The sequence below is a fragment of the Corynebacterium sp. HMSC064E08 genome (assembly GCF_001811805.1).
GTDB lineage: Bacteria > Actinomycetota > Actinomycetes > Mycobacteriales > Mycobacteriaceae > Corynebacterium > Corynebacterium jeikeium_D.
The window spans coordinates 156,333-214,003 of the sequence record NZ_KV806702.1 but is presented as its reverse complement, the minus strand read 5'-3'; the positions used below and the strand labels follow the sequence as shown (position 1 = coordinate 214,003).

At 59.2% G+C, this 57,671-nt stretch carries 50 protein-coding genes and 2 tRNA genes (1 of these 52 only partly in view); 11 read left to right on the top strand and 41 right to left on the bottom strand.

The features are described 5' to 3' along the window. Positions 1–1,066, bottom strand: the 5' portion of a protein-coding gene (locus tag HMPREF2820_RS09510) for an HNH endonuclease signature motif containing protein (RefSeq protein ID WP_070603819.1). 344 nt of this gene lie to the left of the window's left edge; 1,066 of the gene's 1,410 nt are visible here — the first part of the coding sequence; it begins with the start codon at positions 1,064–1,066; the stop codon falls past the left edge of the window. Positions 1,067–1,408: 342 nt separating this feature from the next. Between HMPREF2820_RS09510 and HMPREF2820_RS09505 the strand changes: the two genes are divergently transcribed. Further along, complete coding sequence (locus tag HMPREF2820_RS09505) at positions 1,409–2,392, top strand: DUF1648 domain-containing protein (RefSeq protein ID WP_048735516.1); 984 nt, start codon at positions 1,409–1,411, stop codon at positions 2,390–2,392. A 38-nt stretch (positions 2,393–2,430) separates the two neighbouring features. Here HMPREF2820_RS09505 and HMPREF2820_RS09500 read toward each other — a convergent pair whose 3' ends face one another. Continuing rightward, on the bottom strand, positions 2,431–4,746 hold the full coding sequence (locus HMPREF2820_RS09500) for a Tex family protein (RefSeq protein ID WP_070546684.1): 2,316 nt from the start codon (positions 4,744–4,746) through the stop codon (positions 2,431–2,433). A gap of 82 nt (positions 4,747–4,828) precedes the next feature. On the opposite strand from HMPREF2820_RS09500, the gene HMPREF2820_RS09495 reads away from it, so the two are divergent. Further along, on the top strand, positions 4,829–5,323 hold the full coding sequence (locus HMPREF2820_RS09495; RefSeq protein ID WP_016422552.1) for a DUF1877 family protein: 495 nt from the start codon (positions 4,829–4,831) through the stop codon (positions 5,321–5,323). Here HMPREF2820_RS09495 and HMPREF2820_RS09490 read toward each other — a convergent pair. The 4 genes from HMPREF2820_RS09490 to rpsP all read right to left on the bottom strand — a co-directional run bounded on the left by HMPREF2820_RS09490 (position 5,283) and on the right by rpsP (position 7,935). Then, on the bottom strand, positions 5,283–5,930 hold the full coding sequence (locus tag HMPREF2820_RS09490) for a phosphatase PAP2 family protein (protein WP_070546686.1): 648 nt from the start codon (positions 5,928–5,930) through the stop codon (positions 5,283–5,285). The two genes, HMPREF2820_RS09495 and HMPREF2820_RS09490, sit on opposite strands and share 41 nt — an antisense overlap. Beyond that, entirely contained in the window at positions 5,930–6,817 is an 888-nt protein-coding gene (gene trmD, locus HMPREF2820_RS09485) for a tRNA (guanosine(37)-N1)-methyltransferase TrmD (protein ID WP_069358773.1), read from the bottom strand. Before trmD ends, HMPREF2820_RS09490 begins: the two co-directional genes overlap by 1 nt. Then, positions 6,814–7,308 (bottom strand): ribosome maturation factor RimM, encoded by a 495-nt coding sequence (rimM, locus tag HMPREF2820_RS09480; protein WP_070652970.1) that lies wholly within the window; start codon positions 7,306–7,308, stop codon positions 6,814–6,816. Before rimM ends, trmD begins: the two co-directional genes overlap by 4 nt. 144 nt (positions 7,309–7,452) lie before the next feature. Then, a complete protein-coding gene (gene rpsP, locus HMPREF2820_RS09475) occupies positions 7,453–7,935 on the bottom strand; it encodes a 30S ribosomal protein S16 (protein WP_038628648.1) in 483 nt (160 codons plus the stop codon). A 298-nt stretch (positions 7,936–8,233) separates the two neighbouring features. Here rpsP and HMPREF2820_RS09470 point away from each other — a divergent pair, with 298 nt between their 5' ends. Continuing rightward, the gene (locus HMPREF2820_RS09470) at positions 8,234–10,384 is read left to right on the top strand and encodes an acyltransferase family protein (protein WP_069358774.1); all 2,151 of its coding nucleotides are present in this window, start codon (positions 8,234–8,236) and stop codon (positions 10,382–10,384) included. 16 nt (positions 10,385–10,400) lie between these two features. Here HMPREF2820_RS09470 and ffh read toward each other — a convergent pair whose 3' ends face one another. Continuing rightward, positions 10,401–12,014, bottom strand: coding sequence for a signal recognition particle protein (gene ffh / locus HMPREF2820_RS09465; protein WP_048735500.1), 1,614 nt, complete (start codon positions 12,012–12,014; stop codon positions 10,401–10,403). Positions 12,015–12,620: 606 nt separating this feature from the next. Between ffh and HMPREF2820_RS09460 the strand changes: the two genes are divergently transcribed. Both HMPREF2820_RS09460 and HMPREF2820_RS09455 read left to right on the top strand, forming a co-directional pair. Continuing rightward, entirely contained in the window at positions 12,621–13,511 is an 891-nt protein-coding gene (locus HMPREF2820_RS09460; RefSeq protein ID WP_070603816.1) for a hypothetical protein, read from the top strand. Positions 13,512–13,993: 482 nt separating this feature from the next. Beyond that, positions 13,994–14,743, top strand: coding sequence for a hypothetical protein (locus HMPREF2820_RS09455; protein ID WP_048735495.1), 750 nt, complete (start codon positions 13,994–13,996; stop codon positions 14,741–14,743). Between the two features lie 167 nt (positions 14,744–14,910). Here HMPREF2820_RS09455 and ftsY read toward each other — a convergent pair whose 3' ends face one another. The 16 genes from ftsY to HMPREF2820_RS09375 form a co-directional block, all read right to left on the bottom strand. Further along, positions 14,911–16,470: a signal recognition particle-docking protein FtsY gene (ftsY, locus tag HMPREF2820_RS09450; protein WP_070603814.1), complete on the bottom strand. Its 1,560-nt coding sequence runs from the start codon at positions 16,468–16,470 to the stop codon at positions 14,911–14,913. Positions 16,471–16,517: 47 nt separating this feature from the next. Then, positions 16,518–20,012 (bottom strand): chromosome segregation protein SMC, encoded by a 3,495-nt coding sequence (gene smc / locus HMPREF2820_RS09445; RefSeq protein WP_070603812.1) that lies wholly within the window; start codon positions 20,010–20,012, stop codon positions 16,518–16,520. Between the two features lie 88 nt (positions 20,013–20,100). Further along, positions 20,101–21,417, bottom strand: coding sequence for an ammonium transporter (locus HMPREF2820_RS09440; RefSeq protein ID WP_070603809.1), 1,317 nt, complete (start codon positions 21,415–21,417; stop codon positions 20,101–20,103). 256 nt (positions 21,418–21,673) lie between these two features. Next, entirely contained in the window at positions 21,674–21,955 is a 282-nt protein-coding gene (locus HMPREF2820_RS09435) for an acylphosphatase (RefSeq protein ID WP_069358780.1), read from the bottom strand. Next, complete coding sequence (locus HMPREF2820_RS09430) at positions 21,945–23,405, bottom strand: alanine/glycine:cation symporter family protein (RefSeq protein ID WP_070603807.1); 1,461 nt, start codon at positions 23,403–23,405, stop codon at positions 21,945–21,947. Before HMPREF2820_RS09430 ends, HMPREF2820_RS09435 begins: the two co-directional genes overlap by 11 nt. 18 nt (positions 23,406–23,423) lie before the next feature. After that, on the bottom strand, positions 23,424–24,287 hold the full coding sequence (gene mutM, locus HMPREF2820_RS09425) for a bifunctional DNA-formamidopyrimidine glycosylase/DNA-(apurinic or apyrimidinic site) lyase (protein ID WP_070603805.1): 864 nt from the start codon (positions 24,285–24,287) through the stop codon (positions 23,424–23,426). Next, complete coding sequence (gene rnc, locus HMPREF2820_RS09420) at positions 24,287–25,015, bottom strand: ribonuclease III (protein WP_038628630.1); 729 nt, start codon at positions 25,013–25,015, stop codon at positions 24,287–24,289. The genes mutM and rnc overlap by 1 nt, the downstream gene beginning before the upstream one ends. 42 nt (positions 25,016–25,057) lie before the next feature. Next, the gene (locus HMPREF2820_RS09415; protein WP_070603803.1) at positions 25,058–25,618 is read right to left on the bottom strand and encodes a YceD family protein; all 561 of its coding nucleotides are present in this window, start codon (positions 25,616–25,618) and stop codon (positions 25,058–25,060) included. A gap of 29 nt (positions 25,619–25,647) precedes the next feature. Beyond that, the gene (locus HMPREF2820_RS09410; RefSeq protein WP_049171555.1) at positions 25,648–26,409 is read right to left on the bottom strand and encodes an SPFH domain-containing protein; all 762 of its coding nucleotides are present in this window, start codon (positions 26,407–26,409) and stop codon (positions 25,648–25,650) included. A gap of 10 nt (positions 26,410–26,419) precedes the next feature. Then, a complete protein-coding gene (gene coaD / locus HMPREF2820_RS09405; RefSeq protein WP_016422540.1) occupies positions 26,420–26,893 on the bottom strand; it encodes a pantetheine-phosphate adenylyltransferase in 474 nt (157 codons plus the stop codon). A gap of 45 nt (positions 26,894–26,938) precedes the next feature. Continuing rightward, the gene (gene rsmD, locus HMPREF2820_RS09400) at positions 26,939–27,505 is read right to left on the bottom strand and encodes a 16S rRNA (guanine(966)-N(2))-methyltransferase RsmD (RefSeq protein WP_048735471.1); all 567 of its coding nucleotides are present in this window, start codon (positions 27,503–27,505) and stop codon (positions 26,939–26,941) included. Continuing rightward, positions 27,506–27,778, bottom strand: coding sequence for an acyl-CoA carboxylase biotin carboxyl carrier protein subunit (locus HMPREF2820_RS09395; RefSeq protein WP_070439653.1), 273 nt, complete (start codon positions 27,776–27,778; stop codon positions 27,506–27,508). 24 nt (positions 27,779–27,802) lie between these two features. Further along, on the bottom strand, positions 27,803–29,953 hold the full coding sequence (locus HMPREF2820_RS09390) for an ATP-dependent DNA helicase RecG (protein ID WP_070603801.1): 2,151 nt from the start codon (positions 29,951–29,953) through the stop codon (positions 27,803–27,805). A 4-nt stretch (positions 29,954–29,957) separates the two neighbouring features. Next, complete coding sequence (locus HMPREF2820_RS09385; protein WP_070603799.1) at positions 29,958–31,484, bottom strand: DAK2 domain-containing protein; 1,527 nt, start codon at positions 31,482–31,484, stop codon at positions 29,958–29,960. Positions 31,485–31,490: 6 nt separating this feature from the next. Then, the gene (locus tag HMPREF2820_RS09380; protein WP_048735462.1) at positions 31,491–32,156 is read right to left on the bottom strand and encodes a uracil-DNA glycosylase; all 666 of its coding nucleotides are present in this window, start codon (positions 32,154–32,156) and stop codon (positions 31,491–31,493) included. A 37-nt stretch (positions 32,157–32,193) separates the two neighbouring features. Then, the gene (locus HMPREF2820_RS09375; RefSeq protein WP_049171566.1) at positions 32,194–33,150 is read right to left on the bottom strand and encodes a thiamine-phosphate kinase; all 957 of its coding nucleotides are present in this window, start codon (positions 33,148–33,150) and stop codon (positions 32,194–32,196) included. Between the two features lie 111 nt (positions 33,151–33,261). On the opposite strand from HMPREF2820_RS09375, the gene HMPREF2820_RS09370 reads away from it, so the two are divergent. Next, complete coding sequence (locus tag HMPREF2820_RS09370) at positions 33,262–34,242, top strand: DUF3515 domain-containing protein (RefSeq protein WP_069358786.1); 981 nt, start codon at positions 33,262–33,264, stop codon at positions 34,240–34,242. Between the two features lie 10 nt (positions 34,243–34,252). On the opposite strand, the gene HMPREF2820_RS09365 is transcribed toward HMPREF2820_RS09370, so the two are convergent. Then, on the bottom strand, positions 34,253–35,356 hold the full coding sequence (locus HMPREF2820_RS09365; protein ID WP_070603797.1) for a D-alanine--D-alanine ligase family protein: 1,104 nt from the start codon (positions 35,354–35,356) through the stop codon (positions 34,253–34,255). A gap of 35 nt (positions 35,357–35,391) precedes the next feature. Then, positions 35,392–36,390 carry an NAD(P)H-dependent glycerol-3-phosphate dehydrogenase gene (locus HMPREF2820_RS09360; protein ID WP_016422532.1) on the bottom strand — a complete coding sequence of 333 codons (999 nt, stop codon included), beginning with the start codon at positions 36,388–36,390 and terminating at the stop codon, positions 35,392–35,394. 112 nt (positions 36,391–36,502) lie between these two features. Between HMPREF2820_RS09360 and HMPREF2820_RS09355 the strand changes: the two genes are divergently transcribed. Further along, a complete protein-coding gene (locus HMPREF2820_RS09355; RefSeq protein WP_172954645.1) occupies positions 36,503–37,483 on the top strand; it encodes an NUDIX hydrolase in 981 nt (326 codons plus the stop codon). A 3-nt stretch (positions 37,484–37,486) separates the two neighbouring features. Here the strand turns inward: HMPREF2820_RS09355 and HMPREF2820_RS09350 are convergent, their stop codons facing one another. The 4 genes from HMPREF2820_RS09350 to leuC all read right to left on the bottom strand — a co-directional run bounded on the left by HMPREF2820_RS09350 (position 37,487) and on the right by leuC (position 43,478). Continuing rightward, entirely contained in the window at positions 37,487–39,955 is a 2,469-nt protein-coding gene (locus HMPREF2820_RS09350; RefSeq protein ID WP_070603795.1) for a polynucleotide kinase-phosphatase, read from the bottom strand. A gap of 2 nt (positions 39,956–39,957) precedes the next feature. Next, a complete protein-coding gene (locus tag HMPREF2820_RS09345) occupies positions 39,958–41,349 on the bottom strand; it encodes a 3' terminal RNA ribose 2'-O-methyltransferase Hen1 (RefSeq protein WP_070603793.1) in 1,392 nt (463 codons plus the stop codon). A gap of 48 nt (positions 41,350–41,397) precedes the next feature. After that, entirely contained in the window at positions 41,398–41,988 is a 591-nt protein-coding gene (gene leuD, locus HMPREF2820_RS09340; RefSeq protein WP_049189541.1) for a 3-isopropylmalate dehydratase small subunit, read from the bottom strand. 62 nt (positions 41,989–42,050) lie between these two features. After that, positions 42,051–43,478, bottom strand: a complete 1,428-nt coding sequence (gene leuC, locus HMPREF2820_RS09335; RefSeq protein WP_069358793.1) for a 3-isopropylmalate dehydratase large subunit — start codon at positions 43,476–43,478, stop codon at positions 42,051–42,053. A 65-nt stretch (positions 43,479–43,543) separates the two neighbouring features. On the opposite strand from leuC, the gene HMPREF2820_RS09330 reads away from it, so the two are divergent. Next, on the top strand, positions 43,544–44,269 hold the full coding sequence (locus tag HMPREF2820_RS09330; RefSeq protein ID WP_016422526.1) for an IclR family transcriptional regulator: 726 nt from the start codon (positions 43,544–43,546) through the stop codon (positions 44,267–44,269). After that, positions 44,269–45,453 carry an MFS transporter gene (locus HMPREF2820_RS09325; protein WP_070603791.1) on the top strand — a complete coding sequence of 395 codons (1,185 nt, stop codon included), beginning with the start codon at positions 44,269–44,271 and terminating at the stop codon, positions 45,451–45,453. The genes HMPREF2820_RS09330 and HMPREF2820_RS09325 overlap by 1 nt, the downstream gene beginning before the upstream one ends. Here HMPREF2820_RS09325 and HMPREF2820_RS09320 read toward each other — a convergent pair. From HMPREF2820_RS09320 to HMPREF2820_RS09295, 6 genes are all read right to left on the bottom strand, one after another. Beyond that, positions 45,450–47,141, bottom strand: a complete 1,692-nt coding sequence (locus tag HMPREF2820_RS09320) for an ABC transporter permease subunit (protein ID WP_070603789.1) — start codon at positions 47,139–47,141, stop codon at positions 45,450–45,452. The two genes, HMPREF2820_RS09325 and HMPREF2820_RS09320, sit on opposite strands and share 4 nt — an antisense overlap. Further along, positions 47,138–48,604: an ABC transporter substrate-binding protein gene (locus HMPREF2820_RS09315; RefSeq protein WP_070603787.1), complete on the bottom strand. Its 1,467-nt coding sequence runs from the start codon at positions 48,602–48,604 to the stop codon at positions 47,138–47,140. The genes HMPREF2820_RS09320 and HMPREF2820_RS09315 overlap by 4 nt, the downstream gene beginning before the upstream one ends. An 82-nt stretch (positions 48,605–48,686) precedes the next feature. Next, positions 48,687–49,895: an MFS transporter gene (locus tag HMPREF2820_RS09310; RefSeq protein WP_070603785.1), complete on the bottom strand. Its 1,209-nt coding sequence runs from the start codon at positions 49,893–49,895 to the stop codon at positions 48,687–48,689. Beyond that, positions 49,892–50,536: an ABC transporter ATP-binding protein gene (locus HMPREF2820_RS09305; RefSeq protein ID WP_048735418.1), complete on the bottom strand. Its 645-nt coding sequence runs from the start codon at positions 50,534–50,536 to the stop codon at positions 49,892–49,894. Before HMPREF2820_RS09305 ends, HMPREF2820_RS09310 begins: the two co-directional genes overlap by 4 nt. Beyond that, positions 50,533–51,120 (bottom strand): ATP-binding cassette domain-containing protein, encoded by a 588-nt coding sequence (locus HMPREF2820_RS09300; protein WP_070603852.1) that lies wholly within the window; start codon positions 51,118–51,120, stop codon positions 50,533–50,535. Before HMPREF2820_RS09300 ends, HMPREF2820_RS09305 begins: the two co-directional genes overlap by 4 nt. Positions 51,121–51,172: 52 nt before the next feature. Continuing rightward, on the bottom strand, positions 51,173–52,111 hold the full coding sequence (locus HMPREF2820_RS09295) for a TDT family transporter (protein WP_070603850.1): 939 nt from the start codon (positions 52,109–52,111) through the stop codon (positions 51,173–51,175). 69 nt (positions 52,112–52,180) lie between these two features. Between HMPREF2820_RS09295 and HMPREF2820_RS09290 the strand changes: the two genes are divergently transcribed. Next, the gene (locus HMPREF2820_RS09290) at positions 52,181–53,083 is read left to right on the top strand and encodes a LysR family transcriptional regulator (protein WP_070603783.1); all 903 of its coding nucleotides are present in this window, start codon (positions 52,181–52,183) and stop codon (positions 53,081–53,083) included. After that, the gene (locus HMPREF2820_RS09285; RefSeq protein WP_070603781.1) at positions 53,067–53,492 is read left to right on the top strand and encodes a carboxymuconolactone decarboxylase family protein; all 426 of its coding nucleotides are present in this window, start codon (positions 53,067–53,069) and stop codon (positions 53,490–53,492) included. Before HMPREF2820_RS09290 ends, HMPREF2820_RS09285 begins: the two co-directional genes overlap by 17 nt. Here HMPREF2820_RS09285 and HMPREF2820_RS09280 read toward each other — a convergent pair. From HMPREF2820_RS09280 to HMPREF2820_RS09255, 6 genes are all read right to left on the bottom strand, one after another. After that, a complete protein-coding gene (locus tag HMPREF2820_RS09280; protein ID WP_070603779.1) occupies positions 53,486–54,595 on the bottom strand; it encodes an acyltransferase family protein in 1,110 nt (369 codons plus the stop codon). The two genes, HMPREF2820_RS09285 and HMPREF2820_RS09280, sit on opposite strands and share 7 nt — an antisense overlap. Before the next feature lie 70 nt (positions 54,596–54,665). Further along, positions 54,666–55,622, bottom strand: coding sequence for a lactate/malate family dehydrogenase (locus HMPREF2820_RS09275; protein WP_070603777.1), 957 nt, complete (start codon positions 55,620–55,622; stop codon positions 54,666–54,668). A gap of 110 nt (positions 55,623–55,732) precedes the next feature. Further along, a tRNA-Glu gene (locus tag HMPREF2820_RS09270) sits at positions 55,733–55,805 on the bottom strand. An 83-nt stretch (positions 55,806–55,888) separates the two neighbouring features. Further along, on the bottom strand, positions 55,889–56,674 hold the full coding sequence (locus tag HMPREF2820_RS09265; protein ID WP_246822258.1) for a TatD family hydrolase: 786 nt from the start codon (positions 56,672–56,674) through the stop codon (positions 55,889–55,891). Beyond that, positions 56,671–57,450, bottom strand: coding sequence for a tRNA threonylcarbamoyladenosine dehydratase (locus tag HMPREF2820_RS09260; protein WP_070603775.1), 780 nt, complete (start codon positions 57,448–57,450; stop codon positions 56,671–56,673). The genes HMPREF2820_RS09265 and HMPREF2820_RS09260 overlap by 4 nt, the downstream gene beginning before the upstream one ends. A gap of 76 nt (positions 57,451–57,526) precedes the next feature. After that, positions 57,527–57,599, bottom strand: a tRNA-Glu gene (locus tag HMPREF2820_RS09255). Positions 57,600–57,671: the final 72 nt, after the last annotated feature.

Genomic DNA, 57,671 nt, shown 5'->3' with positions numbered 1-57,671 from the left:
GGCGGCAGAGGCAGTGGAGGTTCGGCGTTTCTGTTGCCCCGCCCTCCTCTGGGTGCTCTTTGTCGTACGGCTCAATATGGTCAATGTCGCAGAGCTCCGCGGGTACATCACACCCCGGAAAGCGACACGTTCCGTCCCGACCTTTAACGAAGGCTCTCTGACTTTCGGTTGGGGCGTAGCCCTCCGCGGTTTCGTCGGCAAGCATACGAATATGCGTGACCTTATCAATCCACGCCTGCGTAGCTAACTGCGAGATCCAGCCAACGCCGCCAAGCCAGGCGGTGCGGGGACGCTCCTCTGTGGCAGGACAGTATAGGTTGAGTACGATTTTTGCCTCGGCGGTGCCGCGGATGAGGTGTGTCAAAGCTTCGACTCGAGTGCAGCCAGCTGAGCTGGAGATGGACTCGAGGGTGGTTTTGAATTCGAGAGCGCGGGTCTTTTCCAGCTCCATAAAAACTTCCGCGAAGTTGTCGCTCTCTTCAAAACCGATACTCTCTCCTACTATTTCGCGTTCTCCTGCAGGAAGCAGCGGATCGACATCACCCGGAAGGTTTTTGGGGCGAAGCTGAGGTTCAATTTCTTCGATAACCCGTTGCAGGAATTTATGTAGGCTGCGAACTCCCCGGAGTGCCTCGCCATGCTTTCGGGGAATGACAAAGCGGGCAATTTCTTCTTCAACAGCTGCACGCACCTCTGGATCGTGGAGCGGCGCTGTCGCGCGAGCAATGGTGATCAGATGCGCAAAGGGCAAATGAGCTCGAGCTTTAATAAAGGCACCCAGCCGGGGCATACGCGCTAACTGAATGCCGACCTCTACATACTCGAGCGCCTTACCGCGGGAAATACCCAACTCGGGTGCGATTTCAGCAATGTATGCATCCACATCAATCTCAAGCGACTTCGGCGTGCAACCGCAAGCTATACCCAGTTCCAGGCGATTGCGTTGGATACCCGCCACCGCCAACTGGTTCGTGGATGACTCGTGGAAAAACTGCGGCGCTTCAGGCAGCAGAGCCGCTTGGTAAACATCGGACGGTTGTTTGGCCGGACTATCTTTTTCAGACATTGTTCCCCCAAAGCCCCAACCCCGCTCAGTGTCGATAACCAGTGAATACCACTAGCCCAACGCCAAGAAGAGAAGCTCAAGCACTTTGTTCTTGATGCCTCCATTTTAGCACACCCATTCGATTGCGCAACCCCTTTAATAAAACTTTGTCGCTTGTACATTCGAGTGAATTGTTGAGCGTGTTATCAAATGTCACGAGGTGCATCTTCTGGCGAAACTCCGCGCACACTAAGACGGCACGCTACAACCGCTCGCTACAACGTCACGCTGATACAGCACTCCAATAACGACCGCTGCCGACCGTTGCTACAAAGCCCCCCCCCCAACTGCTAGATTGTCTCCATGCAGCAGATTCCACGCTTTGACCCCTGGATTGTTCGAGGAACAATCATCGCCCCGTGCGTTCTGGCGATTGCACAGCTTCTGTGGGTAATTGCCATTTCCGACCGACTACCGGAGCAGTTAGCAACGCATTGGAGCGGTAGCGGCACTCCCAACGGTTTCATGCCGCCAATTCAAAGCACATTGATTATGGCCATCATCGTCATCGCATGTGCGCAGATCGGTTGGCTCGGTGCAAAGACCAGCACGCCGCTTGTCGTGCGCAAGCCAATTGCAATAACCAACCTCGCCCTCTGCGGCTTCTTAATCGGCATTGAATTCGCGATTATCATCCCGCAGATCGGCACGACGGACCCTACGACCGCCCGAATCGGCTGGATCTATGCAATAGCCGGCGTCATCATCGGCCTAGTAGCGGCCCTGCTCGTGACGCGCCGCCTCAAGGACTACTCCTCGCTTACCGACGCCACGGTCACCGAGCCGACATCGCCACAGTTGCCCCATCGAGAAGGAGCCCCGACTCCCATCGATGTCAGTGTGACCATCTCTAAGGGGGTCAAGGTCACCCTCGCAGTCTGGTGCGTGGTGTCTGTAGCGCTCGCAGTGTTCCTGCCAAGCCTCGGCATTGTTTTTCTGCTGTGCACGCCGCTATTCCTCATCGCATATGAAACCGGCATGACACTAGACACGGACCCGAAGACAGATTCCATTACCGTTTTTAACGGCTGTGGACCGCTGAAGATGAAACACCCCATTGAGCTTCGAACCATCAAATATGCGAAGCCGGCCACTTATAACTGGGCCGACGGTGGCGGTATTGGGCTTCGACTTGGCAATGATGGCCGCATCACCGTGGCGGCACGGTCAGGCGAGGCAGTCAAGATTGAGACCTCGGGGTCCGATTACACCATCGTCGTACCGGATGGAATGGCTGCGGCTGTCGCGGGTGAGATCAACAGCCGCATCGACGCTATGCGCCAATAGGCTATGCGCTAACAGATCAAGCGCTAAAAGATCAAGCGCTAAAAGCCTGCCCTGCGCAGCGCGTCAGCCATGGAACCGCCGCCTCCACCACGGTTGGCTCCACCGCGCTTCTTATTCTGGGAACCACGCTTTCGGCCGCCTCCACGGCCTTCTCCGCGACCGCCGTCACGCTTTGGCTTGGTATCCGAGGCGTCGTCGTCAAGCCTGAGCGATAGACCGATGCGGTTGCGTTCGACGTCAACGTCGAGAACCTTCACCTTGACCACCTCGCCCGAGCGGACGACCTCGTGTGGGTCGGAGACGAAACCGCGGGCCATGTTGGAGACGTGGACGAGGCCGTCCTGGTGGACTCCGACATCGACGAAGGCACCGAAGGCCGCGACGTTGGTGACGGTGCCCTCGAGAATCATGCCGGGCTGAAGATCGGAGACCTTCTCCACGCCTTCCTTGAAGGTGGCGGTGACGAACTCGGGACGCGGATCGCGGCCGGGCTTGTCCAGCTCGGTTAAGATGTCCTGGACGGTGGGCAGGCCGATGCCGGCGGACTCGTCGACGAAGTCTGCAGCACGCACCTTGGACAAGACGCGGGAGTTGCCGATGAGCTCCTGGACACTAACGCCGGTCGACGCGGCGATGGCATCGACGACGCGGTAGGACTCCGGGTGCACGGCGGAGGCATCCAGCGGGTTGTTAGCGCCGTGGATGCGCAGGAAGCCGGCGCACTGCTCGAAGGCCTTCGGGCCAAGACGCGGAACCTTCAGCAGCTCCTTGCGGGAGGTGAAAGCGCCGTTTTCGTCTCGGTAAGCGACGATGTTGTCCGCAACAGTCGAGGACACGCCAGCAACGCGACCGAGCAGCGGCGCGGAGGCGGTGTTGACCTCGACGCCGACAGCGTTGACGGCATCCTCAACCACGGCATCGAGAGAGTGCTCGAGCTTGGTCTGGGAAACGTCGTGCTGGTACTGGCCGACACCGATGGACTTCGGATCGATTTTGACGAGTTCAGCAAGCGGGTCCTGCAGGCGGCGGGCAATCGATACGGCACCGCGGAGAGATACATCCATGTCCGGGAACTCAGCTGCTGCCAGGGACGATGCGGAGTAGACGGAAGCACCGGCCTCAGAAACCACCACAGGGGTCGGCTTCTTGCCACCGGCCTGAGCTATCAGGTCAGCGATTTCGCGGGCCAGGGTTTCGGTCTCGCGGGAAGCGGTGCCGTTGCCGATGGCCATGAGCTCCACGCGGTGCGTGGCGCAGAGAGTGGCCAGTTGCTCCTTGGCGCCGGACCAGTCATTGCGCGGCTGGTGCGGGTAGACGATGGCAGTGTCGAGCACCTTGCCAGTGGAGTCGACAACGGCGCACTTAACACCATTGCGGTATCCCGGGTCCAGGCCGAGAGTGGCGCGCTGGCCAGCCGGTGCGGCCAGCAGCAGGTCACGCAGGTTACGGGCGAAGACATCCACGGCTTCGGCCTCGGCACGCTCCTTCAGTCGAGTGCGGGCATCGAGGGCAGCGGACACCTCCAACTTGGTGCGCCAACCGAAACGAACGGCCTGGTCAATCCACTTGGAGGCACCGCCGTCGGGAAGCTCAAAGGCCTCACGAATCATGTGTTCGTAGGTCTCATCCTCACCCGCATCGATGTTAAGAGTCAGGATGCCCTCGGCCTCACCGCGAAGCACGGCCAGTACACGGTGGCTAGGCATGGTGTCCAGAGGTTCGTTGTGCTCGAAGTAGTCACGGTACTTCGCACCCGCAGTCTCCTTGCCCTCCACCACGGCAGCGGCGGCGGAACCGGAGGACCACACCTGCTCACGGACAGAGCCAACCAAATCAGCATCGGTAGCGAAGCGATCGACCAAAATGGCACGGGCACCGGTCAGAGCGTCCTTCGCATCCTTGCCAGCTGCCTCGCCGTACTTAGTGGCTAGAGTCTCGGGGTCCGCGGCGGGGTCGGCCAGTAGCTCCTCCACCAGCGGTTCGTACCCGGCCTCACGCGCAATATCGGCCTTGGTCTTGCGCTTCTTCTTGTACGGCAGGTAGAGATCCTCCAGCCGTGCCTTGGTATCGCAGGCGAGGATGGCGGCCTTGAGATCGTCGTTAAGCTTTCCCTGCTCTTCGATAGCGGCGAGAATCGTTTGCTTGCGCTCTTCTAGTTCGCGCAGGTAGACGACGCGTTCCTCGATGAAACGCAGCTGTGTGTCATCGAGTCCGCCGGTTACTTCCTTGCGATAGCGGGCGATGAAAGGCACGGTGTTGCCTTCGTCGAGAAGCTTGATAGCGGCGGCGACGGCACTTTCGGCAACGTCCGCACCAGTGGCGGCGAGTTCTCGGGCAATTACTGATGAAATCACCCGGGCAACTTTACTATCGTGGAAGTACCAATTGGCGAACGCCCCACAGAAGGCTCGCAGTAAACACCGGAAAAGGAGCCCCATGAAGCAGAAACTCTGTGCCGAATACCTGCGCATCTCCGACGAGGAGGCAGCGCGGTTAGTTGAGGTCGCAGCACCTGCGGCAACCAGCGACGGCGGCACGGCGGGGCTTGTTAACGACGGCGCGGAGAAGATTATCCTGCAGCACTTCGTCGACGTTCCGGACGAAGACGCCCTGGACATCGACACGGACTGGGAGTCCCTGCTGCGCACGTTGACCGGCAATCCCATCGACGGCCAAGCACTCGGCGACCCGCTGGCGGAGGCCATCCTCGGCGCCGACCGCGTCTGCCGCAAGCCGCTGTCTGCAGTCATCCGCGCCGATCGCGTCGGCGACGTGCACCAGACGCTGGCAAGCATCGATCTTGCCGCCCGCATCACGGACAATGGTTCGCTTATCGACGAAGCCACTGCGACACAGCGGTACCGCGAACTCGTGGCCTTCTACGAGGAGACTAAGGCAGCGCGTAGCGCCGTGCTCGTGGCCATCTCCTAAGAACTAGCAGCGCAACTGCTAAGCCGATAACTCCGGCGATGAGGCCGCCGATAACATCGGTAAGCCAGTGCGCCCCGACCCACACGCGCGACAGTGCCACAGCGCCGATAAGCGCGATGATGGCCAGGTCGAGCAGCTTGCGGGCTGTGCGGCGCAATACGGGGATGGCAAGCTGCATCGCGGCCATACCGCTGGAAGTAACCGCTGCCACATGTGCAGAAGGAAACGCCGCGTCATGTAGGTTGACCAGCGAGAACTCCTCACCCGGTCGGTCGCGGTCCAAAAACCACTTCATGGCATAAGTCACCGCAATCGACGAACCGAATGACGCCGGCAGTAGCAACGCCCACGCACGGAAGCGGAACCACAGGAGTGCCGCAGCAACAAGCGTGACCGGCGCGATGTAAATCGGCCGGATAATCTCGCTCAAAGCCAGCATCAAACTATCGACGCGGCCATCCCGCGCCCCATGCAGGTCACTGACCCAGCCCGCAAACGACTGATCCACGCTCCCCGCCAGCTGCGTCTGAGTGAACCACGCCAGTGCACCTAGGACAGCTAACCAACCAATGACATGCCGGGGTCGCGCAATTCGAACACGTGCCACTAGCAGTTCTCCTCGGTTACTTCCCCAATGACTCCTTGGATTATTTCCCGGTCACGGGCGCTGAGGTCGACGTCGGCAAGCAAATCGGGACGACGTTCGGCCGTGCGGATGAGTGACTGGTCGCGCCGCCAACGGTCCACCAGCGCGTGATTGCCGCTGAGGAGAACGTCCGGCACTGCCAGTCCACGCCACTCGCGCGGCTTGGTGTAGGACGGCCCTTCGAGCAGACCGTCAGAGAAAGAGTCCTCCTCGTGGCTTTTGCGATTGCCCAACACACCCGGGATCAACCGCACGACGGACTCCGCAATCACCAGCACCGCCACTTCCCCGCCGATCAGCACATAGTCCCCAATAGAGACCTCACGCACGCGGTAACGATTAGCGGCATCATCAATAACTCGCTGGTCAATGCCCTCGTAGCGCCCGCACGCGAACACAATGTGCTCCTCGTGTGAGAACTCCTGCGCCATCTGCTGCGTAAACGGCTCGCCCGCCGGGGTCGGGACGATCAGCAGGGGCTTCGCTGAATCTTCTTCGCTTAACGACGGCACTTCCGCTGCAGCATAGGAAGATTCCTCGGCCAAACCCAATTTCTGATCATGGCGGACATTGTCCAAATGTGGCACCGCGGACGTGAGCGACTGCTCCGCTTTCAGCGCCGCTACCTCGTCGAGGGCGGGACCCCAGACATCCGGCTTCATAACCATGCCGGGGCCACCGCCGTAGGGTGAGTCATCCACGGCCTGGTGTACACCTGGCGCCCAGTCGCGCAGGTTGTGTACGCCGACGCTCAAAATGCCCTGCTCAATTGCCTTGCCCAGCAACGCATGACGCAGTGGCTCGAGGTACTCCGGGAAGATTGTGACTACATCGAGACGTAAGCTCACAGCTCCAACAGTCCTTCCGGCGGGGTGATGGTGACAGTAGAATTCTCAAGGTCAACTTCCGGAACGATTTCCTCTACCAGAGGGATGAGTACCTCCCGGGCCCCGTCGTCAAGCGTGACTTCAAGGAGACGATGAGCGGGCGCGCGGACGATAGAAGTGACCTCGCCTATATCGGTGCCGTTATGGACTACGCGCAGGCCTTCAAGTTCAAAGTCATAAAAGTCCTCGTCTTCGAAGACGGGCTCGGCATAAAACTTCATACCCCGATGACGCTCGGCCTCATTGCGGCCCGGAATCTCCTCGAAGCGAATCAGCAAACGCCCCTGGTGCGGGCGTGCCGTTTTCACAGTCAGCTGTTCCTCACGGCCGGCCTGTACACCCAACAGCGTGGCCCCGACTGCGAAACGCCCTTCCGGGTCATCCGTTGTCGCATCGACGACGACTTCCCCGCGCACACCGTGGGGCTTGATCACTCGGCCAATAAGCACCATGTCAGCTACCGACACGCGCACACTCCCTCTCTTATAAAGGCTCTGTAAAACACCCCGCGTAAAGCAAAAAGGCGCCACCCAACACTTCGTCTTGAAGTATAAGGTAGCGCCCGGATTAGCTAAGCGGCGTACTCAGCGTCCTTATTACTCGGCGTCCTCGGAAGCCTCGGACTCAGCAGCCTCAGCCTCGGCAGCCTTTGCGGCCTCCTCAGCTTCCTTAGCAGCCTTAGCTGCTTCCTTGGCCTCGCGGCGCTTAGCGGTGATGGCCTCAGCGGACGGGCCATTGTTGGCCTCTTCCAGAGCCTTGTTGAACAGCTCGAGCTTGGTCGGCTTCGGCTCAGCAACCTTCAGAGTGCCCTCTGCACCCTCGAGGCCCTTGAACTTCTGCCAGTCGCCGGTGACCTTCAGCAGAGCCAGAACCGGCTCGGTCGGCTGTGCACCGACGCCCAGCCAGTACTGAACGCGCTCGGAGTCAATCTTGATGATCGACGGCTCTTCCTTCGGCTGGTAGATGCCCAGGTTCTCAATGACCGCACCGTTGCGACGGGTACGAGCATCAGCAACGACGACGCGGTACTGAGCAGTACGAATCTTACCCAGGCGCTGCAGCTTAATCTTGACTGCCATGAGGAGTTCCTCTTTCTTCTATGTCACTGGACAATACTTATGCATCCGAGCTCACGAGTAATTACTAACGAAGTGCCTCGGACCGGTTTTGCCCTTGGGATATTTACACTGCGCGTGACCACCGGGCGGCCGTGGCCGGATCCGATGAATTCGCAGTCGTGCCTCAGCTGAGGATTCTCATTGAGACAACTCGAGGTATGTTACCAGCAGTTTTTGGAAATTAACAAAACTGCGCACTCGAAACGCTGCATACCCACTAATGCTGAACGTCGTTGACAGTGCGGTAACGTAACATTCTATGAAAACCACCGGCACCCAATATAGGTATGACTTGGACGGACTACGGGGCATTTCGATTGCCCTCGTAGTCCTTTTCCACGTTTACGTCGGCCGCGTTTCCGGTGGTGTGGACGTATTCCTCTTGCTCTCCGGGTTTTTCTTCTTCGGCGCGCAGTACCGCAATGCCATCAACCCCAGGCAGTCCATCAATCCGTGGTGGAGTATCTGGCGCACGCTGCGTCGCCTAATCCCGACACTGGTGCTGGCCCTCTTCGCGACAACCCTGTTTGTCATTTACTTCATTCCATCGCTTCGCACCATCGACATTGCCCAGCAACTCCGCGCCAGCCTGCTCTACTACCAAAATTATGAACTGGCACTCCAGGGCTCGGACTACGCTGCCGCAGAGAGCGAAACTTCCCCACTGCAGCACCTGTGGTCAATGTCGGTGCAGGGCCAGTTTTATCTCGGCTCCATTTTGCTCATCTCCCTACTCGCCTGGATGACGCGCTCACCCCAGATTGTCGGCGCGGTCACCTCACCGGTGGAGGCGAAGCGCACCGACGCTACCGGCGGTAAACTCCGCCGAATCCTCACCCCTTTGCTGGCAGTTATCACTCTCGGCTCGCTTGCCTATGCCTTCTATATGCACTCCGAAAACCAGGGCTGGAACTACTACTCCACTGTCAGCCGCCTCTGGGAGCTCTGCCTCGGCGCACTACTCGGACTGATTCTTGTCCGGGGCTCCATCCCCATGCCCAAGCCTCTTCGAGTGCTGTTAGCCAGCATCGGCCTCGCACTGGTAGTCTCCACCGGTTTCATCTTCGACGGCGCCGCGCAGTTCCCAGGCCCTTGGACCCTATGGCCCCTCGGTGGTGCTGCGCTGATTATTATCGCCGGCCCTGAGGCGGGCTGGATCTCCAAGTTCCTGGCCAGCCGCCCAATGCGCGAAGTAGGCCAGAGCGCCTACGCGCTCTACCTGTGGCACTGGCCTCTTCTCATCCTGGCCATAAACTACCTCAACCGCGATACTCCGGGGCTGAAACTTGGCACCACAGTGATCGTCGTTTCCTTTATTTTGGCCAAACTCACCAACAAGTATGTCGAGCTGCCGCTGGCTCAATCGACTCGCCGACCGACCCGGACTCAGCCCGTCGTTGGCGATGCAATCCACGCAATGAAGCATCGTCGCCCGGCTCGTCGTCTAGCGGCAGTCGGCACTGTTGTCGTCATTGCGTTGGTCGGCATGTCCAGCCTTGTCAACGTGCAACAGGTGCGCGTCGATCGCGCCTCCGCCACCAGCCTAGATCCAGAGGTCTATCCAGGTGCACTCGCGCTTACCGACGGGTACGAGGTCCCCAAGGCAGCCACAAAGCCGAATACCGATTTCATCACGGACCTTTGGCCGGAACCTGCCCTCGATGGCTGCCTTGCGACAGGCGGTGAGGACGTCGGATACTTCCCGCCGAATCGCCGTTGGCGCGATGAGACCCAGCCGTGTGTCTACGGTGATGCAGATGCTAGTGAATCGATTGTCATCGTCGGCGGCTCGCACATGGAACATTGGTTTGCCCCGATTGATGCCTACGGCAAAAACAACGGGTACCGAGTGGTGGTTCTTCTCCGACAAGGCTGTCCAGCGACCTTAGAACCGATCCACGGAGTCGGCGATATCTGCGTGGCCTGGACTTTCGAGGCTCTGCAGAAAATTGACGAGATTCAGCCAGAGATGGTTTTCACCACTGCAACCAGACCCTTGTTCCAGGCGGACCCACCGCAGCCCGGCGACTACACACCGGATGGTTACGTTTCGTTTTTCGCTGCTCTGCAAGAACGCGGAATTGATTTCTTCGCCATCCGCGATAACCCATGGGCGCTACGGGAGGACTTGGACCAATTCTCCCCCAGCGTATGCGAAGAAGCGGAAGAAGACTGCACTATCCACCGCAAAACTGCCCTAAATGCAGAAAATCCCGCTGAGGAGATTCTTGCGAACTTCCCCAACGGGCACAGTCTAGATTTCTCCGACATCTTCTGCGGTCCGACCACCTGCCGTAAAGTTATTGGCAATATCTACGTCTACCGCGACAGCAATCACATCACCGATGAACTAGCGGCCACTTTCAGTCCTGAAATGGACCGCCAGATTCAGAAGGCTCTGCGGGACTAGCTACTTCTAGTCCCCGCTACTTCTTGCCCTGTCCGAAGTCGAGATTGTTGAGGTCAAAGTCCTCCATACCTTCTGGCAGCTGATTACCCATCTGCTTCTGCAGCTTCTGCAGTTCAGCCATGCTAGGCATACCCGGCATGCCCTGCATACCTGGCATTCCAGGCATACCGGGCATTCCGCCACCGCGCATTGCCTTCGGCGGCGTTGGACCACGGTTAGCGCCCTTGCGCTTATTCTTGCCCTTGCCCTTTCGACCACGCTTGGCCTTGCGGTTCGATGGGCGACCACCGCCCATACCAAATCGGCCGGCCATCTGCGCCATCATCTTCCGCGCCTCATTGAAACGCTCGATGAGCTGGTTAACCTCTGAAACGGACACACCGGAACCGTTGGCGATACGACGACGTCGTGAAGCATTCAGAATCTTCGGATTCTCGCGCTCTTCCGGAGTCATACCGCGGATAATCGCCTCGATGCGGTCAAGCTGCTTTTCGTCGACCATTTCCGCGGCCTTGGACATTTCCGCGCCGCCGGGGAGCATCTTGAGGATGTTGCCGATTGGGCCCATCTTGCGGACCATCATCATCTGCTCGAGGAAGTCCTCGAGAGTCAGCTCACCGGAACCAATCTTCTGGGCGGACTTGGCAGCCTGCTCATGATCGATTTCCTTGGAAGCGACCTCAACCAACGTCTTTAGGTCACCCATCCCCAGGATGCGGCTGGCCATACGGTCTGGGTGGAAGACGTCAAAGTCCTCCAACTTCTCGCCCGTGGAGGCGAACAGAATCGGCTTACCGGTGACCTCACGGATAGACAGTGCAGCGCCACCGCGCGCGTCGCCATCGAGCTTGGTCAGTACAACGCCGGTGAAGTCAACGCCGTCTCGGAAGGCCTTGGCGGTCTCTACCGCGTCCTGACCAATCATGGAGTCGATGACAAACAGAACTTCATGCGGGTTGATGGCATCGCGAATATCGCGGGCCTGCTTCATCAGAACCTCATCGATACCCAGGCGACCTGCGGTATCGATAATCACCACATCGTGGCGATGCTGGCGAGCATAAGCGAGGCCACGGAACGCGGCGTCAACTGGGTTGTCCTCGCTGGTGCCCATCTCATGGGTGGAATCGAGGCTGGTGCCCGGGAACGGTGCGAAGCACGGCACGCCTGCACGCTCAGCGACAATTTCCAGCTGCTGCACCGCGCCCGGACGCTGCAGGTCACAGGCGACGAGGACCGGAGTGTGCCCCTGATCCGTGAGGTACCTGGCCAATTTACCGGCCAAGGTGGTCTTACCAGCGCCCTGCAGACCGGCCAGCATGATAACCGTTGGTGGCTGCTTCGACATATTCAGCCGTCGAGTCTCGCCACCGAGGATGTTAATCAGTTCCTCATTGACGACCTCAATAATCTGGTTTGCCGGGTTGACAGTCTGGCTGCCAATAATTTCGTTAGCGCGTTCCTTGATGCGCTTGATGAAGGTACGGACAACCTCGAGGGAGACATCGGCTTCCAGAAGAGCCAGCCGAATCTCGCGGGCGGTGGCGTTAATATCCGCCTCAGTCAGGCGGCCCTTCCCGCCCAGCCCCCGCAGGGCACCCGTCAAACGATCGGAAAGAGACTCAAACAAGTTTCCAGCTCCCCTTTTGCCTTGTTTTTTCTTAACTGTTCTACTGTACCCGCTGGATACTCCATTTGGCACATATCTACAGCTTCGCCTATCGACAACGATTGCAGCCCACCCACCCTAAATGCCCCGATTCGGGTGTAACCAATAGGAAGTAAAAAATAGCAATAGGATGAAGCTCTTTTATTCTCACGGACGTTAGATTACTGTTCGTTATTTTAACGTGACAATTAAACGAGCCTCCAGATATGAATGCCCTACTGCATAAAGAACGTTTATCCAACCCAGCTACCACCAGCTAGGTAACAGAAAGATAACGCCAGTGGCTAGCTTTTGCTAAGGGCACCCTTAGTAAGAACCTCCCCCCGGAATGGTGTAAGCCAAATAGCAAACCGGCGGCATTGCAGCAGGTCAAAGCACGCCACTGCGCACCTGATGTTATTCCTATAACTACCTCCAATACCATTCATATATCAACCAGTTTATGGTTAATCATGAACCTAGTTAACCGCAGTTGGCCTGGTTTTATTTTCCGCCGTGCACGACGAGGGATGAACGGCGAAATCATATTCATTGGTCTCTGACCGTTTGACTCCTTGAGAGGTTTTCATGAAGAAGTTCACCACGGCTATCGCCGCCGCTGCCTTCTCCGCCAGCATGATTGCAAGCGCAGGCACCGCTACTGCACAGATTCCGGACTCAATGCCGACCGAGTGCCCCGCCGGCCAGCACTTTGAGAACGTCGGAGACACTTTCCAGTGCGTCGCAGACCAGCCTGAGCAGGATTCCACTGACGGAATTCCGGCCCCAATGCCTGACAAGTGCCCAGACGGCCAGCACTTTGAGAACGTCGGCGGAACCTTCCAGTGCGTCGCGGACCAGGAAGCCCCTAAGCCCGAAACACCGGGCGACAATGAGTCCCAGCCGGGCGACCTGGGAAACCCAGGCATTTCTGATAAGCAGTGCCCGGAGGGCGAGCACTTCGACATGAGCAAGCCAGTCCCAGGCAACCCGAACGTCTTCGGTGTCTGCGTCAAGGACGAGGCGAAGCCGGACACTGACAAACCAGGCACGGACAAGCCGGACGCTGACAAGCCAGGCAAGGACGACGAGAAGCCGGGTAAGCCGGGTAAGGACGGCAAGGACGGCAAGGACGGTAAGCCAGGCAAGGACGGCAAGGATGTCAAGGTAAACGTTGACATCAAGATCTCTGCTGAGTGCAAGAACGAAAACAAGTGCACGAAGGAAGAGAAGAAGGCCAAGGAAAAGGCTGAGAAGAAGGCTTCCGAGTCCAAGAAGACGACCTCTTCCGAGAATGTAAAGAAGGTTTCGGACTCCAAGAAGTCTGAGCACAATACCTCGGAGTCCAAGAAGGCTTCTTCGACTCAGAGCACTGGCCTGGCAGCCACTGGCGTTGACGCCACCACCCTGGGTGGAGCCGCTCTGGTTCTCCTGGTCGGCGGTGTCGCCGCTACCCGCATCGCCCGCAAGAACCGCTAAGAAGCTTAGGGTTCTACCCCGCTAACGAAGCATAAAATGCTCCTGATGCCAATTCAGCATCGGGAGCATTTTTGTGCGTCACACCTCCGAAAAGTCATAACGTCTAGAGCTCGAAGCATAAAACCCACAGGTACCGTTTTTTTACCAAACCTCTACGCCCCCACCCGCCTCTCGCCACCCCGACACGATCAGATGCCAAGCTTCGCTAGCGAAGACAGAAAAGCCTCCCCGCCGAGTGAACAGTGACGAGTTCTAAAGATGCTCCAACCACAACGGGTGTACACACTCAGCGTTGTAAATATAAGTTCCCGCTTTCCCTTACTGGGACTTGGACGAGTCAACAATTTCGATTTACCCCCTCCCCAAGCTCACGTCACCAAAGACTGTAATTAGTTATTAGAATCAAAAGTGTGAACAGTGTTTCCCCCCCCCTTAAGCCCGTTGATTACAGGGCTTTCCTATAGACATTGTGAGGTTTCCAAATGAAGAAGCTCTCTTCGACCATGGTGGCCGCTGCCGCTTCAGCCGGCATGCTCATCGGCGTTGGCGCTGCCACCGCACAGATTCCTGACCCCGCCCCGTCGGAATGCCCCGCCGGTCAACATTTTGAAAATGTTGGCGGTACTTTCCAGTGTGTAGATGACGCTGCAAACCCGGATCCAGGAGGTTCATCTAACGATGGCATCCCACCGGGCGTTGAGGACACCCAGACCTGTCCCGACGGTTCCCCGCGTGACATGAGCAAGATTGACCCGGCAACCGGGGCTTACGGTGCTTGTGGCACTTCAGATGATTCCGGCCCAACTCCGGAGCCTGATGAAGATGCCCCAGAAAATGACGGAATTCCGCCGGGAGTCGATGACACCGCAACGTGCCCCGACGGTTCCCCGCGTGATATGAGCAAGATCGACCCGGCAACCGGAGTCTACGGCTACTGTCCGACCTCCGATGACGAAACTCCGGGCGACGATGAGAACCCAGGCGATGACGCTCCGGGCGACGATGAAAACCCAGGTGACGAACAGCCCGGGGAGGACGAGAATCCTGGGGAGGAAAATCCAGGCGACAAGCCCGACACCCCTAAGAATGACGGTAAGCAAACCGGGACCAAGAACACTGGGCTAGCAGTCACTGGTGTTCAGGCGACTGCCCTCGGCGGTGCCGCTCTTGCACTCTTGGTCGGTGGCGTGGCAGCTACCCGCCTCGCACGCAAGAATTCTAAGGATTCCTAGCACAACTCTCCGCTAGATTCCTAGCACCTCAACATTAAAGGCCCCGGAGCCCCGCGTATCCTCTACAGAAATCTACGCGGTGGCTCCGAGGCCTTTATTTTTGCCGGGGGCAACGGGCGACGCTGTACTCACCAATCGATGGAAAATTCACTCATCGATGTTAGTTACTATTTGCGGCCGCCGAGCAGTGCGTCTACGAAGCTCTCCGGCTCAAACGGCGCCAGGTGGTCAGCACCTTCACCAAGGCCAACCAACTTCACCGGCACACCGAGCTCGTTTTGCACCTGGAATACAATGCCGCCCTTCGCGGTACCGTCCAGCTTGGTCAGGGCAACGCCGGTGATGTCTACTACATCCCGGAACGTACGAGCTTGCAGTAGACCATTTTGGCCAACCGTCGCGTCCAAAACCAGGATGACTTCGTCAACCTGAGCCTTCTTCTCCACCACGCGCTTAATCTTGTCCAGTTGGTCCATCAGACCGACCTTGGTGTGCAGGCGGCCGGCGGTGTCGATGAGCACCACATCAGCGCCGGACTCGATACCGTGAGCAACTGCCTCAAATGCAATAGAAGCAGGATCGGCGCCTTCAGCGCCGCGAACGGTCTCCGCGCCAACGCGTCGCCCCCAGGTCTCCAGCTGGTCGGCTGCAGCAGCACGGAAGGTATCCGCTGCGCCGAGAACAACACGGTGGCCACCGGCGACCAGTACACGAGCCAGCTTGCCCGTCGTCGTGGTCTTACCTGTGCCGTTGACACCGACTACCAGAATCACTGCGGGCTTGCCCTCGTGCGGAAGTGCGCGGATGGAGCGGTCCATCTCAGGCTTGCACTCCTCAATCAACACCTCACGCAGCAGGGCGCGCACTTGCTCTTCCGTGCTCACCTTCTGGCTGGCAATACGCTCGCGCAGCTTATCGACGACACGCTGCGTCGCAGCCGCACCGAGGTCAGCCATAACCAGGATGTCTTCAACCTCTTCCCACGCGTCCTCATCAAGGTCACCCGCGCCCAAGATGCCGAGCACAGACTGGCCAATTGCATTCTGCGACCGTGACAGACGACCGCGCAGGCGGCCCAGACGTCCCTCAGCCGGGTCGATGGAGTCAATCTGCTGTTCTGCTTCTGGCTCTGGCGTCGGCTCCGGCGCAGCTTCCGGCTCCGGCTCTGGCGTCGGTTCTGGTTCGGGAGTCGGCTCCGGCTCCAGCTCCGGTTCAGGAGCAGGAACTACCTCTACCTCAGGCTCTGCTTCGGGCTCTGGTTGTGGTTCCGGCTCGGGCTCTGATTCCTCTTCCCCGGCCGTTGGCAAATCGATTGGGATTTCCCGCATTACGCGGTCATAATCCCCCTCCATTTCGGTGGGGTTATCCGGAATAACCAGTCGACCTTCTGGTTTCAGCAGTGAACCGTCCGGCTGATCGGCAGGTATATCAGCCTGCTTTTCCTCTGGCTCCGGGGCCTGCTTTTCAATCGGCTTTTCCGCCGGTTTCGACATCGGTTTTTCAACCGGCTGCTTCTCGCGGGTATCAGTCCCACCACCGGCCGGAGCGAAGTTAAAACCACTAGTGGCCTGGTAATTTCCAGACTTCTCCTGCTGGGTGAGTTCCTTAGTATCTTCCTTCGCAAAGGAAATGCGCTGGTTCTTCCTGCGGACATAGCCCACAACAAAGAGCAGCGCGATAATAACGACAATCGCGACGACAAGGAGTATCCACTGAGTTGGAGTCATAACTCTCATTATGCAGTATCAACGACTCTTCCTCACTTACTCCGCGCTTACTCCGCTCCTGTCGACGGAGTTGCGGATGCCGGTGACATTCGCTGCGAGATTACTCGAGTCACACCATCGCCCCGCATGGTCACGCCGTAGAGCACATTCGCAACGTCCATTGTTGGCTTCTGGTGCGTAATGACAATTAGCTGACTGGTCGCGCGGAGTTCCTCGAGCAGCGCAATAAGGCGACGCAGGTTAACGTCGTCAAGCGCGGCTTCCACCTCGTCGAGTACGTAAAAGGGACTCGGGCGCGCGCGGAAAATAGCGACGAGCATTGCCAGCGCCGTCAGCGACTTCTCGCCGCCGGAGAGCAACGACAGCCGCTTAACCTTTTTGCCCGGCGGGCGGGCTTCAACCTCGATACCTGTCGTGAGCAGGTTGTCCGGCTCGGTGAGAACCAGTCGTCCGTCGCCGCCCGGGAAAAGCGTTTGAAAGACCGCGGGGAATTCTGCCTCGACATCGTTCCACGCGTCTGTGAAGAGCTGCAGGATCGTGGCATCGACTTCCTCGACAACATCGGTGAGGTCCTGGCGGGCCTTGAGGACATCATCGAGCTGCGTGGATAGGAAAGAGTAGCGCTCCTCCATCGCCTTATACTCCTCCAGCGCCAACGGGTTGACGCGGCCGAGCACACGCAGATCCTTCTCCGCCTGTTTGAGCTGCTTCGTCACGGCTGCGCGGTCGAAGTTCTCATCAGGAGCAAAGTCCGCGAGCAGGTCATCGACAGACAGCCCCAACTGGTCGACGATGCGCTCTGCAGCCTCGGTCACGCGGACCTGCGCCTGCGCACGGGCGATGTCGCCCTGGTGCGCGGAATCCGTTAGCTGTGCCAGCTCACGTTGCGCCGTATTCGCCTCCGTCCGGGCCTCTGATAGTGCCTGCGACACCGTCTTCTTCTGCGCCTCGGCATCGTCGCGATCGGCCTCTGCCCTCGCCAACGACACGTTGACCTTCGCGTGCAAGTCCTCAGCCAGCTCCGCGACAACTTCTGCCAATTCGCGCTGGGCAACCTTCGCCATCTGCGCCTGCTCATGGCGGGCCTTCGCTACGCGCTCCGATGCAGCCTGGCGACGGAGCCGCTCGGCCTTGCCTCGTACACTCGACAGTCGCTCCTCTGCCGTACGCAGCGACAGACGCGCCTCTGTTTCCATGGCGCGCACAGCCGTCAGCGCCTCCGAGGCACGGTCACGTTCGCTTGTCGACGGTTCCCCCTCCTCGGGGTCACGGTCAACGCGAGCTAAGCGGTCTGCGACCTCCGCCAACTCCTTCTGGAGCTTCGTTACTCGGTCCGCGGCTTCGGCTCCGCGCTGCTCAGCGCGTTCGGCATCATGCACCACGCCGGACAGCTGCGCTGTGGCCCGAGTTCGGGCATCCGTGAGGACCTTCATACGACTCTGGTGTTCACGCAACGCAGCACGGGCGGCCGCCGCGTCCGTGCGGCGGTCCTCTTCTTCGGCCTGTGCACCGGAGAGCACACCACCGAGGTCACTCAAACGCACCTGTGCTTCTGCTAGTTCTTCGCGAGTCTTAGCAATGTCGGCGGCGATTTCCACACCTGATGCAGTGCCACCAGCACCGCCAGCTACCCAACCAGAGCCACGCAGCACACCATCGCGGTCAACAACGCGCAGTCGAGTATCCTGGGTCACCAGCTCACGGGCAACGTGCTCGTCGTCGCAGGCCACGACATCAACGAGCAGAGAGGTCAACGAACCTGAAAGCTCCGCCGGCACCGTCACATGATCGAGCAGCCAGGATGCCTGTGCGGGCAGAGTGATGTCCAAGCGCCAGGAGTCAGATGCATCCGCAGAATTGATAACGACGGCACTACCCTTGCCCGCGGCCACAAGCTCGTCGATAAGCGAATCTCCACTGCCCTCGCTGACCAGTGCTTCGGCGGCCGCGCCGAGGGCGGCAGTGAGCGCTTTTTCCCAGCCAGCGTCGACATCGATGACTTCAGAGAGAACGCCGAGCTCGTGCTTTTCACGTAGCCACGCAGTGCCGTCGTTGGCAGCGGCGGTGCGGGCGGTCTCCAGAGCTTCGATGCGGGCGGACAGACCTGAGACGCTGCGCTCGAGGTCGCGCTCGTCAGCGCGGAGTTCTTTCAACCGTGTAGAGGCCAGCTCTGCTTCTCGGTTGGCCTGTTCATAAGCACTCTGCAGCTCGGGACCTTCGAATTCTGCCTCGGCTAGCTCCTGCGCGGCGTTTTCCACAGCTTCGGTGGCATCGGCACGGCGTTCGTCGGCCTCATTGGTTTGCTCGGCAAGGCGTGCAGCTTCAGCTTCGGCGGCTTCCAATCGGGTGCGCAGAGATTCTTCTGCGGAAATGAGGCGAACCACGCCTTCGCGACGGTCGGCGATTGCGCGAACGGCAGCGAGGTGCTCCGCTTCGGCTTCGCGGAAAGTCTCCTCGGCGTCGAAGAGCGTTTCGCGGATTTCCTCCAGTTTTTCGCGGGCCTCTGCCTCAGCCTCAGCGAGCGTGGCTTCTTCGGTGGCGGCATCGTCGGCACGCTGCTCCAGGAAGTCCGGGTCTGGGCCTACCCACGGAGCGACAGAGTGGTCGGCTGCGCGATCGGCGGCGATGCGGGCCGTCGCTTGGATACGCTCACCGAGTGCGGAGAGACGGAACCAAAGGTCACGGGCAGCATCGGCAGCTGGAGTGATGTCCTCCAGTTCGGCTTCGAGTTCTGCAGTGCGCTCAGCGGCAATCTCGGCTCGCTCCGTGGCGGCCTCCACCTTTTCCTCAATGAGCTTGGCTTGACCAGCAATGTCATTGAGGCTGTCCTGCAAATCCACAAAATCCGCAGCGGCCAGGCGCAACTTGGCGTCGCGCAGGTCCGCCTGCACAGTCTGGGCGCGAGAGGCGGCCTCAGCCTGACGCTTCAGCGGTTTGAGCTGACGGGAAAGCTCACCTGTCAAATCCTGCAGACGGTCGAGATTGGCCTGCATCGATTGCAGTTTGCGCTGCGCTTTTTCCTTGCGACGGCGGTGCTTGAGCACGCCTGCAGCTTCTTCGATAAACGCACGACGCTCCTCTGGCCGGGACTCCAGAATTTGCGAAAGCCGGCCCTGGCCGACGATGATGTGCATCTCGCGGCCAATGCCGGTGTCGCTGAGGAGCTCTTGGACATCCATGAGGCGGACGCGAGAACCGTTGATTTCGTACTCACTTGCGCCGTCGCGGTACATGCGACGCGTGACAGAGACTTCCTTATATTGTATGGGAAGTGCTCCATCGGAATTGTCGATGGTAAGAGTTACCTCCGCGCGTCCCAAGGGCTTTCGCCCGGAAGTTCCCGCGAAGATGACATCTTCCATTTTGCCGCCACGGAGGGTCTTGGCGGAATGCTCACCCATAACCCACGCGAGGGCATCGACGACATTCGACTTTCCGGATCCGTTCGGGCCGACAACTGCGCAGATGCCGGGCTCAAATTTCATCGTCGTCGCCGAAGCGAAGGATTTAAAGCCCTTCAGAGTCAGCGATTTCAAATACATGGGGCAATATCTTACCCGTAGTTACGGTTTGGAGCTGAATTACCCCAAGCACGCCCCCTGTTACACAAGATTGTTTACACGGCGTTGTTTACACAGCCGCCTGCTTGGCTGACGTGTAGGCCGACTCACCATGCTGAGCGACGTCGATACCAGAATGTTCCTGCTCGCCGTGGATACGCCAACCGACGGTTACCTTCAGGACTCGGGCAATGATGTACGTCAGCACGCCCGAGAACACAGCTGCGATGACAGCAATAATGATCTGGATGGCAAACAACTTCAGGCCGTCGATGCCACCGCCGGTAAGCAGCCCTCGGTCGTTGGCCAGCAGACCGACACCAATCGTTCCCCACATAGCTGCGACCAAATGCAGACCAACCACATCCAGGGTGTCATCGAAGTTGAATTTGTACTTTAAGCCCACTCCCCAGCAACCCAGCGCACCGCCGATATAGCCCAGAATGATCGAGGTCACTGGGTTCATATCTCCTGCGGCCGGAGTAATAGTCACAAGCCCTGCGATGACACCCGAAGCGGCGCCCAGCGAGGTGGGATGTCCATCACGAATACGCTCGAGTGAAATCCAGCCGAGCATACCCACGCACGCTGCCACCGTCGTATTCAGCCATGCCAGACCAGCGACACCGTCGGCCGCAAATGCCGAACCGCCGTTGAAGCCGAACCAGCCGAACCACAGCAGTGCAGCACCCAGCATGACGAGTGGCAGATTGTGCGGGCGATGCTGGCTGCCATCGATGGACTTGCGCTTACCGACGATAATCGCCAGCACCAAAGCGGCAGTACCAGCAGCAATGTGCACAACCGTACCGCCAGCGAAGTCAATTGGAGCGATCAATGCTTCACCATCAGCGGTACCGAACAGCTTTGCCGACAGCCCCTCTGCCGAGTGGCTCAGCAGGCCACCGCCCCAGACCATGAAGGCCATTGGGAAGTACACCAGCGTCGTCCAGAAGCCGACGAAAATCAACCAGGTGGAGAACTTCACGCGTTCGGCCAGCGCCCCAGAGATCAGCGCTACAGAAATCGAGCAGAACGTGAGCTGGAACCCAATGTCGATGATGTTTGGGTAACCGTTCGCACTCGCAATGTAGTTGCCGTCGCCATCCGTGATTGAGTTACGCAGACCGAAGAACTCGAATGGGTCGGCAAAAACACCACCGATCGACTGCGATCCGTAGGACATCGACCAGCCCCACAGCACGTAAATGGCACCGACAACGCCGACAGCACCAAAGCTCATCATCATCATGTTGAGCACCGACTTCTGTCGCGACATGCCGCCATAGAACAGCGCGAGCGCCGGTGTCATCAGCAAAACCAACGAAGCCGAAATCAGCATCCACGCTGAGTTTCCAGACTGTGCAATTACTTCTTCAGGCGTCATATGTGCCTCCCCTGTCTGTCAGTAGGTAGTTATTAACTTAAATCACTTCTCCTCCGTATTTGCGTATTCTTTTTCTCACTTGCGTAGTTTTCCAGCGCTCTACGACCTCTTCAGCGTCCCAATCGACTACCTCAAGACACGAAAAAATCCCCCGCTAACTGCGTAAAAACAATGACGCAGAGCGAGGGATAGAATGTTTTCGAATTTTTCGGATTCCTACACCGACATGGGGGGGGAGGAAGGCAGTTGGCACCCCTTAACGACGGTCAAACGTGCTCAATGCACCCTTCGGTTCCTGCCATAACGGCACCACTGCCGTCACATCGCCCGGAGTATTCGGCCCCTCAAGCCAAGCGAGCAAACTCTCACAGTCTGCCCGTGGCCCTTCAGCAACAACTAACACCCGACCATCCGGGTAGTTCTGGGCATAACCAACCAACCCCAACTCCAGAGCCGTCGCGCGGGTGTACCAGCGAAAACCGACACCTTGAACACGACCGTGTACCCACGCGGTGAGGCGGACGTCGTTAAGCGACATCGGACTCACGCACTGTCATCGGGTCGGAACCGTCCCAGCACTCGATCTTGTCGTGGCCGCGGAGGTTTGGCAGATCATCGCGGTGGAATACCGGATTGAGCCCCTTGGACTTCTGCTCAGAGTAGTTCCGCAGAAGCGCGACGGCTACGCCGCCCAGCGGGAGAATGGCAATGATGTTAATGGTGGCCATGAGTGCGGAGAAGGTATCTGCAAGCGACCAGACGAGCGGCACCGAACCGACAGCTCCGCCAATAACGCACAGGATGACCAGGACGCGCACGGTATTCAGGACAGCCTTGCTCTTAGACAGGAACGGGATATTTGCTTCGGCGTAGTAGTAGTTGCCCACCAGCGAGGAGAACGCAAGGAAGAAGATGATAACCGTAATCGCGTGGATTGCCCACGTGCCCACCTGCGCCGACAGCGCGGCCTGAGTCAGCGCGGTGCCCTCTACATCGCCGCCGAAAGTCGGGTCGGACAGCAGAATGATAACCGCGGTGATGGTACAGACGACCCAGGTATCGAAGTAGACGCCCATCGTCTGAATGAGGCCCTGCTTGACCGGGTGCGACACCGATGCCGTCGCCGCCGCATTCGGAGTGGAACCCATACCGGCTTCATTGGAGAACAGACCGCGGCGAATACCCTGCATCATGGCGGTACCGACGGCAGCACCAGCAATCTCACGGATACCGAAGGCGTGCTCAAAAATCAGCTTGATCATGCCTGGCACCTCGGTGATGTTGAGAGCCAAGACAATCAGGCCGAGGATAATGTAGGCCACGGCCATAATCGGCACGACAATCTGCGTCACCGCCGAAATACGCTGCACACCACCGAAGATGATGACACCAGCCAAGATGGCCAGCACGATACCGACACAGAACTTAAAGATCGGTGTCTCCTGCCCGGTCGACTGAGCCACAGCCGCCGTAATCGAGTTGGACTGCACCGCGTTGAACACGAAACCGTAGGTCACCGTGATAGCGATGACGAACAGCGATGCCATCCAGCGCCAGTTCTCCCCTAGCCCCTTGGTGATGTAGTAGGCCGGGCCGCCTCGGTAAGAGTCCTTATCCCGCACCTTGTACAGCTGTGCCAGCGTAGACTCCACGAAGCTGGTTGCGCCACCAATCGCGGCGAGCAGCCACATCCAAAACACCGCGCCAGGGCCACCGGTGGTGATCGCCACCGCCACACCTGCGACGTTTCCGGTACCCACGCGTGAGGCTGCCGAAATTGTAAAGGCCTTAAAGGCCGAGATGCCCTTGACGCCCTCAGAAATATCAGAGGGCTTTTCAGTGATGGCCCTGAACATCTCCGGGATGTACCGAATCTGCACCATGATGGTCCGCCAACAGAAGTACAAACCTGTACCAATCAGCAGAACAATCATGAGCAGCCAGTACTTGTCATTCCAAGCATTTACCCAGTCGGTTGCTTGCTCCATGAAACTCATAAGGAAATTCTAGCGCTGACAGGTGGGACACAGATAACTCGATCTATTCCCAAATGGCAGACGGACAATTGCGCGCCCACACCTCGGGCACGGTTCCCCCGCTTGTCCATAGGCGTTCAAGCTCCGCTCAAAATAGCCGCTTTCGCCGTTGACATGCACATATAACGCATCGAAGCTCGTGCCACCGGCCGCTAGCGCCCGCTCGAGTACCGATTGCCCCTCGCGCAAAAGTTTCGCTAAACGACGGACCGAAAGGTCACACGCCGGCACGCGACCATCGACCTTCGCCGCCCAAAGCATTTCGTCGGCATAGATGTTGCCGATACCCGACACAATGTTCTGGTTGAGCAATACGGCCTTGATCGGTGAACGCGACTTCATCATGCGGTGTGCAAGTGCAACCACATCGACGGTGGGCTCCAATAGATCGGGCGCGATCTTGGCTGCGGGTTCCGGAACCACGCGTCCATGGGATTCGACCATTTCACAGGCCCAGACCCAACCAAAGGTGCGCTGATCGTTGAAGTTGATTAGGTGCCGAGCGCCGTCCGGCAGGGCGATGTCGAAAGCGGCTCGGGTGTGACGGCCAGGCAGCGTATCGGGAGTGTACGGAGCTTCCACGCGCAATTGGCCGCTCATGCCCAGGTGGATGGCGATTGCGGAGTCGTCGTCAAGCGTGAGCCACATGAACTTGCCACGACGATCCGTAGCGACAACCGTGCGCCCGCGCGTACGACCGATAAACTCCGCGGCGCCACCGGGTTGGCGCCGCACGGCACGAGCGTTGTAGACGAAGGAATCGTCGATGCGGCCACCGACGACGTAAGTGTCGAGACCGCGGCGTACGGACTCGACTTCAGGAAGCTCGGGCATTAGGCCAGTGCGGTATGCGCCTGATGCGCGGCGTGCATTTCGGCTTCCTTCTTCGTGGCACCGGTACCGCTGCCCTTAACCACGCCGTCAACCAGCACGTCGACGTAGAAAGTTAGGTCATGGTCGGGGCCGGTGGTGCGCACGGTGTACTCAGCAGCCGGTAGTTGCTTGGCCGCCAGGCGTTCCTGCAGCAGCGTCTTCCAGTCCCGACCGCGGGACTCAGTCGGGGCATCGTCAATCATCTGGTTGAACAGGCGAAGCACGGTCTCGCGGGCAACCTCGAAGCCATGCTGCAGGTAAATAGCACCCAGCAGCGCCTCGGTGGTGTCAGCGAGAATCGAGTGCTTATCCGCGCCACCGGTGGCCTTCTCACCGCGGCCGAGGAGAATGTGCTCTCCCAGCCCGATACTGCGGGCCAGGTCAGCCAGCGCGTACATGTTCACGACACCTGCGCGCATCTTGGAAATATCCTGCTCAGCGCGGTCCGGGAAGCGACGGTAGAGTTCTTCAGCAACGCACATGCCCAGCACGGCGTCGCCCAGGAACTCTAGCCGCTCGTTATTGGTAAGCATGCCATTTTCATTCGCGAAACTGCGGTGGGTCAAAGCGAGCTTCAGGGACTCCTCTGGTAGCTCAACACCGAGTTTTTCCAGCAGCGGGGCGTGATCGACGGCCTCGAAGGCCGCCTTTCTAGCCGCCTCACCGGTTAGCCGACGCTTGCGGCTCATCCGTTATATCTCCTTTAAAGTCTTCGTCTAAGTCGTCGTCGACTACTTCTCGTCGCCGAGCGAGCCAAACTTTTCCGCCAGGCCAGCCCAACGCGGATCAATACGTTCCTCTTCACCCGAGATGCCGTCTGGCTCCGGCACTTCCGAATCCGATTCAGCACAGCTGGAATCGAAATCCAGACAGGTCGGATTGAAGGGCAGATTCAAGCCCGCCTCATCGATGACGGCTTGAGTGATATCCACCGTATTGTCGACGATCTGGCCAACTTCGTCCTCGAGGTCTTCTTCCTCGGCATCGTCGCCGGTGATGAAGTCCTCGTTGTTGGAAAAGACAGCCGAAATGTGCAAGCTGAGCTCCGGATTCAGCGGGGCTAGGCAGCGGACACACTCGCCGGTGGCCTTGGCAGTCACAGTCGCGTCAACCATGACACCGCTGCCGAGGTTCGTGACAATGCCGTCAACGACAACCTCCTCGCCAGCGGCGATGCCAATCATCTCGACACCAACGCGGACAGGGCTATCGCCTACCTTGCGGAACTGCTCGGGCATGCCACCCTGCAGACATGTCGAAACGTCCAGAACAAATGGGGATGAGTCAGTCATGATAGACCTCAGTCTACCCCGAAGATGCGCTAACGCTCGTACCGGCGGCGTTCCTGCCCCTCGGAGAAGGAAGACGGCGCGCTCTGTGCCCCTGCACCACCGCCGACGGCACCGGCTCCCGAACGCAGTACCGAGCGATTGCGACCGACATTACGCAGGGTCTCCTGGAGAGTCTGTTCAAACTCAGCGAGCTTGGAATCAACGTAGCGGTCACACTCTTCACGGAGGCGAGAGGAATCCGCGTGTGCGTCGGAAAGCAGACGATTCGCCTCGTCATTGGCTTCGCGGACGACCGTCGACTCAGCGACCAGGCGAGCCTGCTCTTCACGGCCTTCCGCAACGGAACGCTCGTAGGATTCGTTACCAGCGTGAATCAGGCGATCGGACTCGGCAGAAGCACGATCCACAATGCTGTCATACTCGTGCTGAGCATCCTCGCGGAGGCGACGGGCGTCGTCCTCAGCGGCCGCGACGGTGCCAGCTGCGTGGGCATTGGCATCCTCGACGGTGTGGTTAGCGCGGGCCTCGGCCTCGTCGACAATGCGATGGGCTTCTTCATCCGCAGTCGAAATGGTGTTGTTCGCCCGGGCTTCAGCATCGTTGATAATCTCATCCCGCTGGTCCAAGACGTCCTGCGCGTCATCGAGCTCAGCCGGGAAAGCATCCCTCAGCTCATCGAGCAACTCGAGAACACGCTGACGCGGAACCATACAATTGGCCGACAGTGGCACGCCGTGTGCCTCTTCTAGGATCTGGACCAGTTCATCAAGAGATTCGAAGACGCGAAACATGACTTACATGCTACTTCAGTCGGCGCTGCAGGGCGTGCAAGACAGGCTCGGGAACTAGCCCTTCCACCGAACCGCCGTAGCGAACAACTTCCTTCATCAGTGTCGACGACACATGACCGTACTTCGGATCAGCCTCCACAAAGAGAGTCTCAATGCCCGTCATGCGCCGATTCATCTGCGCCATGGGAGCCTCGTACTCGTAGTCCGCCGCCGAGCGCAGCCCCTTGACCAGGCAGGTAATACCCTGCGCGGAGGTGTAGTCAACCAACAGCTTCGACCAGGAGTCCACCTGCACATTGTCCAAGTGCTGCGTGCACTGCCGAATGAGGTCCATGCGCTCTTCGACGTTGAACATGCCCTGCTTATTCGGGTTGTGGGTAACCAACACGGTCACCTGATCGAATTGGCGCGCGGCACGCTCAATCACATCGAGGTGACCAGAGGTCATGGGATCGTAGGAACCGGGGCAGCATGCGTGAGTCATAGAGGTCAAACCACCTTTGGCCGTCGTAAAGCGTAAAGAAGAACGTTAAGCGTTGTAGATAGCGGTGTCGAAGCGCGCCAAACCGTGAATGCGACGCTTCAGCTTCTGCTGGAGCTGTTCGTAGCCCTCGGGCCACTGCGTCTCCTCGTCATCACGGTGACGCTCCACAGTCACGACCGCGCCCGGCGCGAGGAAACTGCGCAGCGCCTCGAGCATCTCTGTAACGGCCTCCCCCGCCAGCTCATAGGGCGGATCCGCAATAACGCGGTCAAAAGGCTCGCCCGGCGCGCCCGCAAGGTACGACGACACTTTCATCGGAGACACGGCCACATCAGGATGCCCCACGGTGCGAATGTTCTTTTCAATAGCGGCAATGGCGTTCGGATCGTTTTCCACCAACACGACGGAACGCGCGCCGCGAGAAGCCGCTTCCAAACCGAGCGCACCCGAGCCAGCAAACAGGTCGAGAACGCGAGTTCCCTCTAGCCCAAAGCGTGTGGACCAGGAGGAAAAGATGGCTTCCTTCGCGCGGTCACTAGTTGGCCGAGTGGTCTCTCCCTTAGGTGCGACTAGCCTACGACCGCGTGCCTCACCTGCAATAATGCGGGTCATCTACTTCCCTTCGTGCGATGTGTTCTCGTTGCCGTTGTGCTGTGCCGTGGCGCTGTGAGTTGCTGGCGTGATTCTTGCCAGCAGCTGACCGCCTTCGACATCCACAAATTGATCTGCCGCCACCTCCGCGACCGTGCCCGGGCAGGGCGCTAAAACCGGCGCTTCTAGCTTGACGGCCTCCACGACCGCAATAACCTGACCGGTCGTCACCGAGTCTTTCTCGGCGACCTCCCAGCGGACTACTCCTGCAAAAGGTGCACAGACATTTACCATGCCCAACAGTCTACTTTGGTCTTACTAGGAGCGGTCCAAGTAGTTCGACTGCTCTTCATCGATATCGGAGATAAGCTCTCCCACAAGCCTTTCATCACTGTCGAGGAGAGCCGTGGCATCGTGTCGGGTGCGCTCGATGATCTCGCCGTCGGTGGTGAGGTCCACCAGGCCGAGGCCTGTTGCCAGTCCCGATTGGTCATCGCCGAGCAGATCGCCGAAACTACGCGTGGCCAGGTCCAACTCCGCCAGTTGAATGCCGTCGGTGGTGGCGGCAATGCGGTCTAGCCGGGTGCGCTCTGGTGTCTGTGAATGCGTGTGTGTACACAGGAAGCACAGTCCACCACGGTCACCACGGCCGACACGACCGCGCAGCTGGTGGATCTGCGAGATGCCGTAGCTCTCGGCGCGGCGAATCATCATGATCGTGGCCTCTGGTACATCCACGCCGACTTCGATAACTGTGGTGGACACCAGCACATCCAGCTGTCCTGTGGCAAAGGCCTGCATCACGCGGTCTTTGTCCTCCGGTGCCATATTGCCGTGCAACTGACTGATACGTACACCGGGAAGTTTCTTCCTCGCTCGGTCGAACACCGCCTCCACGGACTCGTCGAGGAACTGTTCCTCGTCGCGGGTAATGCGGGGACAGACAATGAAGGCGCGGTTGCCCTTGGCCACTTCTTCCCCAATCCGCTCCCAGGTTCGTGCCTCCCAGCGCGGCTTTTCCAGCGTCGGTACGACAAAAGATTGGATCTCCTGACGTCCCCGTGGCAATTCCGTCAACTGCGAAACTGCGAGGTCGCCAAAAATGGTCATCGCTACCGTGCGCGGAATCGGGGTTGCCGACATCACCAACAGATGCGGTGTCATTCCACCCCGTCCCCTGCTGCGCAACTGATCGCGCTGGCGCACACCAAAGCGGTGCTGCTCATCGACGACCACCAGCCCGAGATCGAAGAACTCCACGCCCTCACTGAGCAGGGCATGCGTGCCGACGACAATGTCAGCCTCCCCGTTGACTGCCTCCAACAGGGTTGCCCGGCGCTCCTTCGTCGACATCGATCCCGTCAACAGTCGTACAGTCACTGCTACTCCGGCTTGCTCCAGCATCGCTGTCAGCGATCGGTAGTGCTGTTGGGCCAGGACTTCCGTCGGCGCCAGCATCGCGCACTGCCTGCTGGCATCGACTGCTTGCAGCATTCCCAGCAGGGCCACCACGGTTTTACCCGAGCCGACTTCACCTGCCAGCAGGCGGTTCATCGGGCTGGGCTGCGACATATCGTCCGCAATATCGGCTGCGACCGCGACCTGACCGTCGGTAAGCGAAAACGGCAACCCTCGGCGTAGCTCGTCGCGAAGTCCCCCGGCGACTTCCATGCAGGCCGGAGCGGTGAGGCTCGCTTGAGTACGTTTGCGTGCACCAACCGCGAGCTGGAGCTCAAGCGCTTCGTCGTACTTCAGTCGGGCAAGCGCGATGTCGGGGCCCGCGATGGAGGGAAAGTGTGCGCCACGCAGTGCGGAGTCGAAATCGGTAAGTCCCTCCGGCGTGGCGGGCAATGGGTCTGGCTGGAGCGGTAACCATTCGAGGATGCGCTGCATGTACAGAGCCAGGTGAATACCCGCTACTCCTTTACGGCCACGGTAAATGGGCAGATAGGGGCGCGTGAGCAGCCGCTGCATCTCCGCAATCCCCTTGGCTGTCTTCGTCAGTGTGGCCAGCTTGCCAGTGGCTGCGCCTACCGAACCATCGGCTTTAAGCACCATGCAATCAACATTTTTCAGCTGTAGCTCATTGCGGAACTCGCTGAGCGTGCCAACAATGAGCAGACGCACACCGGGGTGCAGCATATTGCGCAGCCATTCGGCACCGAAAATCGCGGCCGGAAGAATGCGCACGCCGTCGCTGACATAGATTTTCAGTGGCTTGCGTCGGTCGGCGAAGGCGGGCGCTGGCGAAATGCTGTGCACCTCCACGACTGTGGTGATGGTGTCGCCAATGTCGGAAAATGACACATCTAAGCTCTTCCCCTGCGCCACGTAGCGCTTCGGGAAATTCGTCAGCGCATCCGAGACGGTCTCCATACCAAAAGCCGTATGCAGCTTCTTTGCAATCTTTGGCCCCACCACGATATTCAGGGGCGTGCGCGCATAATCCGAGCCGAGCCATCCGAGCATCGTGCTACTCGATTCCTACCTGCACCAGCTCATCGATGCCGGTTGCATCGTAGGCTACGACCTCCACAGGCTTGTCCAGCCGTGCCCGCACTTGCGCTATGTCAACGCCCTCAGATCCGCGCCCGAGCAGCAGAGTCACTAGTTCCCCGCCGCCAGCCAACAGGTCTGAGATGGTCTCTGTGAGCGCGTCAGCCAGGGGCTTATCGACGTCCGCAGCGACTACAGCCGTTCGCGTGCCATTGGCAGCCTCTCCCATCGCATACGCAGCAACCGCCAGCGGCAGCTCAGCCGAATGCACGGCCAAGGCAGCAAGGCCAGCCGGAATGGAGTCTGTGGACACTACCGCGAGAGTCGGATTAGCCGCGGCAGCAGCGAATTCGATATCCGCCAATTCCTGGTCGCTGACCAGCCCATTTGGCAGCAGGATTACCTCATCCGCACCCCGCATGGCAGTCAGCGCCTTGGTGACCACATTGTCAGCGAACTCCTGGTCGGCGATGGCTGCTCGATCTGTGGGAGTGGATGTGGGAGTCGGAGCGGGGGTCGGGCTGATAGCAATCGCCCCAGAGGAGGTGATGAGATCATTCAGCGGACCGTCCGGCACTACCGCAATGAGGATGCGAGTGGACTCAGGTGTTGTCTCCGGCTCATCGAGCACCTCGATACGGATGCGTTCCGGACGACCGAAGTCGAGTGCCGCCTCAATAACTGCGCCCGGCTCCACTGTGTGGATATGCACCATGTACTGCGCGGTCTCCGCATTACCAGCATCACCTGCGATGATGAGCGAATTGCCCAGCGGGTTCAACCGCTCTCGCAGCGCTTCCACCGCCTGGGTATCCGCCAAGGAAATCAGGTACATGACCTCCATCTCAACGGTGGCTACGTGTGGCGCGTCGACATGCAAATCGACCGGCGCGGCTGCGCGGCCGCTGACTTCGTCGGCAAGCGCGTCGAGCAGAATGACCAACCCCGCGCCGCCGGCGTCGACCACGCCCGCCTGCTGCAGTGCCGGGAGCTGGCTAGGGGTTTTCGCCAGCGCATCGCGAGCGGCATCCGCGATCGTGTCGGCGAGCTCCTCAATCGAGTCGCCCTCAAATTCCTCCGCGGCAATCGCGGCGTGCCGCAGGACTGTCAGAATCGTGCCCTCCACCGGATTGGCAATCGCTTGGGAAACATGTTGCACAGCTAGCTTTAGCGAGTGTTGTACCGACTCAACGCCAATGCCACTACCGGAGGCAGCCTCAGCCACCGCGCGAAAAACCTGCGAGAGCACAGTGCCCGAATTACCGCGGGCACCGCGCACTGCACCGGCAGCTAGGGCCGCGGTGACTGCGCGAACATCGGAAGCGTCAGCCTTTTGCGCTTCCTCATAGGCCGAACTCAACGTCGCGAGCATATTCGACCCGGTATCGGAATCCGGTACTGGGAAGACATTGAGACTGTTGATCTCATCGCGGCGGGATTGAAGCGCGTCAATCCCCCGGGCAACCCAGCCGACGATGGCGGCAGAACCAATCTGCAAAGACATGAATTCCTATTCTAGCGTCCAGTCGATAGGGGTAGCTCCCTGACGAATCAGCGACTCATTGGCCCGGCTGAACGGACGCGACCCGAAGAACCCACGGGATGCCGACAGCGGTGACGGGTGCGGCGAACAGATGCAGTCCACGCCGGGGAGCCAACGCTGCAAACTCTGCGCGTCGCGTCCCCACAGAATGGCCACGAGAGGCTGATCACGGGCGACCAATGCTTTGATGGCATGCTCCGTGATTGCCTCCCAGCCCTTACCGCGGTGCGAGGCAGCAGCACCCGGGCGCACGGTCAGTACACGGTTGAACAGAGCTACGCCCTGCCTACTCCACGGAGTGAGGTCACCGTTGGAGGGAGTCGGGAGCCCCAGGTCGGAGGAATACTCCTTAAAAATATTCGCCAACGACCGCGGTACCGGCTTCACATCCGGCTGGACCGAGAAGCTAAGCCCCATCGCATGCCCCGGGGTCGGGTACGGGTCCTGACCGATAATGAGCACCTTGACCTCATCGAATGGATAAGTAAAGGCGCGCAGCACATCGGTGCCCGCGGGCAGGTAACCGTAGCCGGCCGCGTTCTCCTCGCGCAGGAACTGCCCCATCCGGTGGATGTCATCGGCCACTGGCTCCAGCGCCTTCTGCCACCCTTCTTCGACCGGCAACGGATCCATGTCATGCAGCCTTTCTTCTCAAAACCTCTTCGAACTCTTAAAAGGAAACCCAACCGGCATCGCGGGCAGGAGGTTTGCCGTCGATAAGCACCGAATCGAACTTTTCCTTCGACACCGTGCCGATAGCGCGGAACCCCGTCGGAGGCTCCCCCGGCGTCGAACCGATCAGTGTGTGGTCCTCCCCGCCGGTGAGCACCCACTCCCACGGGTCGATGCCCAGGTATTCACCAGCGGCAATCTGCAACTCATCGGGCGCAATGGCACTGCTGTCAACTTCCAAAGTAACCCTGGAGGCCTGCGCAATAGCGCGGAGATCCACCACCAGTCCATCGGAATTGTCCGTCAGTGAACGCACACCTGTAGCTCGCGCCGTGGCACCCCTGCGGTATTCGAATTCGGGCGTACAGTGTGCTGCCACCAGCTGCGCAAACTCGCTTGGAACCTTTGCCGGGCTTCCGCAGTGCTGAAGCAGCGCAAGGCCCGCAGCAGAGTAGCCGATGCGTCCCGACGCAATCACCGTATCCCCCGCGCGTGCTGCTGAGCGCAGCAGCGGCCGCCCAAGCCCACCGAGTTCGCCCATCGCACTGATGGAAATCACCAGAGAATCTCCGCTGACCATGTCACCACCGACGAGCTCCGCCGGACATTGCTTGCCTTCCTGCCACAACCCCTCGGCGATACCGGTGACCACACTCACCGGAGTATGCAACGGTGCTGAGATGGCGAAAAGCATGGCCGTTGGACGCGCACCCATCGATTCGATATCGGCGAAATTCTGTACTGCGGCCTTAGCTCCAACTTGCTGAGGTGTCGACCAGTCCAGGCGGAAATGGCGCCCTTCCACCAACATGTCAGTGGAAGTGACAAAACGGGCGTTGGGGGTTGTCTGTGTCAAGACGGCGGCATCGTCGCCATTGCGTGCCGACGGGGCGATAGCCCGGATGGCCTCAATGACCCCAAACTCGCCAATATCGCCAATGGTCAATTCAGTCACAGTGTCGAGTCACATTCCTAATAGTCGATGGTTAACCGTTAATAGCGGAACCCGTCTCGGTATTGCCCCCAACCAATTGGAGTTGGTACCGGACAACGTAGAATCAGGCCCATGGTAGACGCACCCCCATCGGGAGAAACAGTTCAGTCCAAGGGTAGCCGGACACGCGCGGGCATCGCACTCGCTATCGCCATTATCTCTATCCTCGGCATCATTTTTGCCGCAAAGATTTACCAGGATAATCAGGCGACAAAGCCAGTCGCGATTTCCAACCCGGAGCTCCCCGCCAATGACTCGCCCGAGTGTGCGGAACTGCTCGACCGACTGCCAGATCGCGCCGCAGGTCTGGTTCGCGCCGACATTGCAGAGCCAGCTCCAGAAGGTGCCGCTGTGTACCGAAACTTGGAACAAGACCGCATCACGCTGCGCTGTGGCGCGAACGTACCTAGCCAGTACAACGAACTGGCTAAGACCGAAGAGGTCAAGGGCATTTCGTGGCTGCGGGTTGTCGACAGCACCGACGAGTCTTTGGCGACTTGGTTCACCGTCGGGCGCGAACCGGTTGTTGCAATTACCGCCGAAGGAAATGCAGAGGCGGAGGATGCCCTGAGTGACCTCGCCGAGGCGCTGCGCCCGGACTCCGAGTACAAGAACAAGCCGGAGCGCGGCGGCGTCCCACTGGTAGAACTGGCAGCTCCGGAAGCTGATAAGCGCTGCAGCGGCTTGGAGGCTGCCCTCCCCCGCGAGCTTGGCAACCGTCACCGTCTGAGCGCAGAGGAAATGCCGGCTGACATGCCGAAGGACATGGTCATTTGGGGCGGCACCCCAGCCGATCCGGTGGTGCTGCGCTGTGGTGTCGACGAGCCGGCTGGCTATAGCACCACCACGCAGCAGCTGACGCAGGTTGGCGACATTGTCTGGTTCAACGAACCAACGCTTTCCTCCGGTACCTCCGCCACCTGGTACGCCATGGGCCGGGAGCGCTTCGTCGCCGTTGAAATGCCGATGTCGGAGGCCAGCTCACTGATGCCGGTGCTCTCCTCGGTCATCGCTGACAACCTGGAGAACATCTCGCCGAGCGAAGAAAAGTAAGAACCAACTTCTATCGACGAGCTACCAGCGCCCGCTCAATCAGGGCGCTGAGCAGCTCCTCGTAGGCTACACCTGAGGCCGCAAACATCTGCGGGTACATCGAAATCGGGGTAAAGCCCGGCATGGTGTTGACCTCATTGATAATCGGGCCATTATCCGTGACAAAGAAGTCCACGCGAGTCAGACCATCAGAGCCCAGTGCCCTGAACGCCCGACGAGCATCCGTGTCCAGTGCCTTCAAAACATCCTCCGGCAGCTCAGCCGGGATCTGCGCCGAGACGACATCATCCAAGTACTTGGTCTCAAAACCGTAGAAGCCCTCGTCGGAGTCCTCCGTGCCACGCAGCAGGGACGGGACAGAGACCTGCAGGCTGCCGTCAGCGCGCTGCAGCACGCCAATCTCCACCTCGGCGCCGTCTACACCGGCCTCTACAATGACCTTCCAGTCGTGCTCTCGGGCCAGCTCTACCGCCGCATCCAGATTCGCCCAATCATCGACGCGGGAGATACCAATCGACGATCCACCACGGGCAGGTTTAACGAACACCGGCAGGCCAAGGGTCTCCTTGTCCTCGTCGGAAAGCGACTCGCCGACGTGCAAAACAACCTGCTTGCCGGTAGGAAGCCCCGCTGCCTGCAAGAGATTCTTCGTGCGTTCCTTATCCATTCCCGCCGCGGAAGCGAGCACGCCCGGGCCGACATAAGCAATGCCGGAAAGCTCAAAGAGCCCCTGAATCGTGCCGTCCTCGCCGTGCGGACCGTGGAGGACCGGGAAGATAACGTCGACGGTGTCGAAAACCTCGCCGGCGCGATCACCGGTGACGAAGCGGAATTCACCGCGGCGTGACGGCGAGGTGCTCAGCGCAACTTCCTCGCCCGGGATGACCTCCGGCATCGTACGCCCCTGCGTGCGCAGCGTATCCGTCTCACGCGTACCGACGGTCCAGACACCATCCTTGGTAATACCAATGGGAACCACTCGGAAGCGGTCCTCATCCAGGTGATCCATAATTGCGCCGGCCGAGACACAGGAGACGCTGTGCTCAGGGCTTGCGCCACCGTAGATGACGGCGACGGAAATGCGATCTGCAGACGAGCTATTCGACGAAGTCATGGTGACTTAGTTTAGCCCCGACCTCGTTGAAGTGGTTACTCCGACTTGCGGCTTCGCCCCATCAGCTTGCGAATTGTCTCATCGACCTTCGCGCCTTCGTGGCAGACGGCGTAAACGGCCTCAGTAATTGGCATTTCCACGCCATTGCGACGAGCGAGGTCACGGACCGAGATTGAAGAAATCACACCCTCAGCCACCTGACCGCGCGTGGCGTGCTGCGCCTGCTCCATCGTGTCACCGCGACCGAGACGGTCACCGAAGGTGCGGTTACGCGACAGCGGCGAGGAACAAGTGGCCACCAAGTCACCGAGGCCCGCCAATCCCGCGAAAGTCTTATCTTCTGCACCAACCGCGTCGCCCAGACGCGTGATTTCCGCCAAGCCACGGGTGATAATGGTTGCCAGCGTGTTCTCACCCAATCCTTGACCAGCGGCCATACCGCAGGCCAACGCAATGACGTTCTTGCAGGCACCGCCGATTTCGCAGCCGATCACATCGGTGTTGGTGTACGGGCGGAAGTAATTAGTGGCAACTGCCGCCTGAATCATCTTGGCATTGTTCTCATCAGCGCAAGCAATGACCGTTGCCGCTGGCTGCTCCATCGCAACTTCGCGGGCGAGGTTCGGGCCGGACAGCACCGCAATACGCTCTGCTGGCAGGTCTGTGACCTCCGCAATGACCTCACTCATGCGCAGATGTGTCTCGCGCTCCACACCCTTGGCCAGGCTGAGCAGAATCGTCTCCGGCCCGATGAAGTCCTTCCAGACCTTGAGGTTGTCACGCAGAGTCTGCGAGGGCACGCCCAGCACCACCACATCCGCGCCCTTCAGCGCGGCCTCTGCATCCGAGGTGGCTTCGATGTTGCGCGGCAGCCCCAGACCAGGCAGGTAGTCGTGGTTTTCGCGGCTGATCTGAATACGCTGTGCCTGCTCCGCACGTCGCGACCACAGCCGTACAGGATTGCCCGCATCAGCAAAAACCTTGGCGAGCGTCGTGCCCCACGAGCCCGCACCCATCACTGAAACCTGCACCATCGCCGCGACCTTCCTCCGTTAGTCTCTAATCTCCAACAAGTCTAGCGAGACGTTCTCACACTGCGATACTAAACTAGGTCGGCGACAAAGGATTGAAAGGGAATTCACGATGATGCACGAAGAGGACAAGGACCTCAAGGGCGATACCTCCGTGACCGGTCGCCTGCGCCAGATTCCAACGAAGCCAGGTCAGGATGTCACCAAGCCGACCTTCGCGGCTGGCGCGGTTCTATGGCGCGGCGATGTCCACAACCCTGAAATCTGCGTGATTCACCGTCCCTCCTACGACGACTGGTCGCTGCCGAAAGGCAAGCTCGACGCCGGCGAGAACCTCATTGCCACCGCCGTCCGCGAAATCTGGGAAGAGACCGGCTACCGCGTCCGTCTGGGCAAGCTCGTCGGCAACGTCTCTTACCCTGTCGCCGGACGCACGAAGCTGGTCTGGTACTGGACCGCTGAGGTTCTAGACGGCGAATTCGAACAGAACTCCGAGGTCAACGAGCTTCGTTGGGTCTCCTGGGACGAAGCCGAGGAGCTGCTGTCCTACGACCTCGACCGCGACGTGCTGGTCAAGGCCCGCAAGCGCATGAACAAGGAACCGGACACCCGTCTCATTCTGGTTCGCCATGGGCGTGCGCACCGTCGGACCAACTGGAACGGCAATGATGCACTGCGGCCACTGGATAAGAAGGGACGTCGTCAAGCGGAACTGCTCGTCTCTGCCCTGGAAGGCTTCCGCCCCGAGCGGATCTACTCCGCCGAGCCCGTGCGTTGCCAGGACACCGTCGCGCCACTCGCCGCAGAGCTGGGCATGCAGGTCACAGTCGACGAACGGCTTGGCGACGAGCACTGGATTGCCAACCAGGTTGAGTCCAAGAAGGCATTCGAAGACATTGTCGCGCTAGGCGGAGTCAGCGTCATCTGCTCTCAGGGCATCACCATCCCAGACCTGCTTGCCGCCTGGTCCGCTGAGGGCACCCTGCCCTTCGACGAGGAAATCCTGTGCAAGAAGGGCTCTGCCTGGGTGCTGGGCTTCAATGACGGTGTGATGACCACGGCTGATTACTACGCCTCTGCGCTGCCGGTGAAGTAATCCCTACAACCTCGGATCCATCGGCTCTGACTCCAGCGCCAACACGCCGAAGACCGGAACATGGATCCGATGCAGTGGTTCGCCGGCCGCTAGGCGCTCCAGCGACTCAATGCCGAGGGCATACTCGCGCAGCGCCGATGACTGCTTGTGCTGCAGATTTCGCCGCTTCAACTGCTCTTGACGCTGCGGGTGCAGGTAGTCATGCCCATAAATCATGCGCAGATACTCCCGCCCCCGCACCTTCATACCGGGCTGCACCTGGCGGTCCACTGCCGCGTTTTCCATTGGCTTGACGACGGCCCCCTCCCCGCCCGACTCTGTCAGTTGCAACCACCACTGCGATGCGGCCTCCACCTGTTCCGGGTCACTGGGGTCGAGGACGAAGCAGCGCGTCTGCCGGTAGATCTCACTGTCAGCTGCTACCAGCTGGTTCGCGATATCCAAGTGCCATGAGTGCGGCTTGTAGTGCCAGGTGGCATCCTCACTTGCCAGCACTTGGAAGGGTGCGAACTGAATCTTGTTGTCGCTGTCGACATAGCGGTTGTAAGCAGCGCGGAACTTCTCGAGCTCGTCCAGAGTCTGTTCTGGAGCGGGACCGCCGACCTCTATTCTCCTGCCGGTAGCTGCCTGCAGAGTGGCCGCGAGCTGTCTGGCAGCACCAATACCGGCGGCAGCAGTGGGTGCATAGATGTCGTCGATAAGCCCTTGTGCCTTGAGATTCCAAGGCAACATTTCGCCGTCGAGCAGGACCCAGTCGCCGAATTGATCGAAAAGCCCGGCGCGCTCTGCGGCCTTGGTCATTTCGTCGAGTGCTGGATTCTTACCTTCGAAGAAGGCGCGTCCGGTACGGGTATATGCGTAGGTGCTAGCACCGAAACGGGTCTTTGCCCCTGGCCGGATCAGGCAGAGCACGGCTCGGGAACCCATGTGCTTCTCCTGACAAATGACCTGGTCAGTGTGCACTGCGTAGTAGCGGAATGCCTCCTCCGGGTGTTCCAGGAATCCCTCTCGCTGCGAGGTCGGCGCCGGTGACATTGTCGGTGGCAGGTACGGAATTTTCTCCGGCGCGAGCGTAAAACGACTAATTGTTTCCAGCGCTGCAGCCGCGCGGTCACTATCAATGCGGATGCGGCCATGGCGCCCAGTCTGGATACCATCGACATCCAACACGTCAGTGATGCGCAGCTCGGACTCTGGTCGGTTGGTGGTCTTGCGGGATGGGGCCTCCCACCACGTCTGCTTTGCATCAACCTGCACAGTCTCTAGCTCGGGATAGCGCAGCGCAGAGAGCTTGCCGCCAAACACGCAACCAGTGTCGATGCACATGGTGTTATTGACCCAGCGCAGACGGTCCGCTTCCATGTGGCCATAGACAACACGGGCGGAACCGCGGTAGTCCGCTGCCCAATCCAGTCGTTCTGGCAGGCCATTTTCATCGACCTTGCCAGTAGTGGCACCGTAGAGCGCGAACTCACGGACCTTACCGGAGGCCCTGCCATGGAGGTGCTCAGGCAGTCCCGCGTGGGCTACGACCAGGGCACCGTCGGCAAGCACAAAGTGCACGGGCAGGTGATCGATGAAGTCGCGGACGTCCTTCCGGAACTCCTCACTTTCGCCTGCGAGCTGAGTGAGCGTTTCGGCCAGCCCGTGACCAGTGGTGACGTTGTGGCCGTCGAGGGCGCGCACCAACTTAGAGTCGTGGTTTCCGGGTACGCAGAGAGCATTGCCGTCCGAGACCATCCCCATGACCAGCTTCAAGACGGCTGGGCTATTGGGGCCGCGGTCGACGAGGTCACCAACGAAAATGGCCGTACGGCCATCTGGGTGATGAGCATTGTTGCCATCCGCCGAGAGCTCGTAGCCGAGTTTCTCCAGCAGTGCGGTCAGCTCGTCGAAGCAACCATGGACATCGCCGATGATGTCGAACGGACCGTGGAGATCGCTGCGATCGACCTTCAGCGGCACACGTTCAATGGTGACGTTGTCGATTTCCTCCGCGGAATTCAAGATGAAAACGTTGTGAATCTTCTCGCGCTTCAGGTGCTTGAGCCCTCGGCGCAGAGCGCGGTGCTGGCGCTCCAACACCTCCACTCCGAAGTTGCGGTCAGTGCGCTGCCTGTGCCGCTCCTTCACCTCCGCCAACGGAAGATTCAAAACGATAGCAGCACTCAACGCATGGTGTCTGCGCGCCAGCTTCACGAGCCGGGCGCGGTCCTGCGGTTTCACATTCGTCGCATCGACCACGGTGAGCAAGCCTGCTTCCAGGCGCTTGCCGACAACCGTCTCCAGCAGCTCAAAAGCAGGCGTCGTCGCCGCCTGGTTATTCGGATCGTTGGAAACAATGCCGCGACAAGTATCCGAGGATACGACTTCAAACGGGCCGAAGTGTCGTGCCGCAAAGGTCGACTTTCCAGCACCGGAGACACCGACCAGCATGACCAAGCTGAGGTTAGGAAGTGAGATGGTACTCATAGTTAGCTCTCCTCTGCTGCGGTGAAGTCGTAGGAAAAGACCGCCATTTGTGTTGGTTGGCCGTAAGTTTCGTGCACGTCCCCAATACCGTCGAAGTCCACCAGATAACCGAACTTCTCGGCCACGCCCCTGGCCCACTGACGAAATTCCGCGCGGCTGAACTCGAAACGGTGATCGAGGTGCCGGAACTGTCCAGGCTCTAGGTTTGGGTAGCAAGCGTTGTAGTCACTATTTGGGGTGGTGACGATGACATACTGCGGGCGTGCGAGCCCAAAGACGTTGTTCTCCAACGCGGGCAGCCGGTCGGCATCAATGTGCTCGATGACCTCCATCAGGATTGCCACGTCCATGTTCGCAATGCGCTCATCGGCATAGGTGACCGAGGATTGGAAAAGCTCAACCCGCGCGGCTTGGCGCTCCGGCATGCGATCTAGGTTCAGCGCCTTGTGCGCCTTACGAAGCTCCCCCACAGAAACATCGGTACCAACGATCTGCGCGATTCGCGGATTCTCCAGCATCGGCCCCAGTAGCACGCCGGAACCGCAGCCGATGTCGACTACACTGCGCGGGCGCAGGCTAAGTACTTCACGCAGTACTCGCTCTTGGCGCTGTCGATTAAGTGGCTTGGCTGGCTGGTCACCGCGGGGCAGTTCGATCGCAGCGGCTTCCCCAGCAAGCTTCACGACAGCCTCGTTGACCAGGCCTTTTTGATCCGCAAGATAGCGCCCCAGGATTCTCTCCCGCTGTGGGTGCTCCGGTAGCCAGTCCCGCGCACGCGCGGCGAGCTTGTCGATTTCCCGGTCATCGACCCAATAGTGTTTCCCACCGTCGAGGACGGGCAGCAGAATATACAGGTGATTGAGCAAATCGCGGACGGTTGCTCTACCCGAAAGCGTTACCGTCGGTGAGAACTTCTGCCCGGCAACATTGTTCGAAAAATCGCAGGCAACGTTCCACCCCAGCGGCTCGAACAGAGCGCGAATCTCTTCCTCGGTGCCGGGTACCGCGGCGACCGTCGCGGTGAGGTCGCTTGGCACTTCGTCGTAAGGCGAGGGCTTCTCCATGACCATCGCTGTGGAGAAGACGGACTTCAGCGCCACTGTCATAATCGATGACGCGGCCCATTGCCGGTCATTGATGTAGCCGGTCAGATTGAACGTATCAGCGCGGTACTGCTTGAGTTTCAGCAGCTCGTCGCGGTCAATATCAACCCAGAGAACTGCCGTGCATTCGGCATCGGTAGCCGTGGGGAAAAAGACTCTGGCAACACCGAACTTTAACTCGGACTCATGCACGCGATCGGGATGCTTTCGCAAAATAAATCCCAAATCGCGTGCCGATTCAGCAGGCGAAGATTCACCGAGCCGAGAGTGTTTAGTGATTGCCAGATACATACGGCAAGTCTAACGCCTACCGCGGATTGGACTAGAGCATTTTTTGACCTACAGCGTCTTCGGCTTGTGGGCCGGACGACTCTCCTCGTAGGCCACAATGTCCGCTTCGTTACGCAGGGTCAGGGAGACGTCGTCAAGCCCTTCCATCAGACGCCAGCGGGTGTAGTCGTCGACCTCGAACGGGAAGACCTGCTCACCTGCCTCGACGGTGCGGGTCTCCAGGTTGACGGTGAGCTCCATGCCCGGGTTAGCTTCCAGCAGCTTCCACAGCAGCTCGACATCGGACTGCTGCATCTGTGCGGCGAGCAACCCCGCCTTGCCCGCGTTTCCGCGGAAGATGTCGGCGAAGCGGGAGGAGATGACGACGCGGAAGCCGTAGTCCATCAGTGCCCACACGGCGTGCTCACGGGAAGAACCGGTACCGAAGTCCGGCCCTGCTACGAGGACGGAGCCCTTTGCGTATTCCGGACGGTTGAGCACGAAGTCGGACTCGTTGTTGCGCCAGTTGCTGAACAGGCCATCCTCGAATCCGGTGCGGGTGACGCGCTTTAGGTAGACGGCCGGGATGATCTGGTCAGTGTCGACGTTGGATCGCTGCAGGGGAACGCCGACGCCGGTGTGAGTATCAAACTTTTCCATGGTGAAAGATCCTTAGAAGTTCTGCTTGGGTCTGTCGTACAAAGATCGGCAGTGAGAGTCAGTTAGAGATCAGCCGGTGCTGCGAAGTGACCGGCGACGGCGGTAGCTGCGGCGACGGCAGGGCTAACCAGGTGGGTACGACCACCCTTGCCCTGACGGCCCTCGAAGTTGCGGTTGGAGGTCGAAGCGCAACGCTGGCCCGGGGTCAGCTGATCCGGGTTCATGCCCAGGCACATGGAGCAGCCCGGCATGCGCCATTCAGCGCCTGCCTCTTCGAAGATCTTGCCCAGCCCCTCTTCTTCAGCCTGTGCGCGGACCTTTGCGGAGCCCGGCACGATGAGCATCTGGACGCCGTCGGCAACCTTGCGGTCCTTCAGCACGTCGGCGACGGCGCGCATGTCCTCGATGCGGCCGTTGGTGCAGGAACCGACGAAGACAACGTCGACCTTAACGTCGCGCATCGGGGTGCCCGGCTTCAGATCCATGTACTCCAGTGCACGTTCGGCGGCGATGCGGTCGGAGTCCTCAGCGATGAACTCCGGGTCCGGCACGGTCTCACCCAGCGGCACGCCCTGGCCCGGGTTGGTACCCCAGGTAACGAATGGGGTCAGCGCGGAACCGTCGATTTCGACGACCTTGTCGAACTTCGCGTCCTCGTCAGTAACCAGGGACTTCCAGTATGCGACAGCCTCGTCCCACTGCTCGCCCTGCGGCGCGTGCGGGCGCCCCTTCAGGTATTCGAAGGTGGTCTCGTCCGGAGCAATCATGCCGGCGCGGGCACCGGCTTCGATGGACATGTTGCAGATGGTCATGCGAGCTTCCATCGACAGCTTCTCGATGGCCTCGCCGCGGTACTCAATAACGTGGCCCTGACCACCGCCGGTGCCAATCTTGGCGATAATCGCCAGAATCAAATCCTTGGCGGTAACACCATCCTGCAGTTCGCCGGTGACGTTGACCGCCATGGTCTTGAAAGGCTTCAGCGGCAGGGTCTGGGTAGCCAGAACGTGCTCAACCTCGGAGGTACCGATACCGAAGGCCATAGCACCGAAAGCCCCGTGGGTGGCGGTATGCGAGTCACCACAGACGACGGTGGTGCCCGGCTGAGTCAGGCCCAGCTGTGGGCCGACGACGTGCACGATACCCTGCTCGCGGTCGCCCATCGGATGCAGGCGGATACCGAACTCCTCAGCGTTCTTGCGCAGTGTGGCAATCTGGGTACGAGAGGTCGGTTCCTCAATCAGATTGATTTTGCCGCCGGCGACAGTAGTCGGAACGTTGTGGTCCTCGGTTGCGATGGTCAAATCCGGGCGGCGCACCTTGCGCCCTGCCAGACGGAGGCCATCAAAAGCCTGTGGCGAGGTAACCTCGTGGACGAGGTGCAGATCGATATAAATCAAATCTGGTTCGCCGTTGTCGCCTTGCTTGACTACGTGGTCACGCCAGACTTTCTCGGCCAGAGTCTTCGGGCTGGTGTCCGTGGTGCGCATAGTGGGTGAGCCGCCTTCCGGATATATCTCTTTTATCTCAAGGAATGAGATGTTAATATCATGGCATGGGACAGATTAGCACATCCGAGACGCCAGCTCTAAGTGGTATTAAAGTTCTCGACCGTTCGGTACTCATTCTCAAGTCTGTTGCAGAAACTCCACGCACCCTCGCCGAGCTCTGCGACGACACCGGCCTGCCCCGCGCCACCGCCCATCGGCTGGCCACGGCGTTGGAAGTGCACCGCCTTGTCACCCGCACTCCGGACGGCCGCTGGACGACGGGCCCCGGGCTCACCGAGATCACGCCCGTCACAACTGACCTGCTTGCCGACGCCGCAGCGCACATCCTGCCGAAGCTGGTAGAGGTCACCGGAGAGTCCGTGCAGCTCTACCGTCTCACCGGCGACACCCGCACCTGCATTGCCTCCATGGAGCCCGCCACCGGGTTGCGTAACACCGTGCCAGTTGGCTCTCGTATGCCGCTGACCGCGGGTTCCGCCGCACGTGTTCTGCTGGCTTTTGGCCCGGCCAATCTCGCTGAGCGCATGCTGCCCGACGCCGACTTCAACGAACAGGATCTCGACGACTGCCGACGTCTCGGCTGGTCCGAGTCCATGGGCGAGCGCGACCCCGCACTCGCCTCCGTCTCCGCCCCGGTTTTCGACGGAAACCACCGCATGATTGCAGTCCTATCCGTCTCCGGCCCCGTGGAGCGCATGACTCCGTCGCCCTATGAATGCTGGGGCGCAAAGGTTCTCGCCGCCGCTGAGGAGATGAGCTCCCGACTGTAATGCCCGCTTACCGTCACCTTGTCCTACTTCTGTCCATGTTCGCGGCGGTCGGTTCGTCCGTCGTTCACATGGGTGTGCCTTTTCTCATCCCATCCCTGCAGGAAAACGGTTTAAGCCTCTCCGCCGCCGGTCTCGTCGCAGCAATGCCGGCGGCCGGTATTGTTTTCACACTCATCGCCTGGGGCTGGTTTGTCGACCGCTACGGCGAACGCGCGGCTCTGTTCGCAGGCCTTACTTCTACCGCCTTGACGACGGGGCTTGCGGCGCTGGCTTCGTCGTCAAGCCCGGCCCTGCTCGGGGCCGCGCTCTTCCTCGCCGGATGTGCGGCGGCGAGCGTGAATTCTGCATCCGGCCGCGTGGTGTCGGGCTGGTATCCGCCGCATCAACGCGGTACTGCGATGGGCATTCGCCAAATGGCGCAACCCCTCGGCGCGGCTTTGTCCGCAGTGACCATGCACCCGCTGGCGCAGAACTACAGCATCGGAGTCGCACTCGCGATGCCCGCAATTCTGTGCGCTGTGCTGGCGTTGCTTGTGCTGGTTGGAGTAAAGAATCCCCCGCGCCCTGATGCCTCGAACCCCACCGTCACGGCCAGCCCTTACCGCGACGGCAAATACCTTGTGCGCATCCATATCGCCTCGGCGCTGCTGTCCTGGCCGCAGTCGATGATGGGCGCCTACATTCTGGTGTGGCTGTTGTCCGTGGGTTATGCCGATAGCACGGCGGGCACGATTGTGATGGTCTCACAGCTGCTCGGTGCCGGATCGCGAGCACTGATGGGTGTGGTCTCCGACCGCGTTCGGTCCCGCATCCTCCCCTATCGTTGGGTCTCGGGTGCGACTTTTATCCTGGCTGTCACAATGATGATTGCCAGCTGGGCTGATTGGCGCACACTTGGCACTGTGCTGGTCTGCGCACTGGCCGTTGCCGTGGTCAGCCCGAATGGTCTTGCCTTCACCGCAGTTGCTGAATACGCAGGCCCCTTCTGGTCCGGACGCGCTATGGGTACGCAGAACACGTTCCAGAACATTATCTACGCTGCAACGCCTCCGGTTTCGGGTGCGATTGTGGCCGCTGCGGGCTTCCCCGCACTGTTTGCCGTCACGGCTCTGTTCCCCGCCGCCGCGCTGGGTATTGCGCCACGAGAAGACCAGAACCGCCACGGGCGGGTAGAGCTGGGCTAATCAGCCTGCCGCTTGCCGACGAATCGGTCGGTAGCAATGGTTGCGGCAACACCGAGGCTGGCTAGTCCAATCATCGGCCCCCACGCTAACCACGGCACCCGCTCGAGATATTGCGTGGATTCGTTGAGGATTACGCCCCAATCTGGACTGCCAACACCTGCGCCTACGCCGAGGAAGCCGAGAGCTGCAAGGGCGATAGCATTATGGGCAATCCTGGTCACGGCATGGCGGGCTACTGCTGGAATGGTCATGGGAAGAACATGCAGCTTCAAAAGGTGCCAACGGCTGGCCCCCATGGTTTGCGCAAATCGGTAGTGCCCGGATGCAGCGGCTTCGTTAGCGACTTCGACGCAATGTGCAGCCAGTGGAATCCACCCGACCAAAAACACCGCTATCGCAGCTGTCAGCATCGATCGGCCCAAGACTCCAGCCAGAATAAGTCCCAGCAATATTGCGGGTACCGCATTCATGGCATCTCCGAAGAACTGCACTGATGCCCCTAGATGCCCAATCACAAGGGCGATGAGTGCGCACACTACGGTCACCAGGATTGCAGTTCCGATAGTGGCACCGATACCGTCGGCAAGCCGCGCCCAAATGTCACGACCAAGCTGATCGGTACCCAGTGGGTGTTGCCAGGACGGTGAAATGAAGCGTTTCGCAGAGTCGATGTCCGCGCTGCGGGGAATTCCCAGCACAATTAGCACGATAGGAATAATCGACAGGATGAGACTCCAGCAACGTCCACCCCCTGTAGGCCGGCCAACAGTGGCGATGCTTCCTCGCAGCTTCCGCGCATACTGCCCCCGTATTGCCTGAGCCACGAGTCCACAGATTATGCCAATCCCCAACACCACAGTCACCGCAGCTTGCAGAACGGGAATATCGCCCGCAGTAGCCGCCGCAACGACGTTCCGCCCAAAGCCCGGCAAATGAAAGGTGACCTCAATTGCTGCGGTGGCCGATAACGTGCCCGCAAAGAACAGCGTCAACTGTGACAGTGTCGGCAGCAAGCTACGCCAAGTGACAAATCGAATAATTGTTGATTTTGGAACGCCATTGGTGCGCCATGACTCTACCCAGGGTTCTGACAACGCAGTATCAGCTGAAATCAGCAACACACGCCCATAGAGCCCCGCGGCGGGCAGGCCAATTGCCAGCACTGGCAGCACCATATGCGCAGGTGATGCCCAACCGCCTACCGGAAACATGCGCTGTTCAACAGCCAACCACCACAGCAGTAAGACCGCCACCACAAAGTTTGGCAGTGCGGCGAGAACCGCTAGCACGCTCGGTGTCCATTTTCCGGCTCGCAATCCTGCAATCCGTGGAAGTACGAGCGCCAGCGCAACGACGACGCACAACGCCATGGAAGCCACAGTCAATGCGAACGTAATACCGAAGCCGTTCACGGCCTGAGCGAAAGCATCTTGTCCGGTTACCCACGAGGTACCAAAGTCACCGTGAAGAATATTTGTCGTCCACTGCTGGAGCGACTCCCACGGCGTTGTCGGCAGGCCATATTCTCTGCGGACAGCTTCAATAAGCTCCGGTGTTATCTCCCGTTCCCGCTCACGTGCACGCAGAACGGCGTATGCGGGTTCCCGTCCTGTCAACCACGGCAACAGGGCCGTGAGGACGAGAAGTCCCACAACTGAGGCAACTACCGCGAAAGCTTTCCGAATCACTTAGCCGTCTTCTCTGTAATCAGGTGGCGCTCCATCGGATCGAGTGCGATACCACGAACATTCTTCGCACCGATTAGCGATTTTTCATGAGACAGCGGAACTACTGCACCATCTGCAACAATTTCCGCGCCGATTCGAGCTGCTGCCGACAGGCGCTCCTCATCGTCGCCAAGCTCAGCGGCCTTCTCAATATCGACATCTATGGTGTGGTTACACAGCTGCGAGAGGTTATAAGAGCTCTCACAGGTGAAGTCGGATTGTAGGAAGCTGATCGGGTCAGCCGCACCGAGCATGTAATTGCGGGAACCGACGATGACATCAAAGTTCCCCTCGAGCATGTCTGCTTCCAAAGAGTTGTAGTCGGCTACCGTGATGTCGACTGTGAATCCCATCTTGCGCAGCTGATCCGCAACAAGATTGGCAACTTCGGGCAGCTCCGCACGGGAATCCCACGTAGCCAAGCGGATTTCCTTCCCCTTGCCATTCGGCCCCGGCTTCACAGTGGTCTCAGGAGTTGCTGCCGCCCACGAGGCTGAACGATTAAAAATCGCCCCCTTCGGATTCACCGCTTGAGCTTCAAAAATGTCCCTAACCACCGGTTCAGGATCGATTGCAGCGGCTACTTCCTTACGCAGTTCGGCATCGGCAAACACGCCTTTTGCGGTATTAAAATGCAGGAGATTGACACGAGGTAAATCCACCTTAGATACGTCCACGTCATCGAGGCCTCCCAGCGATGAGATTGGCAACCCCTTGACCAGGTCTTGCTCATCTGCGCGCAGTGCATTCGTACGAGCTGTGGAATCCCCAATGAAAGACAATGTCAGAGTCTCAGTTTCCGGCTTACCGTTTCGGTAGTCGGCGAATGCACGTGCGGATACGGTACCGTCTGGGTTCTTCGTCTCGAGTTCAAACGGACCTGTACCATGCCCAAAGGGGTCAGGTGCGTCCCCTTCAAATGCTGCGGGTGAGAGAATCATAGTTCCCGGATCGGCAAAGCGCTTCACCAAAATTGGATCATCTTTATCCGAAGTGACAGTAACCTCTCGGTCTCCTGTGGCCGTAGCCTGAAGTTGGTTCTTGCCGAGCCCCTTTGGCCTCGTCGGCGCATCAATGGCATGCGTGAGTGAGTTGGCAACAGCCTGTGCATCGACTGGCGTTCCATCGTGGAAAGTCAGTCCATCCGGCAGAGTAAATACAACGGTGCGGGCATCCTTCACTTCCCACTTTTCTGTCAGTTCGGGCTTAACGGTGCCCTCGTCATCAATCGCCACAAGCATTTCCGTGGCACCTGCGCGGGTCGACAGTACTGCGTCATCGGAGTATGGCGAGAACTCTGCGACCGGTTCGAATTGCAGGGCTACCCGCAGCGCATCCGCATCACCGCTGCCCTGCGCAAAGCAGGAGGCCAATCCGAACGGCAGTGCCGCAGTGGCCAGAATTAGTCCAATTTTTCGATTCATAGAGTTACTTCTCTTTCGTAAGTGTCGAGTTTTTTGGGGAGGGATCTAGTTGGCTGACGCTCTCTAGCGCATTTGATGTTGGCTAGTGCTGCTGTCTCAGTTTGGTTAGCCCCACAGCCGATATCAGCAATAAAACGGTCATGATTGCCCACGGTGCTGCTGCCAACAACTGTGGGGTCTCGGCCCAATCCAAGGTGGCGCCAACCACAATCGACCCCACTAAAACGGCGAGTCCACCGAAGCTGTTGAGAAAACCGTATGCAGAACCGAGGTCCTTGTTTCCGGTTAGTTTTCCGACGAGGTCTTTGGCTATCGGAACTGCAATCATCATTCCGAGATGCATCACTAGCAGCATTGTCACTGCCGGGGCTAAGGCCCACCATCCCTCCATGTGGATAGGCGCGCAGACCGCAATGATGGCGAAGGCAAAGGCCATCAGGCCAAAACCGCCACCAATGGCAACCCCTAAAGACAGTTTTTCTGCCCATTTAGTCACGGTGGTTTGCAGCCCGATAACGAATACCGCTGAGATGACAAAAAACCAGCTCAGATACTCATCGCTACCTGTGGCACGACGCAGTTCTACAGGAAGAGCCAAATACTGCTGGTTATAGGCGAGCAAATAGGTCGAGTAGAACACCGCAAACACAATGAACGCTCGATTGCGAAGGATTCGCCCCCACGCGGCAGTCATACTGCCACCAGCTGAATGCACGCCTTCCCATCTCCGCGCTAACAGCAGATGCATCACAAAGATGCCGGTAAAGATGGCTGCACCGGCAAAGGAAACAGCTGAAAAACCGATTGGGATCAACAGCGCACCAATCACAGGGCCAGTGAGCGAGCCCAAACGGGAATAGCTTTCGTCAAGAGCAAAGAGTCGTGCCCGTGTACACACTCCTTGTTTCTCGAGTTCGGCACCCCCACCGGCCAGCAAGGATTCAACTGCAGGCGAGAACAGTGCGGCCGCAAAGCCAATAAGGACAACGCCAACAAACATCATTGGCACGGAGGTTGCCAGTCCAGTTACCAGGAAACCTACAACGCGAAGCGCAACTCCAAGGAGCAACACTTTGATCGCCCCGAAACTATCGGCAAGTCCGCCGCCGAGGAAGAACATTCCCTGTTGACTAAAGGTTCGTACACCAAGTACCAGCCCCACCACGGCACCGCTGGCCCCTAAGTTGTTCGAGAGCTCCACGGCAATAAACGGGACAACGAGGTAAAAGCCGATGTTGAAAAGAAGCTGCGTAATCAACAGTGCTTGAATCTTTTTGGGCAACTGCTTCACGACGCTAGCTCCTCTGCAGCCGACAGGAGCTCAACAACTTCAGGAATATCGGTTTTATCTAGCTCTCCAACCGGGCCGCTATAGACCGCTTCCCCTGCTGACATGACGATTATGTGATTACACAGTCGCAACAAGCTGTTTATGTCATGAGACACCAGCAGTACCGTCGCTTCAGTACCGAGGAGGACCTCCTCCAACATGGAAGCGGTATCCCGGTCCAGAGCGGAAAACGCCTCATCGGCAATGATCAGTTCTGGTTTGCCAATGAGCGCACGTGCAATTGCCATTCGCTGGCGCTGACCGCCAGAGAGCTCGTGGGGTCGTCGATATGCAAATTCCGGGTCGAGCCCCAGAGATTCCAGCATCGCTCGAACATCCCCAGTTGCGAACTCACAAATGCTGTCGATTACCGGCCGATGTGGCAATAGCGTGGCGTCTGGGTTCTGCGGAATATAGCCAATTGGCCCCTGCGCCATCGTGACTGTGCCGCTGTCAGGGCACAACTGGCCTGTCAGGAGACTGATTAGGCTACTCTTGCCCGCTCCCGATCTCCCCATGATGCCAACCACGCTTCCCTGCGGAATCGTGAGGGTGACATCGAGGAGCCTGCCTTTGCAAGTAACTCCATCGATACTGATCATGCGCAGACTCGCTCTTCCACAGTGCCACTTTCCAAATAGAGGATTCGTGTAGCGATCTTTCGTGCTACTCCCTCGTCGTGGGTGGCAATAACAACGGCTGTTTGCGTGCGCTCATGTAGCTTCCGCAGAGCGCCTACTACGTCAAGAGTCGCAATCGGGTCCAGCGAGGAAGTAGGTTCGTCGGCAAGCAGCAGCGAAGGCGACGGTTTCATCGCCAGCGCCGCCGCAATTGCGACACGCTGACGCTGACCTCCGGAGAGCTCCATGGGATAGCGATGAGCCTGTTCTCGGGAGATACCGCAGGCCTCGAGCGCATCGAAACCACTGTCGTGCGCAAGAATTCGCACTTGCCGATCGCAGCGCACAAGAGGATTAAGGCACGCCAAAGTGTCTTGCATAATAAAGCTGGTCCGCAGACCTTGTTGACTTAATGTGCGAAGAAACGACGTCTTTCCCGATCCTGACTGCCCCATCACCGCGACAATGTCGTTCGGGAAAATATTAAGTTTGTCGATGTGGAGTACGTTCTGTTCGCCAGCTGATACATCGACATCACGCAAGCGCACTATCGCGGAATCGCCCATACTCCCCTTCTTGCCAATCAGTTTCATTAAGGGGAGTTTAACACGTTGAACTCTAAACCTGTGCAGCCTGCTCTCGCATCCACCAACCAAATCGAGCCACGCACGCTACCCAGTGCACAGCCAATAAACACAGCAGTCCGGCACTAACGGCGTACAGCCAATGCGCGCCGATAGTGTCACCCAGGTTGTGCGTACCAAGACTCAGAGTGCCCACGGGGAAGGTTGCACCCCACCAACCAGGGCTGTATCCCGCCCAACGGATTACGGCGCGGGTGAATCGTCGTAAAGCAATGGCGGCGAGGAAGACACCGACAATGAGCACGGTGGTGCCGTAAGCGACAGCGAAGGTTCGGTTGAAAAGCAGCTGGGCAGCGGCCGTGGACTGACCGACCAATCCGAGCGGAATCCAGGCAGTACCGGCGATGGAATCGGGGATACGCATGGTGCCGGAGAACAGCGCGACGTAGCAGCGTACGAAAACCGGCAGAACTGTAATCAGCGCCATACAGAAGAGTATTTGTGCGCAGACGTGATAGAACGTGCCGTATTCAACACTCAGCTGCGCGCCGCTTGTCGCCGCCACCATCGGGGCGACCAGTGCAAGGCCCCACTGAAAAGTCGGCTCGCCTTCGAATCCTCGCAGTTGACGAAGACTGACGTAGATTGCCAGCGGCGCGCCAATCCACCAGGACGCCAACTGCCACACAGAATCGTTGAACACCGAGCTTGCGGCGCTCCCGAGAGACATAATGCCCATCGCGAACATGCCCCACGGCGCCTGCAACTTCGAGTGGAAAGGCGGGTTTCGGAAACGCAACCAGCCGACCACTATGAAACCGAGAATGCCACCTGCTACGACGAGAAGCAGTTCCGGAACCACCGGCACGTCATGGATGTGCGCAAGCGTGGCGAAGATGGATGTGCCCATCAGCGATCCTGCCCACGCAGGCCCGGCGGGCGCAAGCACATCACTGCGAGGAGAGTTGGTCATGCCCATACCGTATTTGTTCTTGCTGCAGTCACCGCTATCACGAAACTCTGTGAGGGGTACCATTGACGCATGTACCCCTCCGCTGTGGCTGAACTCGAAGCACTTCTCACCGTCGCCCGTGCGGGGTCGATCTCGAAGGCAGCACGTGAGCTCGGCACCAACCAGCAGACCATGTCCGCACGCATCGCACGGGCGGAAAGAGCGCTGGGAATCACCGTCTTCGAACGCTCCCCTTACGGCGTCTCCCCTACAGAAAAAGGGCAAGTGCTTATCGACGCTCTCCCAGATCTCCTCGCCGCCTGCCACAGATTTTCGGGCATTGCCGCCAGCTTGCGTTCCGACAATGTTCCCCGCCACCTCACCCTTGCGGTGTCCAACACTGTCGCTGAGCTCTACTACCCCGGCTGGGCCGCCGAGTTCCACCGGCAACATCCCGCAGTCAAACTGTCGATGGTGCAGGCAAACTCCCGTGAGGTGCGGCAACTAGTTGCCGACAGTGCGGTGGACTTCGGCCTGGTAGAGGGCGAGGCTGGTCGGCACGACCTCGAAGAACGCATCATCGGCACCGATGAGCTGGTCCTCGCCGTGCCGACTGGGCATTTGTGGGCTGACCGGGCCGAGATATCCGTCGAGGAACTGCGCGGGACGCCACTCGTTATTCGCGAACCGGGTTCCGGTAGCCGACAGGTGGTGGAGGATGCACTGGGCACTCTCACCGAACCCGCCGGAGAATTTGGCTCTCTTTCGGCACAGCGCGCTGGCATGATTGCGCTGGCAGCGCCAACAATCATCGCCCGTGGCGCAATTCGCGATCAGGTAACGCTCGGGCGCATCGTCATCGTCCCCACCGACACCGTTTTTACTCGCAACCTCAGCGTGGTTATGCGTCGTGGCAGTAAAGCTAGTGGAGACATTTCGGAATTTATCCGCATTGCTAGTCCTATACTTAGCAAGCATGAGCAATCCCAATGATGACCTCTTTTCCTCCGACCGCTACGATGCCGGCATCCAAATCCGCCGCGAGGTAATGGGCGACGAATTCGTCGATGCCGCCCTCGCTCGCAACGCCGGCTCCGACGGAGAGACCCTGCAGAAGCACATCACCGCCACAGTCTGGGGTTCTGTCTGGAGCCGCGAAGGACTGGCCAAGCGTGATCGATCCCTGCTCAACATTGGCATGCTCGTGGCCCTGCGAGCCACCGAGGAACTGCGCGGCCACATCAAGGGCGCTCTCGCCAACGGTCTGACCCGCACCGAGATCACCGAAGCCATCGTCCACGCGTCTGGCTATTGTGGCGCACCGGCCGCACTGTCCGCGATGAAGGTCGCGCAGGAAGTGCTCGTCGCTGAGCTCGGCCCGCTTGACGACGACGATCAGTAGGTAGCCCACGGGCTCTCAGGCCCTGGCCTCCGCGTTAGTACATCAGTGATGCGGCGCAGCAGCCACGACAGTGGCAGGGCGATGGCAGTGGTGACAATTGCCACTGCCAACATCGAGCCCTGGAAGGTCTGATAACCCATCAAGCTCATTACCCAGTCCATGACCAACACGTGGACGAGGAAGAACTCGTAGGAGACCTCCCCCAACCACATCAAGGCTGGATGACGAAGCCACCTTACCTCCGTACCCAGCGCAATCGGAGCCACGAATGCGCCGGCAGACAGACCATACAGCGTGGTCTTCCACAACGCCTGGTCGACATCATCCGGCACCAAGGTTGCTGGCCCCACGTGAGTGGTTGTGGATAGGAAAAACAGGACTAGCGCTATCAGCCAGCTGGCCGCCAAATTGACGCGCCAGCCAACTTTTCGCCCGTAGGCCAACAGCATTCCGATGGCGAACCAGTCGAAATACGCCATCGGCCACAGCCGTGCCACTACCGGCAGCAGCTCTTCCTGATGCGACAGCACAGTCCAGACCGGGCCAATAAGGCCAAAACCAATAATGATGGCCAGCGTTGGACCAGGCCGCAGCCTCCCCTTCGTGATTGTCCAGATGCCAAGCCCCACCAGTGGCAACACCAGGTAGAAGCCGACTTCCACCACCATCGACCACATCTGAGGCAAGCCCGGGTGAATCCAGCCGAATTGGAGCGTCTGGGTAAACGACATCGTGCGCAACCAGCCCTGTAGCCCTCCACCAGATGGTGGTGGGTCGTCTGCGGTGTGAATGAGAAAGGCCGCAGTGACCACAATCCAGTAGGCCGGCAGGACTCTCTTCGCACGGCTGGTGAAATACTTCCGCAAGTCCGGTCGGTTCGCGGGGACGTCGTCAGGCGAACCGAGCCAGCGCCCTGTGAGCAGAACCGCACTGAGCACGAAGAAGATGGTGACACCGATTTCGAATCGACCGTTGAGGCGCCCCCACCAATCGCCGGTGTAATTGCCCGTCCAAAACGCGGCATGCGTGAGCAGGACGCCGAACGCGCCGATGGCTCGGATGCTGGTCAGCTCCGGAACGTAGGTGGACTTGGCCAAATTCATGCCAATATTTTAGGAGCGCAAAGTACTTCCCCGTGTTATTTAGGCAAAAGTGGAATCTACATAATTTCTTCTACATGTTCTCGACGGTGCTCAAGATGTACTGAGCAGATTCACGCAGTCGCTCCAGCTCCCAGCTGTTTAGCTGTGGCGGCATACGACGAATGATTCCACCTCGGCCGATCACCGCTGGCATCGACAGCGAGACATCCGTCAACCCGTATTCACCATCCAAGCGTGTACACACCGGGTGGACGCTGTTTTGATCCAGCATCACCGCGCGGGCAATTTCCAAAGCGGAGCGTGCAACACCGGCATTAGTCCAGCCCTTGGCATTGAGAACATCGTAAGCTGCCCCGACCACGGCATCTTGAATTTCTTGCGGTGAAGGCAGCGGCGTGCCATGCCATTTTTCCAGTTCTGTCCACCCCACACCTTGAACATTGAGTGTGGACAAAATTGGGACAGCCGTAAGCCCGTGCTCACCCATCATGTAGCCAGTAACTGACTTCGGGTCGATGCCGAGCTGTTTGGCAACTACCCAGCGCAGTCGGGCCGAATCTAGCATCGTGCCGGTGCCAAAGAGCTTTTCCGCGGGGTAATCGAACTCGGTATGAGCCAAGTGCACCACTGCATCGAGCGGATTAGTAATAAAGAGGACAATCGCATCGCGCGTATGCTTCACGATTCCCGGCATGACATCGCGAACCACTTCCCCGCTGAGCTTGGCCAATCCGGCACGGTCCGGACGGGAATCCGGGTCGTCCGGATCCGGGAGAATGGACGCACCAGCAGCGACGATAATCATATCCGTGTCGGCGCAATCGCTGTAGTCGCCAGCATGCACATTGACATAGTCCGTGCCGGGAACACCAGTGGACTGGGATTGGTCCAGAGCCTCGCCATGCGCGACGCCTGGTGCCGTGTCAATCGTGGCGATCTCAGCGAACAGCCCGGATTCCATGGCATATGTCAGGACATACGAACCGACGTGACCGAGACCAATACAAACGAGCTTTGAATGTTTCATAGTTTCGATACTAGGACTGTGGAAATCCAGTGCCGCGGTGGAGGGGTGAGCAGCAAGACAAAAGCCTCCACTCGATTACGAGTGAAGGCTCTTGTCTCTATATATCTTTGTACCCCGTACGGGATTTGAACCCGTGTTACCGCCGTGAGAGGGCGGCGTCCTAGGCCGCTAGACGAACGGGGCTTAGAACTTTCATCCGCGCGCTGCGGACTTGTTAAACAATACACTAGACGTGGATAGTAACTGCAAATCGCCCGGTCAAGGCGCTAAATTCCAAGTGCTTCCACATTTTTTGCCAGTGCGTTTTTAAGCTCCGCTTCATCCATCCTTCGCAGCGCCGCAACTTCGGAGACAGTGTCCCGCAAGGCCGCGACGACCTCGGCAGAGACCGCCTCCGCCGCATCACCGCTTCCGGGCTCGCGCGGAAGGTCAGTTTCCAGCAAAAGCCTATCGACGGGCACCTGCGACACATAGGCCCGTCCGCGTTTGGTCCGCAACATGAGCGGATTGACGGAGATATAACCACCGGCTCGGATAAGCCTGGTCAGCTCATCGCTGGTACCACCGAAACGGTGAAAGATGGGCACGAGATTCTGACCGAGCCCTACCCCTTTGTCGGAGTCCAAGCGTGGTTCCAGCAGATCAAGCACTCTATCGGCGCTGCGGACTGTGTGAATGGACAGAATATGCGGCTGGCTCGAGGCTCGGACAGCATCGAGAATGCTTGTGAAGACGTGGATTTGGGTCTCGGCGGGAACGTCGTCAAGCCTGCGGGGCGCGAAGTCCAAGCCAATCTCACCGACGAAACGGGTGCGTGGAAGGGCCTCGCGAAATATCTCAAGCTCGCGCTCGTAGTTGCCGTCGATATACCACGGGTGATAGCCGACTGCGGCCATGGGGAGATTTTCGCGCTCTATCTCGACAAATCCGGAGGGGCGGACTGTCTGCGCGATGATCTCCACGCCTTCCTGCGCAATGCCGGCTTTGAAGCACTCGCGCGAAGCCGGTGGCAGGAAATCGTAGTGAAAGTGGGTATCGATGAGCCGCATCATTTTTCCGTTGGTGGCTGGTTTTCGTCGGCCGGACCGCCGATGCGCGGAGCCAGCGGGGTTTCCTCGAACCCGAGCAAACGGCGAATGACCTTTCCGGCCAGCATCTGCCCCATGATTGGCGGTATGTAGCTCATAGTACCGAGGGTTTCCGCTTTGGTGCCGCTGCCTTTATCTGTAATTCGCACTGGTTCTTCAGAGGAGTACAGCACCTCAAGACCGCGAATGCGTCGGCGGATACACACCTGACGGACGACCTTCGCCAGCGGACAGACCTTAGTCTTATTGATCTTTGAGAAGGTTAGCCGAGCTGGGTCGAGCTTATTTCCGCCACCCATAGCGGAAATGAGGTGGATGCGATTTTCCGCGCACCACTGCGCGATCTCAATCTTGCCGGTGACATCGTCGATAGCGTCGATGATGTAATCCGGACGCGGGAACTGCTCGAAGGCCTCCGCCAGGTTTTCGCGTGTAAGAAAAATCTGACGGGCATAGGTCGTACAATCCGGGTTGATATCGGCAACCATCGCCTCCATAACCTCGGCTTTGACCCGGCCAATTGTGGAGACAAAAGCCAGCGCCTGACGGTTGAGATTGCTCGGCTCTACGACATCGCCGTCGATCAAGATGAGGTTGCCCACGCCGCCTCGGGCGAGAGCTTCGGCACAACTAGACCCCACGCCTCCGAGTCCGACAACCATGACGGTAGATTCAGCCAACGTTTCTAGCCCCTCCTCCCCTAGGAGAAGCTTTAGTCGTGCGAAACGTTCACTGGTCATAGTCGCCCCTGGTCATAGTCGCCTCGATGCTTAAAAAACAAAAACTCCCCAGCCGACTGACTGGGGAGTAACTTTGTACCCCGTACGGGATTTGAACCCGTGTTACCGCCGTGAGAGGGCGGCGTCCTAGGCCGCTAGACGAACGGGGCTTAGAACTGAATCCAACTCAACCGAGTGAGCGAATTCCGCTGGCCTACCAGGACTCGAACCTAGAATGACGG

Coding starts and splice junctions, on each gene's coding strand:
- HMPREF2820_RS09505 (WP_048735516.1), top strand. CDS start 1,409: ATGCAGCAGATTCCACGCTTTGACCCCTGGATTGTTCGAGGAACAATC.
- HMPREF2820_RS09495 (WP_016422552.1), top strand. CDS start 4,829: ATGAAGCAGAAACTCTGTGCCGAATACCTGCGCATCTCCGACGAGGAG.
- rimM (WP_070652970.1), bottom strand. CDS start 7,308: ATGGTGCTTATTGGCCGAGTGATCAAGCCCCACGGTGTGCGCGGGGAA.
- rpsP (WP_038628648.1), bottom strand. CDS start 7,935: ATGGCAGTCAAGATTAAGCTGCAGCGCCTGGGTAAGATTCGTACTGCT.
- HMPREF2820_RS09470 (WP_069358774.1), top strand. CDS start 8,234: ATGAAAACCACCGGCACCCAATATAGGTATGACTTGGACGGACTACGG.
- HMPREF2820_RS09460 (WP_070603816.1), top strand. CDS start 12,621: ATGAAGAAGTTCACCACGGCTATCGCCGCCGCTGCCTTCTCCGCCAGC.
- HMPREF2820_RS09455 (WP_048735495.1), top strand. CDS start 13,994: ATGAAGAAGCTCTCTTCGACCATGGTGGCCGCTGCCGCTTCAGCCGGC.
- ftsY (WP_070603814.1), bottom strand. CDS start 16,470: ATGACTCCAACTCAGTGGATACTCCTTGTCGTCGCGATTGTCGTTATT.
- smc (WP_070603812.1), bottom strand. CDS start 20,012: ATGTATTTGAAATCGCTGACTCTGAAGGGCTTTAAATCCTTCGCTTCG.
- HMPREF2820_RS09440 (WP_070603809.1), bottom strand. CDS start 21,417: ATGACGCCTGAAGAAGTAATTGCACAGTCTGGAAACTCAGCGTGGATG.
- HMPREF2820_RS09435 (WP_069358780.1), bottom strand. CDS start 21,955: ATGTCGCTTAACGACGTCCGCCTCACCGCGTGGGTACACGGTCGTGTT.
- HMPREF2820_RS09430 (WP_070603807.1), bottom strand. CDS start 23,405: ATGGAGCAAGCAACCGACTGGGTAAATGCTTGGAATGACAAGTACTGG.
- mutM (WP_070603805.1), bottom strand. CDS start 24,287: ATGCCCGAGCTTCCTGAAGTCGAGTCCGTACGCCGCGGTCTCGACACT.
- rnc (WP_038628630.1), bottom strand. CDS start 25,015: ATGAGCCGCAAGCGTCGGCTAACCGGTGAGGCGGCTAGAAAGGCGGCC.
- HMPREF2820_RS09415 (WP_070603803.1), bottom strand. CDS start 25,618: ATGACTGACTCATCCCCATTTGTTCTGGACGTTTCGACATGTCTGCAG.
- HMPREF2820_RS09410 (WP_049171555.1), bottom strand. CDS start 26,409: ATGTTTCGCGTCTTCGAATCTCTTGATGAACTGGTCCAGATCCTAGAA.
- coaD (WP_016422540.1), bottom strand. CDS start 26,893: ATGACTCACGCATGCTGCCCCGGTTCCTACGATCCCATGACCTCTGGT.
- rsmD (WP_048735471.1), bottom strand. CDS start 27,505: ATGACCCGCATTATTGCAGGTGAGGCACGCGGTCGTAGGCTAGTCGCA.
- HMPREF2820_RS09395 (WP_070439653.1), bottom strand. CDS start 27,778: ATGGTAAATGTCTGTGCACCTTTTGCAGGAGTAGTCCGCTGGGAGGTC.
- HMPREF2820_RS09390 (WP_070603801.1), bottom strand. CDS start 29,953: ATGCTCGGATGGCTCGGCTCGGATTATGCGCGCACGCCCCTGAATATC.
- HMPREF2820_RS09385 (WP_070603799.1), bottom strand. CDS start 31,484: ATGTCTTTGCAGATTGGTTCTGCCGCCATCGTCGGCTGGGTTGCCCGG.
- HMPREF2820_RS09380 (WP_048735462.1), bottom strand. CDS start 32,156: ATGGATCCGTTGCCGGTCGAAGAAGGGTGGCAGAAGGCGCTGGAGCCA.
- HMPREF2820_RS09370 (WP_069358786.1), top strand. CDS start 33,262: ATGGTAGACGCACCCCCATCGGGAGAAACAGTTCAGTCCAAGGGTAGC.
- HMPREF2820_RS09365 (WP_070603797.1), bottom strand. CDS start 35,356: ATGACTTCGTCGAATAGCTCGTCTGCAGATCGCATTTCCGTCGCCGTC.
- HMPREF2820_RS09360 (WP_016422532.1), bottom strand. CDS start 36,390: ATGGTGCAGGTTTCAGTGATGGGTGCGGGCTCGTGGGGCACGACGCTC.
- HMPREF2820_RS09355 (WP_172954645.1), top strand. CDS start 36,503: ATGCACGAAGAGGACAAGGACCTCAAGGGCGATACCTCCGTGACCGGT.
- HMPREF2820_RS09350 (WP_070603795.1), bottom strand. CDS start 39,955: ATGAGTACCATCTCACTTCCTAACCTCAGCTTGGTCATGCTGGTCGGT.
- HMPREF2820_RS09345 (WP_070603793.1), bottom strand. CDS start 41,349: ATGTATCTGGCAATCACTAAACACTCTCGGCTCGGTGAATCTTCGCCT.
- leuD (WP_049189541.1), bottom strand. CDS start 41,988: ATGGAAAAGTTTGATACTCACACCGGCGTCGGCGTTCCCCTGCAGCGA.
- leuC (WP_069358793.1), bottom strand. CDS start 43,478: ATGCGCACCACGGACACCAGCCCGAAGACTCTGGCCGAGAAAGTCTGG.
- HMPREF2820_RS09330 (WP_016422526.1), top strand. CDS start 43,544: ATGGGACAGATTAGCACATCCGAGACGCCAGCTCTAAGTGGTATTAAA.
- HMPREF2820_RS09325 (WP_070603791.1), top strand. CDS start 44,269: ATGCCCGCTTACCGTCACCTTGTCCTACTTCTGTCCATGTTCGCGGCG.
- HMPREF2820_RS09315 (WP_070603787.1), bottom strand. CDS start 48,604: ATGAATCGAAAAATTGGACTAATTCTGGCCACTGCGGCACTGCCGTTC.
- HMPREF2820_RS09305 (WP_048735418.1), bottom strand. CDS start 50,536: ATGATCAGTATCGATGGAGTTACTTGCAAAGGCAGGCTCCTCGATGTC.
- HMPREF2820_RS09300 (WP_070603852.1), bottom strand. CDS start 51,120: ATGGGCGATTCCGCGATAGTGCGCTTGCGTGATGTCGATGTATCAGCT.
- HMPREF2820_RS09295 (WP_070603850.1), bottom strand. CDS start 52,111: ATGACCAACTCTCCTCGCAGTGATGTGCTTGCGCCCGCCGGGCCTGCG.
- HMPREF2820_RS09290 (WP_070603783.1), top strand. CDS start 52,181: ATGTACCCCTCCGCTGTGGCTGAACTCGAAGCACTTCTCACCGTCGCC.
- HMPREF2820_RS09285 (WP_070603781.1), top strand. CDS start 53,067: ATGAGCAATCCCAATGATGACCTCTTTTCCTCCGACCGCTACGATGCC.
- HMPREF2820_RS09280 (WP_070603779.1), bottom strand. CDS start 54,595: ATGAATTTGGCCAAGTCCACCTACGTTCCGGAGCTGACCAGCATCCGA.
- HMPREF2820_RS09275 (WP_070603777.1), bottom strand. CDS start 55,622: ATGAAACATTCAAAGCTCGTTTGTATTGGTCTCGGTCACGTCGGTTCG.
- HMPREF2820_RS09265 (WP_246822258.1), bottom strand. CDS start 56,674: ATGATGCGGCTCATCGATACCCACTTTCACTACGATTTCCTGCCACCG.
- HMPREF2820_RS09260 (WP_070603775.1), bottom strand. CDS start 57,450: ATGACCAGTGAACGTTTCGCACGACTAAAGCTTCTCCTAGGGGAGGAG.